This window comes from Cryobacterium adonitolivorans (genome assembly GCF_004402695.1).
Classification (GTDB): Bacteria; Actinomycetota; Actinomycetes; order Actinomycetales; family Microbacteriaceae; genus Cryobacterium; species Cryobacterium adonitolivorans.
Genome location: NZ_SOFL01000008.1, coordinates 1 through 56,603, shown reverse-complemented (window position 1 = coordinate 56,603; position 56,603 = coordinate 1). Strand labels below are relative to the sequence as shown.

General features: G+C 68.4%; 52 protein-coding genes (1 of these 52 running past the window's edge). 26 read left to right on the top strand and 26 right to left on the bottom strand.

Translation table 11 applies throughout. The annotated features are described in order from the left end of the window. Nucleotides 1-302, top strand: the final stretch of a protein-coding gene (locus E3O42_RS02655; protein ID WP_134452386.1) for a hypothetical protein. Its footprint begins 760 nt before the window's first position; the window shows 302 of its 1,062 coding nt (coding positions 761-1,062); the start codon falls outside the window, past its left edge; the stop codon is at nt 300-302. A gap of 224 nt (nt 303-526) precedes the next feature. Here E3O42_RS02655 and E3O42_RS02650 read toward each other — a convergent pair whose 3' ends face one another. Continuing rightward, the gene (locus E3O42_RS02650; protein WP_134452385.1) at nt 527-766 is read right to left on the bottom strand and encodes an acyl-CoA carboxylase epsilon subunit; all 240 of its coding nucleotides are present in this window, start codon (nt 764-766) and stop codon (nt 527-529) included. Between the two features lie 11 nt (nt 767-777). Next, the gene (locus E3O42_RS02645; protein WP_134452568.1) at nt 778-2,313 is read right to left on the bottom strand and encodes an acyl-CoA carboxylase subunit beta; all 1,536 of its coding nucleotides are present in this window, start codon (nt 2,311-2,313) and stop codon (nt 778-780) included. 244 nt (nt 2,314-2,557) lie between these two features. Here E3O42_RS02645 and E3O42_RS02640 point away from each other — a divergent pair, with 244 nt between their 5' ends. Next, nucleotides 2,558-3,391, top strand: a complete 834-nt coding sequence (locus E3O42_RS02640) for a biotin--[acetyl-CoA-carboxylase] ligase (protein WP_134452384.1) — start codon at nt 2,558-2,560, stop codon at nt 3,389-3,391. Nucleotides 3,392-3,412: 21 nt separating this feature from the next. After that, on the top strand, nt 3,413-3,970 hold the full coding sequence (locus E3O42_RS02635) for a PH domain-containing protein (protein ID WP_241984585.1): 558 nt from the start codon (nt 3,413-3,415) through the stop codon (nt 3,968-3,970). Here the strand turns inward: E3O42_RS02635 and E3O42_RS02630 are convergent. Continuing rightward, nucleotides 3,929-4,480, bottom strand: coding sequence for a GtrA family protein (locus E3O42_RS02630; protein ID WP_134452383.1), 552 nt, complete (start codon nt 4,478-4,480; stop codon nt 3,929-3,931). The genes E3O42_RS02635 and E3O42_RS02630 overlap by 42 nt on opposite strands. A gap of 154 nt (nt 4,481-4,634) precedes the next feature. On the opposite strand from E3O42_RS02630, the gene E3O42_RS02625 reads away from it, so the two are divergent. The 3 genes from E3O42_RS02625 to E3O42_RS02615 all read left to right on the top strand — a co-directional run bounded on the left by E3O42_RS02625 (nt 4,635) and on the right by E3O42_RS02615 (nt 7,716). Continuing rightward, nucleotides 4,635-5,801 carry a 5-(carboxyamino)imidazole ribonucleotide synthase gene (locus E3O42_RS02625; RefSeq protein ID WP_255454914.1) on the top strand — a complete coding sequence of 389 codons (1,167 nt, stop codon included), beginning with the start codon at nt 4,635-4,637 and terminating at the stop codon, nt 5,799-5,801. A gap of 86 nt (nt 5,802-5,887) precedes the next feature. Further along, nucleotides 5,888-6,355, top strand: coding sequence for a 5-(carboxyamino)imidazole ribonucleotide mutase (purE, locus tag E3O42_RS02620; protein ID WP_134452566.1), 468 nt, complete (start codon nt 5,888-5,890; stop codon nt 6,353-6,355). Next, a complete protein-coding gene (locus E3O42_RS02615; protein ID WP_241984584.1) occupies nt 6,352-7,716 on the top strand; it encodes an LCP family protein in 1,365 nt (454 codons plus the stop codon). The genes purE and E3O42_RS02615 overlap by 4 nt, the downstream gene beginning before the upstream one ends. Nucleotides 7,717-7,770: 54 nt before the next feature. Here the strand turns inward: E3O42_RS02615 and E3O42_RS02610 are convergent, their stop codons facing one another. The 3 genes from E3O42_RS02610 to rfbB are packed head-to-tail and all read right to left on the bottom strand — an operon-like array spanning nt 7,771 to nt 10,770. After that, nucleotides 7,771-8,916, bottom strand: a complete 1,146-nt coding sequence (locus tag E3O42_RS02610) for a glycosyltransferase family 4 protein (protein WP_134452381.1) — start codon at nt 8,914-8,916, stop codon at nt 7,771-7,773. Beyond that, nucleotides 8,913-9,767: a dTDP-4-dehydrorhamnose reductase gene (rfbD, locus tag E3O42_RS02605; protein ID WP_134452380.1), complete on the bottom strand. Its 855-nt coding sequence runs from the start codon at nt 9,765-9,767 to the stop codon at nt 8,913-8,915. Before rfbD ends, E3O42_RS02610 begins: the two co-directional genes overlap by 4 nt. Before the next feature lie 16 nt (nt 9,768-9,783). Beyond that, nucleotides 9,784-10,770 carry a dTDP-glucose 4,6-dehydratase gene (gene rfbB, locus E3O42_RS02600; RefSeq protein WP_134452379.1) on the bottom strand — a complete coding sequence of 329 codons (987 nt, stop codon included), beginning with the start codon at nt 10,768-10,770 and terminating at the stop codon, nt 9,784-9,786. Nucleotides 10,771-10,844: 74 nt separating this feature from the next. Here rfbB and E3O42_RS02595 point away from each other — a divergent pair, with 74 nt between their 5' ends. Together E3O42_RS02595 and rfbA are read left to right on the top strand one after the other, a co-directional pair. Continuing rightward, nucleotides 10,845-11,453: a dTDP-4-dehydrorhamnose 3,5-epimerase family protein gene (locus tag E3O42_RS02595; protein WP_134452378.1), complete on the top strand. Its 609-nt coding sequence runs from the start codon at nt 10,845-10,847 to the stop codon at nt 11,451-11,453. Between the two features lie 3 nt (nt 11,454-11,456). Then, a complete protein-coding gene (gene rfbA / locus E3O42_RS02590; protein ID WP_134452377.1) occupies nt 11,457-12,323 on the top strand; it encodes a glucose-1-phosphate thymidylyltransferase RfbA in 867 nt (288 codons plus the stop codon). 72 nt (nt 12,324-12,395) lie between these two features. Here rfbA and E3O42_RS02585 read toward each other — a convergent pair whose 3' ends face one another. From E3O42_RS02585 to E3O42_RS02575, 3 genes are read right to left on the bottom strand one after another with little or no spacing between them, the layout of a single operon-like run. Beyond that, nucleotides 12,396-13,364 (bottom strand): NAD-dependent epimerase/dehydratase family protein, encoded by a 969-nt coding sequence (locus E3O42_RS02585; RefSeq protein WP_134452376.1) that lies wholly within the window; start codon nt 13,362-13,364, stop codon nt 12,396-12,398. Continuing rightward, nucleotides 13,361-14,377: a glycosyltransferase gene (locus E3O42_RS02580; RefSeq protein WP_241984583.1), complete on the bottom strand. Its 1,017-nt coding sequence runs from the start codon at nt 14,375-14,377 to the stop codon at nt 13,361-13,363. Before E3O42_RS02580 ends, E3O42_RS02585 begins: the two co-directional genes overlap by 4 nt. 40 nt (nt 14,378-14,417) lie before the next feature. Then, nucleotides 14,418-15,323 carry a glycosyltransferase family 2 protein gene (locus E3O42_RS02575; RefSeq protein ID WP_134452375.1) on the bottom strand — a complete coding sequence of 302 codons (906 nt, stop codon included), beginning with the start codon at nt 15,321-15,323 and terminating at the stop codon, nt 14,418-14,420. A gap of 99 nt (nt 15,324-15,422) precedes the next feature. Here E3O42_RS02575 and E3O42_RS02570 point away from each other — a divergent pair, with 99 nt between their 5' ends. From E3O42_RS02570 to E3O42_RS02555, 4 genes are all read left to right on the top strand, one after another. Beyond that, nucleotides 15,423-17,651 (top strand): hypothetical protein, encoded by a 2,229-nt coding sequence (locus tag E3O42_RS02570; protein WP_174844211.1) that lies wholly within the window; start codon nt 15,423-15,425, stop codon nt 17,649-17,651. Then, nucleotides 17,648-18,604, top strand: coding sequence for a glycosyltransferase (locus tag E3O42_RS02565; RefSeq protein ID WP_134452374.1), 957 nt, complete (start codon nt 17,648-17,650; stop codon nt 18,602-18,604). The genes E3O42_RS02570 and E3O42_RS02565 overlap by 4 nt, the downstream gene beginning before the upstream one ends. 3 nt (nt 18,605-18,607) lie before the next feature. After that, complete coding sequence (locus E3O42_RS02560) at nt 18,608-19,447, top strand: glycosyltransferase (protein ID WP_134452373.1); 840 nt, start codon at nt 18,608-18,610, stop codon at nt 19,445-19,447. A 247-nt stretch (nt 19,448-19,694) separates the two neighbouring features. Beyond that, the gene (locus tag E3O42_RS02555) at nt 19,695-21,959 is read left to right on the top strand and encodes a hypothetical protein (RefSeq protein ID WP_134452372.1); all 2,265 of its coding nucleotides are present in this window, start codon (nt 19,695-19,697) and stop codon (nt 21,957-21,959) included. A gap of 78 nt (nt 21,960-22,037) precedes the next feature. Here E3O42_RS02555 and E3O42_RS02550 read toward each other — a convergent pair whose 3' ends face one another. The 4 genes from E3O42_RS02550 to glf all read right to left on the bottom strand — a co-directional run bounded on the left by E3O42_RS02550 (nt 22,038) and on the right by glf (nt 26,926). Next, nucleotides 22,038-22,796 carry an ABC transporter ATP-binding protein gene (locus tag E3O42_RS02550; RefSeq protein WP_420897848.1) on the bottom strand — a complete coding sequence of 253 codons (759 nt, stop codon included), beginning with the start codon at nt 22,794-22,796 and terminating at the stop codon, nt 22,038-22,040. Next, nucleotides 22,780-23,652, bottom strand: a complete 873-nt coding sequence (locus E3O42_RS02545; RefSeq protein WP_241984582.1) for an ABC transporter permease — start codon at nt 23,650-23,652, stop codon at nt 22,780-22,782. The genes E3O42_RS02550 and E3O42_RS02545 overlap by 17 nt, the downstream gene beginning before the upstream one ends. Before the next feature lie 97 nt (nt 23,653-23,749). Next, a complete protein-coding gene (locus tag E3O42_RS02540; RefSeq protein WP_134452371.1) occupies nt 23,750-25,741 on the bottom strand; it encodes a glycosyltransferase in 1,992 nt (663 codons plus the stop codon). An 18-nt stretch (nt 25,742-25,759) separates the two neighbouring features. Next, a complete protein-coding gene (gene glf / locus E3O42_RS02535) occupies nt 25,760-26,926 on the bottom strand; it encodes a UDP-galactopyranose mutase (RefSeq protein WP_134452370.1) in 1,167 nt (388 codons plus the stop codon). A gap of 217 nt (nt 26,927-27,143) precedes the next feature. Between glf and E3O42_RS02530 the strand changes: the two genes are divergently transcribed. After that, nucleotides 27,144-28,913, top strand: coding sequence for a hypothetical protein (locus tag E3O42_RS02530; RefSeq protein WP_134452369.1), 1,770 nt, complete (start codon nt 27,144-27,146; stop codon nt 28,911-28,913). On the opposite strand, the gene E3O42_RS02525 is transcribed toward E3O42_RS02530, so the two are convergent. From E3O42_RS02525 to E3O42_RS02515, 3 genes are all read right to left on the bottom strand, one after another. Then, the gene (locus E3O42_RS02525) at nt 28,914-30,230 is read right to left on the bottom strand and encodes a lipopolysaccharide biosynthesis protein (protein WP_134452368.1); all 1,317 of its coding nucleotides are present in this window, start codon (nt 30,228-30,230) and stop codon (nt 28,914-28,916) included. Between the two features lie 75 nt (nt 30,231-30,305). Continuing rightward, nucleotides 30,306-31,610, bottom strand: a complete 1,305-nt coding sequence (locus tag E3O42_RS02520; RefSeq protein WP_134452367.1) for an O-antigen ligase family protein — start codon at nt 31,608-31,610, stop codon at nt 30,306-30,308. Continuing rightward, nucleotides 31,607-32,920, bottom strand: coding sequence for an O-antigen ligase family protein (locus E3O42_RS02515; RefSeq protein WP_134452366.1), 1,314 nt, complete (start codon nt 32,918-32,920; stop codon nt 31,607-31,609). The genes E3O42_RS02520 and E3O42_RS02515 overlap by 4 nt, the downstream gene beginning before the upstream one ends. Before the next feature lie 96 nt (nt 32,921-33,016). Here E3O42_RS02515 and E3O42_RS02510 point away from each other — a divergent pair, with 96 nt between their 5' ends. Beyond that, entirely contained in the window at nt 33,017-33,325 is a 309-nt protein-coding gene (locus E3O42_RS02510; RefSeq protein ID WP_134452365.1) for a rhodanese-like domain-containing protein, read from the top strand. Beyond that, entirely contained in the window at nt 33,325-33,594 is a 270-nt protein-coding gene (locus E3O42_RS02505; protein ID WP_134452364.1) for a metal-sensitive transcriptional regulator, read from the top strand. Before E3O42_RS02510 ends, E3O42_RS02505 begins: the two co-directional genes overlap by 1 nt. Nucleotides 33,595-33,656: 62 nt before the next feature. On the opposite strand, the gene E3O42_RS02500 is transcribed toward E3O42_RS02505, so the two are convergent. Genes E3O42_RS02500 through E3O42_RS02485 form a run of 4 tightly spaced genes read right to left on the bottom strand, consistent with a single transcriptional unit; the run spans nt 33,657 to nt 37,616 of the window. Next, nucleotides 33,657-34,079 (bottom strand): SRPBCC family protein, encoded by a 423-nt coding sequence (locus E3O42_RS02500; protein ID WP_241984581.1) that lies wholly within the window; start codon nt 34,077-34,079, stop codon nt 33,657-33,659. A gap of 29 nt (nt 34,080-34,108) precedes the next feature. Further along, the gene (locus tag E3O42_RS02495) at nt 34,109-35,590 is read right to left on the bottom strand and encodes a phytoene desaturase family protein (RefSeq protein ID WP_134452362.1); all 1,482 of its coding nucleotides are present in this window, start codon (nt 35,588-35,590) and stop codon (nt 34,109-34,111) included. Next, on the bottom strand, nt 35,591-36,379 hold the full coding sequence (locus E3O42_RS02490) for a polyprenol monophosphomannose synthase (protein WP_134452361.1): 789 nt from the start codon (nt 36,377-36,379) through the stop codon (nt 35,591-35,593). A gap of 58 nt (nt 36,380-36,437) precedes the next feature. Next, the gene (locus tag E3O42_RS02485) at nt 36,438-37,616 is read right to left on the bottom strand and encodes an acyl-CoA dehydrogenase family protein (protein WP_134452360.1); all 1,179 of its coding nucleotides are present in this window, start codon (nt 37,614-37,616) and stop codon (nt 36,438-36,440) included. A gap of 129 nt (nt 37,617-37,745) precedes the next feature. Here E3O42_RS02485 and manA point away from each other — a divergent pair, with 129 nt between their 5' ends. Then, nucleotides 37,746-39,029: a mannose-6-phosphate isomerase, class I gene (manA, locus tag E3O42_RS02480; RefSeq protein WP_134452359.1), complete on the top strand. Its 1,284-nt coding sequence runs from the start codon at nt 37,746-37,748 to the stop codon at nt 39,027-39,029. Here the strand turns inward: manA and E3O42_RS02475 are convergent. Beyond that, on the bottom strand, nt 38,957-40,015 hold the full coding sequence (locus E3O42_RS02475) for a GlxA family transcriptional regulator (protein ID WP_134452358.1): 1,059 nt from the start codon (nt 40,013-40,015) through the stop codon (nt 38,957-38,959). The two genes, manA and E3O42_RS02475, sit on opposite strands and share 73 nt — an antisense overlap. Before the next feature lie 89 nt (nt 40,016-40,104). Between E3O42_RS02475 and E3O42_RS17885 the strand changes: the two genes are divergently transcribed. The 6 genes from E3O42_RS17885 (at nt 40,105) to E3O42_RS02450 (ending at nt 47,514) form a co-directional block, all read left to right on the top strand. Continuing rightward, on the top strand, nt 40,105-40,248 hold the full coding sequence (locus tag E3O42_RS17885; RefSeq protein WP_166787873.1) for a hypothetical protein: 144 nt from the start codon (nt 40,105-40,107) through the stop codon (nt 40,246-40,248). Between the two features lie 51 nt (nt 40,249-40,299). Next, complete coding sequence (gene galE, locus E3O42_RS02470; protein ID WP_134452357.1) at nt 40,300-41,265, top strand: UDP-glucose 4-epimerase GalE; 966 nt, start codon at nt 40,300-40,302, stop codon at nt 41,263-41,265. Nucleotides 41,266-41,412: 147 nt separating this feature from the next. Beyond that, on the top strand, nt 41,413-41,748 hold the full coding sequence (locus tag E3O42_RS02465; protein ID WP_134452561.1) for a WhiB family transcriptional regulator: 336 nt from the start codon (nt 41,413-41,415) through the stop codon (nt 41,746-41,748). 96 nt (nt 41,749-41,844) lie between these two features. Then, nucleotides 41,845-44,946 (top strand): glycosyltransferase, encoded by a 3,102-nt coding sequence (locus E3O42_RS02460; RefSeq protein WP_134452356.1) that lies wholly within the window; start codon nt 41,845-41,847, stop codon nt 44,944-44,946. Next, nucleotides 44,936-46,390: a DUF5719 family protein gene (locus tag E3O42_RS02455; protein WP_134452355.1), complete on the top strand. Its 1,455-nt coding sequence runs from the start codon at nt 44,936-44,938 to the stop codon at nt 46,388-46,390. Before E3O42_RS02460 ends, E3O42_RS02455 begins: the two co-directional genes overlap by 11 nt. Nucleotides 46,391-46,413: 23 nt before the next feature. Continuing rightward, nucleotides 46,414-47,514 carry an NAD-dependent epimerase/dehydratase family protein gene (locus E3O42_RS02450; protein WP_134452354.1) on the top strand — a complete coding sequence of 367 codons (1,101 nt, stop codon included), beginning with the start codon at nt 46,414-46,416 and terminating at the stop codon, nt 47,512-47,514. A gap of 27 nt (nt 47,515-47,541) precedes the next feature. On the opposite strand, the gene E3O42_RS02445 is transcribed toward E3O42_RS02450, so the two are convergent. Next, nucleotides 47,542-48,693: a sensor histidine kinase gene (locus E3O42_RS02445; protein WP_134452353.1), complete on the bottom strand. Its 1,152-nt coding sequence runs from the start codon at nt 48,691-48,693 to the stop codon at nt 47,542-47,544. After that, nucleotides 48,690-49,451, bottom strand: a complete 762-nt coding sequence (locus E3O42_RS02440; protein ID WP_198414041.1) for a response regulator transcription factor — start codon at nt 49,449-49,451, stop codon at nt 48,690-48,692. The genes E3O42_RS02445 and E3O42_RS02440 overlap by 4 nt, the downstream gene beginning before the upstream one ends. Before the next feature lie 108 nt (nt 49,452-49,559). Here E3O42_RS02440 and E3O42_RS02435 point away from each other — a divergent pair, with 108 nt between their 5' ends. From E3O42_RS02435 to E3O42_RS02425, 3 genes are read left to right on the top strand one after another with little or no spacing between them, the layout of a single operon-like run. Continuing rightward, nucleotides 49,560-50,228, top strand: a complete 669-nt coding sequence (locus tag E3O42_RS02435) for a glycosyltransferase family 2 protein (RefSeq protein ID WP_198414040.1) — start codon at nt 49,560-49,562, stop codon at nt 50,226-50,228. After that, nucleotides 50,225-50,866 carry a TIGR04282 family arsenosugar biosynthesis glycosyltransferase gene (locus E3O42_RS02430; protein ID WP_134452351.1) on the top strand — a complete coding sequence of 214 codons (642 nt, stop codon included), beginning with the start codon at nt 50,225-50,227 and terminating at the stop codon, nt 50,864-50,866. Before E3O42_RS02435 ends, E3O42_RS02430 begins: the two co-directional genes overlap by 4 nt. Continuing rightward, the gene (locus tag E3O42_RS02425; protein WP_134452350.1) at nt 50,863-51,555 is read left to right on the top strand and encodes a class I SAM-dependent methyltransferase; all 693 of its coding nucleotides are present in this window, start codon (nt 50,863-50,865) and stop codon (nt 51,553-51,555) included. The genes E3O42_RS02430 and E3O42_RS02425 overlap by 4 nt, the downstream gene beginning before the upstream one ends. Here E3O42_RS02425 and E3O42_RS02420 read toward each other — a convergent pair. Further along, nucleotides 51,504-51,989: a hypothetical protein gene (locus E3O42_RS02420; RefSeq protein ID WP_134452349.1), complete on the bottom strand. Its 486-nt coding sequence runs from the start codon at nt 51,987-51,989 to the stop codon at nt 51,504-51,506. The genes E3O42_RS02425 and E3O42_RS02420 overlap by 52 nt on opposite strands. Before the next feature lie 2 nt (nt 51,990-51,991). Next, a complete protein-coding gene (locus tag E3O42_RS02415) occupies nt 51,992-53,317 on the bottom strand; it encodes a molybdopterin-dependent oxidoreductase (protein ID WP_241984580.1) in 1,326 nt (441 codons plus the stop codon). 66 nt (nt 53,318-53,383) lie between these two features. On the opposite strand from E3O42_RS02415, the gene E3O42_RS02410 reads away from it, so the two are divergent. Then, nucleotides 53,384-54,787, top strand: coding sequence for a glycosyltransferase family 87 protein (locus E3O42_RS02410; protein ID WP_134452348.1), 1,404 nt, complete (start codon nt 53,384-53,386; stop codon nt 54,785-54,787). Here E3O42_RS02410 and E3O42_RS02405 read toward each other — a convergent pair. After that, nucleotides 54,775-56,364 (bottom strand): glycosyltransferase family 39 protein, encoded by a 1,590-nt coding sequence (locus tag E3O42_RS02405; RefSeq protein WP_166787872.1) that lies wholly within the window; start codon nt 56,362-56,364, stop codon nt 54,775-54,777. The two genes, E3O42_RS02410 and E3O42_RS02405, sit on opposite strands and share 13 nt — an antisense overlap. Nucleotides 56,365-56,603: the final 239 nt, after the last annotated feature.

Genomic DNA, 56,603 nt, shown 5'->3' with positions numbered 1-56,603 from the left:
GTGCCACCGTCACTCTGCTCGACGAAGGAGGGATCGACGACCTGGTCGGCACCGATCTGGAGGTCGTGCTGAACACCCTGGCCGATGCCATGGCTGCCACGACGGCGGCCACGATCATCGCCAGGACCGCGGCGGACGGCTCGGGCACGGCGGTCACCGTCGTGGGCATCAACAGCCCAGACCCGCGGCTTAGCGCACTCGGCCAGGATTCGCCCGACGAAGAAGTGGACCTGTGGTTGGAGATCCCGCGGGCCGAACACGCGCAGGGCGCCTCGGCCGGCCAGGCGACCCGCCGGCACTGAACTTAACATGCGGAAGGGGACCCACCCGGGGGTGGATCCCCTTCCGACATTTCCGTGTCAGGGCGACAACCCGAATGTCGCCTAGACGCGCCCCCAACACATTCGCCTGCTTACCCTAGTCGGCGAATGATTGGTCGTGTTACTCGAGAGCAACACCCAGCGATACCAATAGTGCCGCCCCGGAGCGTCCCTGAAAAGTCGTCATTTAGGGGGACAGCGCTGGGCTAGGCCGTGAAGCTGCACCAGCGCTCGTCGCCACGCGGCAGCGGCGCCCTGATGGCCCGCTGGCTGTCCTGCCAGGGGCTCGCCGGGCCGTTCGGCGTGGCCCGCACGTTGTCAGACTCCGCGCGCAGCACGGCCCGCAGGACGGCCGTCACCGCGGCAGCCTCCGGCTCCGTGACGCCCGTTGTGACAAAGGTGAGTTCGGCCGGGTCGAAACCGGGGGTGTTCTCTGAGTGGGTCATGACAGCGCCGCCTACAGCGGGATGTTCCCGTGCTTTTTGGCAGGAAGGCTGGCCCGCTTGGTGCGCAGGGCCCGCAACGCCTTCACGACGGAGACCCGGGTCGCGGCCGGTTCGATGATTCCGTCGAGCTCACCGCGCTCGGCGGCGAGGAACGGGCTGGCCACGTTGTAGGTGTACTCGTTGGCCAAGCGGGTGCGCACGGCGGCGACATCCTCGTTAGCCGCTTCGGCCTTCTTGATCTCGGCGCGGTAGAGGATGTTCACGGCGCCCTGGCCGCCCATCACTGCGATCTCCGCGGTGGGCCAGGCCAGGTTGATGTCGGCCCCGAGCTGCTTGGAACCCATCACGATGTACGCGCCGCCGTAGGCCTTGCGCAGGATGACGGTGATCAGCGGCACGGTGGCCTCGGCGTAGGCGTAGAGGAGCTTGGCGCCGCGGCGGATGATTCCGGTCCACTCCTGGTCGGTGCCGGGCAGGAAGCCGGGCACGTCGACGAGGGTGAGGATCGGGATCGAGAACGCGTCGCAGAACCTCACGAACCGCGCTGCCTTCTCACCGGCAGGGATGTTCAAGGTGCCGGCCATCGCGTTGGGCTGATTGGCGACGATACCGACGCTGCGGCCCTCGATGCGGGCGAAGCCCACCACGATGTTCGGTGCGAACAACGGCTGGGTCTCGAGGAAGTCGCCGTGGTCGACGATGTGCTCGATGACCGTCTTGACGTCGTACGGCTGGTTGGGCGAATCCGGGATCAGCGTGTTGAGCTTGAGGTCGGCATCCGTGGTCTCGAGTTCGACCTCGCTGTCGAAGACGGGCAGCTCGGCGAGGTTGTTGTCCGGCAGGAAGCCGAGCAGGGTGCGCGCATAGTCCAGGGCGTCGGACTCGTCGCTGGCGAGGTAGTGCGCCACGCCGGAGATGGTGTTGTGGGTCAGTGCGCCGCCGAGCTCCTCCATGCCCACATCTTCGCCTGTGACGGTCTTGATCACATCGGGGCCGGTGACGAACATCTGGCTGGTCTTGTCGACCATGATCACGAAGTCGGTCAGGGCGGGGGAGTACACCGCGCCGCCGGCTGCGGGGCCGCAGATGATCGAGATCTGCGGGATCACGCCGGATGCGGCGGTGTTGCGGCGGAAGATCTCGCCGTACTTGCCCAGGGCCACGACGCCCTCCTGGATGCGCGCTCCGCCGGAGTCGAGGATGCCGATGATGGGCACCCCGGTCTTGAGGGCCAGGTCCATAACCTTGATGATCTTCTCGCCGGCGACCTCGCCGAGCGAACCGCCGAAGATCGTGAAGTCCTGCGAGTACACGGCCACCTGACGGCCATGGATGGTGCCGGTGCCGGTGACGACGGAGTCGCCGTACGGGCGCTTCTTCTCCATGCCGAACGCGACGGTGCGGTGCCGCACGAATTCGTCGAGCTCGACGAACGAGCCCGGGTCCAGCAGCTCCGCCACCCGTTCGCGGGCGGTCATCTTGCCCTTGGCATGCTGTTTTTCGATGGCGGCCTCGCCGCTCGCGGTCACGGCCTCGTGATAGCGCATCTTGAGGTCGGCGAGCTTGCCAGCCGTCGTGTACAGGTCGGGTCCGGTCGGGTTCTCAGTCACGCCGTTCACTCTACCGGCCTCACCCCGCACCACCCCCAGAGCGTGCCGCCGGCGCCGGCCCCGCCGGGTGCGCAACTCCTGCAATTCGGGCCCGCCCGGGGCGAATTCCCCGGTGTCAGCTCAAAGCTGGGCAGAATTGCAGGAGTTATGATCCCCACGGGGTGGGAGAAGAGGCGTCAGCATGGAATTTCCGATCAGCCGTGGCATCGGGGCACGGTTCGAGTACCTCGACGAGGCCGGCTCCACCAACGACGTGCTGGTGACGCGGGCAACGGGCCCGGATGCGCCGGCCTGGCCTGACCTGTCGGTCATCGTCACCGACAACCAGACCAGCGGCCGCGGACGGCTCGGCCGCACCTGGCTGGCCCCCAGCGGCAAATCGCTGGCCGTTTCGGTGCTGCTGCGGCCGCGCCTGGAATCCGGCCTCCTGCCCGCGAACCGGTACGGCTGGTTTCCCCTGCTCGCCGGCGCGGCCATGACCCTGGCCGTGCGTTCGGTCGTGCACGCCGCGGTGCGGCCGCCCGGCGACGAGGACGCGCCCCGGCACGAGGTGGCGTTGAAGTGGCCCAACGACGTACTTATCGACGGTTACAAGGTCTCCGGCATCCTGTCGGAGCTGCTGCCGGACGCTAGCGGCCTGTGTATCGGCGCCGGGCTGAACCTGAGCCTGGACGAGCACGACCTGCCCACCCTCACGTCCACGTCGCTGATGCTGGTGACCGGCAGCATCCCGGACCCTGACACGGTCCTCGCCGCCTACCTGAGCGCGCTGCGGAACCTCACCGCGAACTTCCTCGCCGCCGGAGCCGACCCCGTGGCCAGCGGCCTGCACGCTGAGGTCTCCGCGCTGTGCGGCACCCTGGGCACCGCGGTGCGCGTCGAATTGCCCGGCGGCCACGACCTCGTGGGCACGGCGGTCGGGCTGGACCCTGACGGCCGGCTGATCGTGGAGGACCAGGCGAACGGTGAACTGCAGGCCGTCGCCGCGGGGGACGTGACCCATCTGCGGTGGTGAATCTGAGGTATTAATGGGTATATGACCAACCCAGCCAGTTCGATGCCCGGCGTGCCGACGACGGCGCCCGAGGTGGTCATCGCCCGGCTGCGCTCCCATGCCCGGGCGCTGTTCTGGCCCACCCTTTTCCTGATCGGCGCGTGCGGGGTCACCGGTTACTACTCCGGAAGCCTGGCCGAGCCGTGGCAGAACGTGCTGCTCCTGGTCGGCGCCGGTCTCGTCGTCGTGCTGCTCTGGCTGCTGCCGCTGGTGTCCTGGCTCACCCGGCGGTACACCGTGACCAGCCGCCGGATCATCTTCGTGCACGGCATCTTCGTGCATGAGCGGCAGGAGCTGCTGCACAGCAGGGGTTACGACGTCACCGTGCGCAAGAACTGGCTGCAGTCCCTGTTCCGGTCGGGGACGGTGCGCATCAATTCCGGTCTCGAGCATCCGCTGTCGTTGCGGGACGTGCCCGACGCCGACCTCGTGCAGCAGGTGCTGCAGGACCTGATGGAGCAGTCGCAGACCGTGATGGCCGCGCGCCGGCAGGAGCAGTCAGCGCTCGGTGACGAATTCGGACTCCGCGCGGGCCTGTAGCCGCAACGCCCCTGTGTTGGTGGGCACCGTGCTAGTGGGCACCGTGCGGGTGGGCGCCGTGCGAGTGGCCCCCGTGCCGGCGGCCACCGGAGTCTCGCCCCGGCGTGAGGGCGAGAACACCCAGTACCGGTACAGGGTGAAACGGAAGACGGCGCCGAGCAGCAGGCCGATCACGTTCGACGAGATGTTGTCCGCGATGACGCTGGTGTAGCCGAGCACGTAGTGGCTCACCGCCAGGCAGGCCAACCCGATTCCCATACCGACGAGGCTGACGGCGAAGAATTCCAGACCCTCACGCAGGGTCTGGGACCGGCGGTCCTTCGAGAAGGTCCAGTACCGGTTGCCGACCCAGTTGGCCAGGATGGCGAGGATCGTCGAGACGACTTTCGCCCAGATCGGGCCGGAGGTCAGGGCCTCGGGGGAGAAGACCGTCGCCCGCAGCAGGTTGAAGACCGTGATGTCTACCGCGAAGCCGACGAGTCCGACCATGCCGAACTTCGCGAGCTGCATCGCGAAAGCGAAAACCCGATATCTGCTGAAGGTTGTTCTCGACATGCATCCGTCCGGCCGATAGGTGAAAATGGAACGTGTAGCGAGAAAACGCGCTTCTCTCGCAGTCTACGTCCCGTCATAATCCCCATCCTGAGAGTTCCCGGTCCCTCGGATGAACGGTCGCACAGAAATTGGTGAACAGATGAGCACGATCGTTGGTGTGATCGGCGGAGGCCAATTGGCCCGCATGATGATCCCCGCCGCGGTGAACCTCGGCCTCGACCTCCGGGTCCTGGCCGAGGCCGACGGCATGTCCGCGAACCTCGCCGCGGTATCGGTGGGGGACTACCGCGATCTGGCCACGGTCCTCTCCTTCGCCGAGGCCGTCGACGTGGTGACATTCGACCACGAACACGTTCCGCAGGTGATCCTCCGCGAACTGGTGAACCGGGGCATCAGCGTCCACCCCGGGCCGGACGCGCTCCTCTACGCCCAGGACAAGCTGCTCATGCGGGAGCGCCTGACCGAGCTGGGCCTGCCCGTCCCCGACTGGGCGCGGGTGGCCGATGCGGACGCTCTGGCGCGGTTCCTGACCGATCACGGCGGCCGGGCCGTCGTGAAGACCGCCAGGGGCGGCTATGACGGCAAGGGCGTGCGTGTGATTTCCCACGCCCACGAGGCCGACGACTGGTTTTTCGCGCTCGCTGAGGACGCCAACGGGGGTGACCTGCTGGTCGAGGAGCTCGTCGACTTCCGCCGCGAACTCGCGCAGGTCGTGGCTCGGCGCCCATCGGGAGAGATCGCGATCTGGCCTGTCGTCGAGACCGTGCAGCAGGGCGGCGTCTGCGCCGAGGTCATCGCCCCCGCCCCGAAGTCGGCCGGCCGGCTCAGCGCGCTCGCCGCCGACATCGCCGAGCGGGTCGCGGAGGGCATCGGCGTCACCGGGGTGCTTGCCGTGGAACTTTTCGAAACCACCGACGGCCGGTTGCTGGTCAACGAACTCGCGATGCGGCCGCACAACAGCGGCCACTGGTCGATCGACGGGTCCACCACGAGCCAGTTCGAGCAGCACCTGCGCGCCGTGCTCGACCTTCCGCTGGGCGGCACGGCCCTCCGCGAACCCTGGTCGGTGATGGTCAACATCCTCGGCGGCCCCGCCGAGGGGAGCATGGCGGCCCGGTACCCCGCCGCATTCGCCGGACAGCCCACGGTCAAAGTGCACAACTACGGCAAGGATCCCCGTCCGGGACGCAAGATCGGCCACGTCACGGCATCCGGGCCCGATCTGGACTCGGTCAGCTACCAGGCGCGTGCCACTGCGGCATATTTTCAGGACTAAAGCCTAAGATCGTCACCGTGCCAAAGAACCTCGCGACTCCCGCCCACGAGTCCGCCCCTTCCTCAGCCGTGCTCGTCGGTGTTGTGATGGGGTCGGACTCCGACTGGAACGTCATGAGCGACGCCGCGGCCATGCTGGCCGAATTCGGCGTCGCCCACGAGGTGCAAGTGGTGTCAGCACACCGCACGCCGGAGAAGATGATGCGATACGGCTCCGAGGCCTGGGGCCGCGGCCTCAAGGTGATCATCGCCGGCGCCGGCGGTGCCGCGCACCTGCCGGGCATGCTCGCCGCAGTCACCACGCTACCCGTTGTGGGTGTTCCGGTTCCGCTCGGTCGCCTGGACGGCCTGGACTCGCTGCTCTCGATCGTGCAGATGCCGGCCGGCGTTCCCGTCGCGACGGTCTCGATCGGCGGCGCGCGCAACGCTGCCCTGATCGCCATCAAAATCCTGGCGACGGCGGATGACGCGCTGCGCCTGAAGCTGGAGGCCTACGCCGACCAGCTGGCCGAGCAGGTGGAGCAGAAGAACACGGCCCTCCAAGCGAAGCTATGAGTAGCGCCAGCAGTCCGATCCGGCACCCGAACTCCGGCTCCAAGCAGGTCATGACCCGCCGGGCCTGGTGGCTCGTGGTTCTCAACATTCTTCTGCCCGGCTCCGCCCAGGTGCTCGCGGGAAGCCGCGGCCTCGGCCGGTTCGGTCTGCGCGCCAGCCTGAGCTTCCTCGCCGTGGTCGTGGTCGCCGGCATCGTCTACGCGCTGAACCCGGAGATCCTGCTCACCGTGGCCACCAACTCGATCGGGCTGTGGGTCCTCGCCGCCGCGATGGTGTTCTACGCCGTGGTCTGGGTCGTCCTGACCTTCGACACCATCCGGCTGACCCGCCTCGTGAAGGCCAGGCCCAAGGCCCGGCCGTTCATCGCCGGATTGGCGACGGTGGTGATGGTCGCTGCGGCCGGAACCGCCGGCTACGGCGCCTACGTGGCCACCACGGCCAGTGGGGTCCTCTCGTCGGTGTTCGCGGCCGGCCCGTCAGAGCCGCCGGTCGACGGTCGGTACAACATCATGCTGCTCGGCGGCGACGCCGGGGCCGACAGGCTGGGCATGCGGCCGGACAGCACGTCGGTGGTCAGCATCGACGCCGAGACCGGTAAGGCCGACATCATCGGCATCCCCCGCGACCTCGAGTACGTGCCGTTCCCGCAGGATTCTCCCCTGCACGCCTCGTACCCGGACGGCTACGGCTACGACGGCGTCTGCGACGTGGACGTCTGCCAGCTCAACTCGATCTACACCGAGGTGGAGCTCAAGAGCCCGGAGATGTACCCCAACGCCGTAGCCGAGGGCAGCGAGCCCGGCATCGAAGCCATGCGCGACGCCGCCAGTGGCGTCACCGGGCTCACCATCCAGTACTACGTGCTCATCGACATGCAGGGCTTCTCCCAGCTCATCGACGCCCTCGGCGGCGTGGACATCACCGTGGCGGAGCGGCTGCCCATCGGTGGCCAGGAAGACGACCTGAGCGACGTCGAAGGTTGGGTGGAGGCCGGGCCGCAGCACATGGACGGTTTCACCGCCCTGTGGTATGGCCGGGCCAGGCACGGGACCAGCGACTACGACCGGATGTCCCGCCAGCGGGTCCTGCAGGAGGCGATCCTGCAGCAGTTCAACCCGGCGAACGTGCTCACCAAGTTCCAGGGTGTGGCCCTGGCCGGCCAGGAGGTCGTCAAAACCGATGTGCCCCAGGGCATGCTCGGCTACTTCGCCACCCTCGCGGCCAAGACTAAGAAGCTCCCGGTCGGGGCCGTCGAACTGGTTCCAGACAACGGCGTCGACCCGACAGACCCGGACTACGACCAGATCGCCGGCCTGATCGACGCCGCGCTGAACCCGGTCACGGAGACCCCCGCGCCCTGAGCGGTGGCTCAGGGGGCGACAAGCTCAGGGTCCACAGGCTCAGGGTCGATAGGCTCAGAGGTCGGCGTGCAACTGCCAGACGCGTTCCGCGGTGTCACGCCAGCTGAAGGCCCTGGCCCTGTCGCCACCGAAGATGCGCAGCCTGTCGGCGAGCGCGGTGTCGCCGAGCACCCGGTCCAGGGCTGCGGCGAGGCGTTCGGGGTAGCCGGCCGGGTCGTCACGCTCCACCAGGAAGCCCGCATCGCCGCCGGCTTCGACCAGGGCCGGCGCATCCGAGTGGATGACCGGGGTGCCGAAGTGGAAGGCCTGGATGATCGGCAGACCGAACCCCTCCTCGAGGCTGGGGTACACGAAGACCGACGCCCGCGACATCACCAGCGCGAGCTGCTGGTCGGTCAGGCCGTCCAGTGCGCGCACCCGGTCGGGGGCGAGGCCGGCCTCGTCGGCCACCGAAGCGAGGGTGAGCTCACCCCAGGAATCCGGTCCGAGAACGAGCAGCGGCAGGTCCGCGGCGCCCGGGCGGCCGAGGGCCGTGATGAGGGCGGTGACGGCGCGGCGCGGTTCGAGGGTGCCGGCGGTGAGGATGTACTCGTCGGGGAGTTCCAGGGCCACCGCCATGGCTTCGGCGGCGGCGGAATTCGTCGGCAGCACCAGGCCGCTGCTGACGGCCCCGCCGATCACGCGCACCCTGTCGCCGAAGTCCATGATCTCGCCGAGCTGGTCGGCGAGGGCGTGGCTGGGCACCACGACGGCGTCCGCGTGCTTGCGGGCCCGTTTGAGCATCAGCTTGGTCCGCGAGACCGTTGTCGGGGTCAACGATTCCGGATGCGTCCAGGCGAGCACGTCGTGCACCGTCACGGCGACCTGGGTTTCGTCCCTGGCCCTGTCGTGGCGGTGCAGCGGGGCGAACAGGCCGGGGGCGTGCACGAGGCCGTGTCCGGCGGACGTGGCAACGCCCAGCTGCCAGGCCGCCGAGAGTTCGCGTCGCGCCAGCGCCATCTTGTGCAGGCCGGCCAGGCCGGGCAGGGCCGTGGTGATCTGCTCGTAGTGCTCCGCCGAGCTGGCCGAGACGATGCCTTCGACCACACAGTCGGTCGGCGCCGTGGCGATCAGCGACCGGGTGAGCTCCTCGGTGTACCGGCCGAGTCCGCCCGGAACGGGCGAGACCAGCTGGTCCACGATGACCCGGAGGGTGATCATGACGGGGCGAACGCGCCGTGGCTCGCGGCGTCCATGAGGGCCTCGGTCCATGACCGCATCGGGGCCAGGCCGGCCGTGGCCCAGGCGTCGTGCCCGAGCACCGAGTAGGCCGGCCGGGGGGCCGGCCGGACGAACTTGCTGCCGTCCGTGGGCAGCACCCGGTCGGGGTCCAGGCCCGCGCTGGCGAACACGGCCTGGGCGAACCCGAACCAGTTCGTCTGCCCGGCGTTGGTGCCGTGGTAGATCCCGGCGGGCGCGTCGGCGTCGAGCATCGCCACGATCTGGCGGGCCAGGTCGACGGTCCAGGTGGGCTGGCCGAACTGGTCGGCGACGACGGAGACGGTGTCCCTGTCTGCGGCAAGGGTGAGCATGGTGCGGCCGAAGTTGGGCCCGTGCGCGCCGTAGAGCCACGCCGTGCGCACGATGTAGCTGTTTGTGGGGTTCTCGGTGAGCACGAACTGTTCACCGGCGGCCTTGGTGCGGCCGTATGCGTTGAGCGGGTCGATCGCGGTGTCTTCGGGGTACGGCGTGTTGCCGGCGCCGTCGAAGACGTAGTCGGTGGAGATCTGCACGAGCTTCGCACCCACGGCCGCTGCCCCGATCGCGAGGTTGCGTGGGCCGATGGCGTTCACCGCGTAGGCGGCGGCCTCGTTCTCCTCCGCCGCGTCCACGGCGGTGTACGCTGCGGCGTTGATGATCACGTCGTGGCCGGTGACGGCCTTCCGAACGGCGGCGAGGTCGGTGATGTCCAGCTCGCTGCGGTCCACGGAAGTGACCTCACGGCCAATCAGGGCCTCCTGCAGGTCGCGGCCGAGCATCCCGGCCGCGCCGGCGATCAGATAACGGGTCATGTCAGGTGGGCGCCGCTCAGCTCAACGCCGCGCGGGCCTTGAGGGGTTCCCACCAGGAGCGGTTGTCGCGGTACCACTGCACCACGTCGGCCAGGCCCGTCTCGAAGGGCACCTCGGGGGAGTAGCCGAGCTCGGCCTGGATCTTGGAGATGTCCACGGAGTAGCGCAGGTCGTGGCCGAGACGGTCGGCGACCCGGTCCACATAGGACCAGTCCTTGCCGGTGGCGTCCAGCAGCAGCTGGGTGAGCTCGACGTTGGTCAGCTCGGTGCCGCCGCCGATGTTGTAGATCTCGCCGGCGCGGCCGGAAACCAGCACCATCGCAATGGCGCGGGTGTGGTCGTCCACGTGCAGCCAGTCGCGGATGTTGTTGCCCTCGCCGTAGAGCGGAACGTGCAGGTCGTCGATGAGGTTGGTCACGAACAGCGGGATGACCTTCTCGGGGAAGTGGTATGGGCCGTAGTTGTTCGAGCAGCGGGTGATCGACACGTTCAGGCCGTGGGTGCGGTGGTAGCTGCGGGCGAGCAGGTCGCTGCCGGCCTTCGACGCCGAGTACGGCGAGTTGGGCTCGAGGGCGCGTTCTTCGTTCCAGGAGCCCTCGGCGATGGAGCCGTAGACCTCGTCGGTGGACACGTGCACGAACCGGGGCAGGTTGTTGCGCAGCGCTGCGTCGAGCAGCTGCTGGGTGCCGAGCACGTTCGTCTCGACGAAGATCGAAGCGTCCCGCACCGACCGGTCCACGTGGGACTCCGCGGCGAAGTGCACCACGGCGTCCAGGCCCGGGAACAGGGTGTCCAGCAGGGCGCCGTCGCGGATGTCGCCCTCGACGAAGGTGTAACGGGGAGAATCGGCCACGGGGGTCAGGTTCTCCAGATTGCCGGAGTAGGTGAGGGCGTCCAGAACGACCACCTCAGCGCCTTCCAGGCCGGGGTAGGCGTCCTGCAGGGTGCGCCGCACAAAGTTTGAGCCGATAAAACCGGCGCCGCCGGTGACGAGGATCTTCATATATTGGTAACCATTCCGTTTGCGTAAAGGTGCCTACGCGATTGTACTGGACGCGCATTGCTAGGCTGGCAAGCGTGCAGATTCGTGAACTCTCCATCCCCGATTCCTACGAGGTGACCCCCAAGCAGTTCGGGGACGACCGGGGAGTCTTCCTCGAGTGGTACCGCTTCGACAAGCTGTCCGAGGCGGTTGGGCACCCGCTGGACCTGCGTCAGGCCAACACCTCCGTGTCCAGCCGCGGCGTCGTGCGCGGCATCCACTTCGCCGACATCCCGCCGGGCCAGGCCAAATATGTCACTGCCACGCACGGTGCGATCATCGACTTCATCGTTGACATCCGGGTCGGTTCGCCGACCTTCGGCAAGTGGGATTCGGTGCTGCTGGACGACGTGGATCGCAAGGCCGTGTACATCGCCGAAGGACTCGGCCACGCTTTCGTCGCCCTGACCGACAAGGCCACGGTGAGCTACCTGGTCTCCTCCACCTACACCGCCGGCGCCGAGCACGGGATCAACCCGCTCGATGACGAGGTTGGCCTGGTGTTCCCGTCCGGGGCCGGGGAACTGCTGCTCTCTCCGAAGGACACCGACGCGCCGAGCCTCACCGAGGCCGCCGCGAGCGGACTGCTGCCCACCTGGGACGCCGCCCGCGCCTACTACCAGACGCTCAACGAACGGAACTAGATCATGCGCGGAATCATTCTCGCCGGAGGCTCAGGAACCCGCCTGTGGCCGATCACCAAGGGCATCTCCAAGCAGCTGATGCCGATCTACGACAAGCCGATGATCTACTACCCCCTCTCGACGCTGATGATGGCCGGCATCCGCGAGGTGCTCATCATCACCACCCCCGAGTACAACGATCAGTTCAAGGCCCTCCTCGGCGACGGCAGCGAGCTCGGCATCAGTCTGGAGTACGCCGTGCAGCCCTCCCCGGACGGCCTTGCGCAGGCGTTCACCATCGGTGAGGAGTTCATCGGCGACGACAGCGTCGCGCTGGTGCTCGGTGACAACATCTTCCACGGCGCCGGGCTCGGTTCGGCCCTGCGCAACAACGCCGACATCGACGGCGCACTGATCTTCGCGTACCACGTGTCCAACCCCACCTCGTATGGGGTCGTGGAGTTCGACGACGACTTCACCGCCGTGTCGATCGAAGAGAAGCCTGAGAAGCCCAAGAGCAACTACGCCGTGCCCGGGCTGTACTTCTACGACAACTCCGTCGTCGAGATCGCCAAGTCCATCGAACCGTCCGCCCGCGGCGAGCTGGAGATCTCAACCGTCAACGAGCGCTACCTCAACCAGGGCAACCTGCACGTGCAGGTCCTGGACCGCGGCACCGCCTGGCTGGACACCGGCACCTTCGAATCGATGATGCAGGCCTCAGAGTACGTGCGCGTGATCGAGGACCGTCAGGGTCACAAGATCGGCTGCATCGAAGAGATCGCCTGGCGCGCCGGCTGGATCGACGACGCCCAGCTGAGCCGCCTCGCCGCCCCGCTCGCCAAGAGCGGCTACGGCGTCTACCTGTCGGGTCTCCTCAAGACCGACTAACAGGTACGCGAATCGACGCGAATGGCCCCGTGGATGCGTTCCACGGGGCATTTTTGCGGCATTCGACGGGTGTCAGCCGCCGGACTGGATGTGGGCGAGGACGTCGTCCATGGTGGCCTTGATCCCCGCCGGCAGGCTGGTCAGCTGCCGCCGGTCCAGGTCGGGCCACACCGTCGAGGTGATGCGCAGGTCAAGTCCCTGCATCGAGGCCTCGGCCGAGTAGCCCAACATCACGTTCGGCTGGCCCTTGGCGAGGCTGCGAATCTGGCCGAGCAGGTTGCTGATCGTCACGGCCTGACCTGAGGCGAGGTTCTTGACCACCTCGGTGCGTCCGGCGTCCGCCGTGACCGAGAGCAACCTGGCGACGCAGTCCACGACGAGTTCGGCGCAGTCGCGTACAAAGATGTAGTCCCGCATGGTCTCCAGCGGCACGAAGATCGACGCCGGCTTGGGCGAGAACTGGGCCTTGGCCAGGTGGGAGATCAGGCCCTGCATCTTGCCCAGCTTCTGGCCGGGCCCGTACAGGTTCGCGATCCGGCCGGCGAGCACCGAGACCCCGGTGGCGCGCGAGAAGGCGAACAAGCTCGCCTCGGCGTCGAGCTTGAACCGTCCGTAGCCCGAGATGGGCACCGGTGCGCTCTGCTCGTCGAACGGCGGATGCGCCGAACCGCCGTATACGCCGCCGGCCGAGGACGCGTAGAAAACGGCGCCGGCGCCGGCGGCGCCCTGGTAGGCGGCCGCGGTGCCGACGGCGTCGAGCACCAGTCTGAGCTGGTGGAGTTCCCGGCCGATCGCCTCCGGCGGCGTCGAGGTGACGGCGTTGCCGGCCAGCCAGAGCACCGCCCAGTTCGCGCGCTCGGTCACGGCAGTGTCAAGCAGCCGCGTCGCGATCGCCGAGGCCGCCGTCGTCAGGGCGTCGTCATCGGCCCATGGCAGCGGTTGGGTGGGCAGCAGCTCCCAGCCGGCCCGGCGGGTGATTGCCGCGGCCGTGGCGCTGCCCAGCAGGCCGCGAGCCCCGATCACCCAGACGTAGGTGGTCACTTGGCGACTTTGCGCGTCCGCCCGAGAGGCCCATCCGCCGGGTCGGTCGTGATCAGGTACGGCGGCTTGCCCATGGCCATGTTCACGTTGATGCCGATGTACTCCGCGATGATGCCCAGGGAGAACAGGATGAACCCTGCGCTCAGCAGCACCAGGACGCTGAGCGACGCCCAGCCCTGGATCGCGATGTCGCCGGCGAGCCGCTGGATGAAGATGACGACAGCGAAGACCACGCCGATCACCGCGAAGATCACGCCGAGGCCGCTGACGATCCGCAGCCCCCTCGTGCCGGTGGTCAGGATCATGCGCCAGAAGTGCGAGAACAACCGGCGGGCCGAATAGCCGGAGTTGCGTTCTCCTTCTTCGCGCAATTCGACCGGGGAGGTCGTGACGCGGGAGGCGACCCAGCCGATGGCGACGTCGAGGTACACACCGGAGCCGGCATAGGCGGCAACGCTGCGGCCGATGTTGCCGAGCATCAGCCGGTAGCTCTGGTAGTCGGCGGCAGCGCCGGTACCGGACAGCTTGGTGAGCAGGTATTTGGCGGTCTTCGAGGCGACGTTGCGAACGGGCCCGTGCGGGGCCGGGTTGGTCGGCTTGGCGTACACGACGCTGGCCTGCTCGCGCATGGCGGTGTCGAGCATCCCGCCGATGGCACTGGGGTCGTGCTGGCCGTCCTCGTCGAGGGTGACGATCCAGTCCCCGCCGGAAGACGCCATGCCGGCGAGGGTGGCCGCGTGCTGGCCGAAGTTCTTGCTCAGCCAGATGCCGCGAGCGAACGGGAACCGGTCGGTGATGCTGCGGATGATCGACGCCGAATCGTCCGGACCGTGGTCGAAGACCAGCAGGACCTCTTCAACCTGGAAGCTGTAGCCGTCGGGGGTGATACTCAGGCGGGTCAGCGGTTCGATCTCCTCGAGCACACCGGTGAGGGTGCGTTCTCCCTGGTATACGGGGACAACGATCGAGATGCTGTGGTCGGCGACGTCGGGTTCTGCTGAGGGGAGTGTCACGGGTTCAGAACCTATCACACGGGCCGTTTCGTCGGTCGGGTCAGTCGCGTGCGGCATCCGCCGTCACCGCCTTGGACATGCGCCGGCCGAGCCAGATGTAGGCGAGCCGGCGAACCTGGGCCATCACCCTGGCGCGCGTGTTGCCGATCATCCGGTCGGTGCCGGAGACGACGTCGGGGCGGGTCTTCGCCACCCAGTTGTGGAAGCCGATCGCCTGCTCGGCCTGCTCGGCGACGAGGCGCACGCTCCACTGGCTGTCGGAGATGCGGAAACCGGCCAGGCTGCCGGGAACGCCGACGAACTTGCCCTCGAGCAGAACGAGCGAATAGGAGGTCTCGTCGATGAGGTACGGCCAGCGCGAATCCCACCAGCCCACCTTCTCCAGGACGCTGCGGCGCATGAGCACACAGCCGGGTTCACCGAAGATGTTGGTGCCCTGGGTGACGGTCTTGCGCACGGCGACGGCGCCGTCGTGCACGCCGACCAGGCCGGCCAGGCCACGGTTCTTCAGCACCGGGGCGCCGTTGGCGTCGACGATGTCACGCGGGGAGGCGGCCAGAACGGCGCCGGGCTCGTTGATGAGCGCGGCAACCTGCTGGGCGACGATGGTGGGATAGAGCAGGTCGTCGCCGCAGACGAGTTTGATCAGCTCGCCGGTGGCAGCCTGGCTCACCCGGTTCCAGTTGCGGAGGGCCCCGCCGCCGCCCTCGGTGTGCAAGAGGGTGACCCGGGGGTCCGAGCTGTAGCGTTCCATGACGGCCCAGGTGTCGTCGGTGGAGGCGTGGTCGGAGACGATCACCTCGAGGTTGGTGTAGGTCTGGCCCAGCACGCTCTTCATCGTCTCGTCGAGGTAGTCCGCATTGTTATAGGCGGGGATGACGATCGAGACGAGAGGTTCGTCCGGGTTCGAGGGGGTGTGGCCTGATTGCTGCGAGTTGTTACTCATATGTAGGTGGTTGCTCGTTCCGTTGGGGAAACTACCCCACCACGATACCGGCTGGGCCTCCAGTGCGGTTGTGAAGGCACCGTGAGGGATAATCTTCTGGTGCAGTCCAAAATTGTGTGGCCCATGCTTGTCGTCGTGGCGGTCCTTGCGGGAGCGTCCATCCCGCTGTTCTTCGACCCTGGTTTTTACTACGTGGATGACAGCCAGGCCGGCGCGTTCGGGCAGTGGTACGAGATCGGCCGACGGGTCATCGACCTGGACTGGTCGCTGGTGAACCCGCGGGTCTGGCAGTCGGGCAACTACCTGGCGGAGGGTGCCTGGGGCATCCTGAGTCCGGTGCTCTGGGTTGTCGGCATCGGCGCCCATCTGACCGGCAGCGCGCTGGTCTTCAGCACCGTGGTCAAGATCCTCTGCCTGATCCTCGGTGCCGTTGGCGTGTACGCGCTCGCCCGCAACTTCGGGGCGCTGCGTCCCTGGTCCGCGCTGGTCGCCGTCGCCGCGCCGTTGGCCGGCTTCACCCTCTACATGGATGCGGCGTCCTGGGCCAACGGGCTGATGGCGTGGAGTTTTCTGCCGCTGAGCTGGGTCCTCGCCAGGCGGGCCGTGCTGCAGGCGAAGTCGCCGGTGCTGCCCATCCTGTCTTCGATCGCCCTGGTCGGGATCGGTTACGCGCACGCCACGATCTTCCTCGCGATCACTCTGGCGGGCCTCATCGTGGAGGCGTTCCTGTCCCGGCACAAGCCGGCCATCGTTCGGTCCTTCGTGCTCGCCACCGCCGCCGGCAGTTTCGCGGTCATCGTGCACCTGCCCGGCTTGCTCACGGCGCCCGTGACGGGCCGAACCAGCGGTGTGGGCAACACCGACCTGCTCACGGTCAACCTCAGCGGTCTGTTCGCCTCGGGAATCCCGGTCGGCACGCCGGGGATCATGTTCTTCAACGCGCAGTTCCCCTACGCGCCGTTGCTGTATATCGCGTGGTTCCTGCCGCTGCTCGCGTTCGTGGACTTCGCACGTCTGCGCGACCTGCTCCGGCGCCGGCTGAGCATCGTGATCGTGCTGGTCGCCGCCCTGGCAGGGGTGCTGCTGCCCAGCGATTTCGGTCCGTTGCGCTTCCCCGTGCGGATGATGCCGTACCTGACCTTGGCCGTGCTGATCCTTGTGGCCGTGGCGTTGTCCCACGCCAGGCCAGCCGCGCTCAGCCGCGGCCGGTTCCTGCTGGCCGGCGGGCTGGTGCTCCTGGGAGCAGGACTGACCTTCAGCGCCGGGCCCCAGTACGTCAAGGTCCTGGCCGCTGTCACCGTCGTGATCCTGTTCGCGGTCTGGGTGTCCTACCGGATCCTCGGCGACCGGCCCCTGCCGATGCTCGGCCGGGAGTCCGGCGGCGCCCTGGCCGGACGCGGTGTCGCGACCGTCGCCGGCGCCGCGATCGCGCTCACGGTGCTGTTGCTCGTTCCCCAGCACCTCTCGTCGCCGGCATCGCCACTGCCCGACTACAGTGTGCCGAACGACGTCAGCGACTACCAGCAGCAGCTTGAAAACGCCGAGGGCGACGTGATCATCGCCGGCGGCGTCGCCGACACCGGCTCCTCGGGCGCCTGGGATGAAACCCTGGTGGGAAACCTCTGGTACGTCACAGAGGAAGACGTGCAGAACGCGTACTCGGCTGTGTATTACACCCCGTACAACTCGCTGACCTGCATGCAGTACAACGGTTCCACCTGCGGTGCCCTCTTCTCACGCCTGTTCACCACCATGCCTGAGACCGGCAAGACCGTGGCCGACCTGATGGGGGTCAGCTCGGTGCAGGCCGTGAAGGCCGTCGTGCCGAAGAAGGCCTGGTCTGTGGTGCCGGAGGGTTGGCACGTCGCGGAGGACACCGAGAAGACCCGCCTGATCGTGCGCGACGAGCCCGTCCCTGGGGCCGGTTCCGTCGTCTGGTCCTCGGCCGGCACCGAGGTGACCGTGCTGCACGAAGACGAGATGGGTGTGAGCTTCCGGGTCGACGCGATCGGCGTCGACGGCGGCCAGGTGGCGTTGAGCCGCATTCCGTGGCCGGGCTACCAGGTCGACGGCGGAACGGTGTCGGTCGAGCCAGTGGACACCTTCCTTCTCGGCGTCGACATCGACGCCTCCCAGCTCGGTAGAACCGTGACGGTCTCGTTCTACGCTCCGGGTTACCCCGCGCAGCTGGCTGCTGCCGTGCTGCTGCTCTTTATACTGCTCGGCTGGCCGGCGCTTCGGCTGCTTGGCCGGCGACGCACCGGCGAAGGCCGGCTGCTGCGCCTGGCCCGCGCCAGCCGGGTGCCGGCGCCCGAGGTGTCGGTATGACCGCACCGACCGCCACGCGTACGGTGGCCGTCGTCGTGGCCTACAACCGCCGTGACCTGCTGATCGAGGTCCTCGATGCCCTGGCCGCGCAGACGGCCTCGGTCGCGGCCATCGTCGTCGTCGACAACGCCTCGACCGACGACACCGCGGCGCTCGTCAGGGACCGGTTTCCTCAGGCCGACCTGGTCTCGGTGGACCGCAACACCGGCGGCGCCGGCGGCTTTGCCATCGGAGCGGCCAGGGCCGTCGTGCGCCAGAAGGCCGACCTCGTCTGGCTGATGGACGATGACACTGTGCCGACGGACACCGCCCTCGCCGCGCTGTTGGCCAGCGTCGGTGACGACCACCGGGTCACGGTCGCCGGCTCCAGGGTCGTCTGGACAGATGGCCAGGAACACCCGATGAACACCCCCAGGGTCAAGCCGTTCGTCGGTGGCCGGGAACGGGCGGCTGCGCACGCCAGGGCCGCACTTCCTGTGCGCAGCTCGTCCTTCGTCTCGATGCTGGTGCGGGCCGATGCTCTTCTCGAGAACGGGCTGCCGATCGCCGACTACTTCATCTGGAACGACGACTTCGAGTTCTCCACACGCATCCTGCGCCGAAGCCGGGGTCTGTTCGTGCCCGGCAGCGTCGTCGTGCACAAGACCGTGAAACTCGGCGCCACCGATGTGGACCCCGGCGAACGGTTCTATTACGAAGTGCGAAACAAGATCTGGCTCCTCGGACTGTCCCGCGGGCTCAATCCGGCCGAGAAGCTGCTCTACTCGGGATCGACCGTGCTGCGGTGGGCGCGCACCTTCCGCGGTTCGGCCAACCGCCCGGTCCTCTGGGCCGGACTTCGGCGGGGCCTGCGTGACGGCCTGCGCACCCGCCCCCGCCCCAATCGGGTTGCTCTGGCCGGACTCGGCGAGGCCTCCGATGACGTCGCCGCCTGTGAAGCCGGGGTGGCCTGAGTCGTGGTTGCCACCGAATTCTCCCTGCTCCTGCCGGTGTACGCCGGCGACAAGGCCGCGTACTTCACCAAGGCCTTCGCCAGCACGGTCGTCGACCAGAGCCGACGGCCCAGCGACGTGGTCATCGTGCAGGACGGCCCGATCGGCACCGCGCTGGCGGCGGCGGTCGCCGCCGCGGCCGCAAGCTCGCCGGTACCGGTCAACCACGTGCGCCTGCCGGCGAACGTCGGCCTTGCCCGCGCACTGGAGACGGGCTTGGGGCACTGCGCCCACGATGTCGTCGCGCGGATGGACGCCGACGACATCTCATTGCCGACCCGTTTCGAACTCCAGCTGTCGATGATCGAGACCGGCTACGACCTCGTCGGCACGGGCATGCTCGAGTTCGACGAGGCGGGCCGGGTGCTCGGCAAGCGGATTCCCCCGACCGATCCCGACGACATCGTGACGACCGCTCGGTTCCACGATCCGTTCAACCACCCGACTGTCGTCTACCGCAGGTCGGTGGTGGCCAAGGCCGGCGGCTACCGAGAACTGCCCCTGATGGAGGACTACTGGCTCTTCGCCCGGATGATCCAGGCCGGCGCGCTGGTGGCCAACCTGCCGGATCCCCTGGTGATGTACAGGGTGGATGCCGGCGCCTACGGCCGGCGCGGTGGCCTCACCCTGTTCCGCAGTGAGATCGCCCTGCAGCGCAGCCTGCTCAAGGACCGCTTCGTAACTCGGCGCCAGTTCGCCCGCAACGTGCTCGTTCGCGGGGGATACCGTTTCATCCCGGTGGCCCTCCGACGAGTGGCGTATCGCCGGTTCATTGTGCGTGATTACTCAAATGACGGTGACTGACCGGCGCGTCATGTTTCGGCGAAGCCAGGTCGCAACCGCCTGGCGATAAGGTTATCGAACGTGTGCAGACGCGTGAGTGGTGCAGTGGGGGGCAAATCAATCTGGCGTTCTCCGGGCCTTTCTCGAAGTTTGCTTCCGATTAGCACCGACAGATAGCCGAGGCCACGACGTGTTCAGACCCGATTCAGAGCTGCACGCACCGCACGTCCGATGGCCGGGTGGCCGACAGCTCCTCGCCACACTTGGGGTGTTCGCCCTCGTTCTCGGCTTCCTCACGGTCGGAGCCACCACCACCCAGGATTCGGCCGAGGCCGCCAATGGGAGCGACTTCAACGCCGGAAACATCATCAGCGACGCCGAGTTCTACAACTCCGGCGCCATGTCTGCCAATGAGATCCAGGCGTTCCTGAACGCCAAGGTGCCCAATTGCCGGTCCGGGTACGTCTGTCTCAAGGACTACTCACAGGCGACAGCCTCCCAGGGGGCCAAGAGCGAGGGGTGCGCCGCCTATCAGGGCTCCGCCAGCGAGTCCGCCGCCACCATTGTCTACAAGGTCGGGATCGCCTGCGGCATCAACCCGCAGGCCCTCCTGGTGCTCCTCGAAAAGGAGCAGGCGCTGATCAGGGATGCCTGGCCGACCGCCAGGCAGTACCGCTCCGCCACGGGCTATGGTTGCCCCGATACCGCGGACTGCGACGCGAATTTCTACGGCTTCTTCAACCAGGTCTACAACGCCGCGTATCAGTTCAAGAAGTACCAGGCCAACCCGGGCTCGCGCGGGTATGTCGCCGGCCGTTGGAACACCATCCAGTGGAATCCGAACGCCGGATGCGGATCGTCGAACGTGTACATCGAAAACCAGGCCACGGCGGGGCTCTACGTCTACACGCCCTACCGCCCGAACGATGCCGCACTGAACAACATGTATGGCACCGGCGATGGCTGCTCCTCGTACGGCAACCGCAACTTCTGGGCGATCTTCACCGACTGGTTCGGCGATACCCACGGTGGCAGCTCCATCGTTCGCGACACCAGCAGCGGCGGCCTGTTCCTGATCGCGGGCACAGTCAAGTACCCGATCCCCACCATGGACGTCTACAACGCGCTGGCCAACCTCGGCAGTTACCGCGATGTGCCCGCGTCCTACCTGACCGGCTATTCGACGGGACAGGTGGCCAGTGAGCTGGTTCGCAACCCCCTGACCGGTGAGATCGCGCTGGTCCAGGGCAACTCGCGGCATCGCTTCAGCACCTGCAACCAGGTGGGCGACTGGGGCTTCGACTGCTCCAAGGCCATCGACCTGATGCCGGGGCAGTGGGGCAAGCTGCCCGGTGGCGGAGACGTTTCGGCGTTCGTCGTCCAGCCCGGTACCTCCACCGTCTACTACCTGAACGCTGCGACCAGGTTCCCCGTGGATGAGTGGGCGGGTGTGCTCCGCCTGAACGGCGGCGCCAGCCCGTGGGTGGGAACCATCCGCAACAGCGCGGCCGAGCGTTTCCCCGTCGGCCGGGTGCTGGCCACTCCCGCCACCGCGATCAAGTCGGGGTCGTCCAGCGACGTCTTCTACGTCGACGGCTGGGGCTCCCGCATCCGCATCCCGTCGATGGCGGTCCTGGCCGAGTTCGGTCTGAACAGCATCCGCACCGTGAGCGACAACGTCGTCAACGGGTACCCCAGAGCCGGCGCTGACCTTACCGTCGTGGTGAACTGCAACGGCACCGAGGGCCTGGTGAACGGCGGGGTCTTCTCGCCGCTGAGTAGCAACGGAACCGGGATCCCGGTCACTCCGCTGACCGGTCCGACGTGTGCGGCCCTGGGCGGCGGAGCGACCATCGCCTCCGCGGCGTTCGTGATCACCCCGGGCTCGCCCGAGGTCTTCCTCCTCACCGGCGGCGCCGCCCGACCGGTGTGGGGCTGGAGTGACGTGCTCCGTCTCAACAACGGTTCCGCGCCGGTGATTTCATCGCTCACGGCTGACACCGTGCGTGGACTGCCCCAGCCCGGTGGCGTCGTGGCTCCGTACTCCCTGGTGAAGTCGAACCAGGATGCCACGGTGTGGGTCACCGACGGACTGGACCGCAAGCTGCGGCTCGATTCGTTCGGCACGAGCGATGCCCTGGGCCTCGCTTCGTGGCGGGTCGTTTCCGATCGGCTGATCAACGCGTACGCCACGACGGGAGCGACTCTGAGCCGGGTCGTGTCCTGCGCGGGAACCACGTATATCGGACTTGGCGGAACGCTGTACTCGGTATCGGGCAGCAACCCACACGGCCTTCCAGTAGCGGCCCTGGGTGATGGGTGCGGGGTGCTCAACCGTTCCGGCGCCGCGCCGCTCGAGCGGGTTTTCCTGAAGTCCTCCGACTCGGCCGTGGTGTACTACCTCGTCAACGGTCAGCGACGCACGGTTCGCACCTGGGCTGACCTGGTCGCGGCAAACGGAGGCTCTGGGCCGCAGGTCTTCACCGTGAACGGCTCGGAGATCTCGACCCTCCCCGACGGCGGCGCCCTCTAGGGCCGCACGCCAGGCGCCGGGCACACGAAAGCGCGCCCAGACCTCGGTCTGGGCGCGCTGTGCGTTTAACGCCCCGTTTTACTGAGCGCGCATCCGCCTGACGGCTTCGTGGGATTCGCCGTCGAAGACGACCTTGCCCTTGTCGATCAGGATGCCGCGGTCGCAGAGGTCGGCGACCATCCCCAGGTCGTGGCTGACGACGACCAGGGTGCGCCCCTCGGCGTGCAGTTGGCGGATCTTAGCCAGGCACTTGCGCTGGAAGGGTTCGTCGCCCACAGATAGGATCTCGTCGACCAGGAGGATGTCCACCTCGGTGTGGATCGCGACGGAGAACGCCAGCCGCAGGAACATGCCGGAGGAGTAGTGCTTGACCTCGGTGTCGATGAACTTGGCGATTTCGCTGAACTCGACGATGTCGTCGAAGCGAGCGTCGATCTCCTTCTGCGACATGCCGAGGATGGCCGCGTTGAGGTAGATGTTCTCCCTGCCGGACAGGTCGGGATGGAAGCCCGCACCGACCTCGATGAGCCCGGCGACGCGGCCGCGGGTCAACACCTCGCCCCTGTCGGGGCGGAGAACCCCGGAGATCAGCTTGAGCAGGGTGGACTTCCCCGACCCGTTGAATCCGAGCAGGGCGACGGACTCGCCGGTGTTGATCTGGAAGCTCACGTCCTCGAGGGCGTTGAAGCTGGACGAAATCGGCTTGCGGCGGACTGCCGCGATGACGGATTCTTTGAGAGAGTGCGTGTGCCGCAGCAGAAACGTCTTGCTGAGCTTGGTGGCGATGATGGCCAGACGCGGAGGCGTCGAGGCCTGACCGCTAAAGGTCTTGGGCAAAACGGCGCTCCAATCGGCGAAACACAAGCTGGCCGATGACCAGAAGGATGCTCGAGGTCACCAGGGCGCACAGGCCGAAGAACCACAGGTCCGGTGGCATCGGGGCCTGCCCGTCTGTCGTCGGATACCAGAAACCGGCGTGCAGCAGTTCAACCGCCGCGGTCACCGGATTGAGCCGATAGATGACCATCAGCCAGTCCGGCAGGACCTTCGCGACGGTTGTCCACTGGTAGAGCACGGGGGAGGCCCAGGTCGCCACGAGCAGGATCAGCTCGACGAAGTTCTGCGCGTCCCTGAACGACACATTGATTGACCCGAAGAACAGGCTCAGTCCCATGGCCAGGAGCACGATGATCAGCACCCCGAGCGCTATCCCGAGCAGCTGGAGACCGTTCGGTTGCCACCCGGTGAGGAAGCAGACCACCGCAAGCACGAGCGCCTGAGGGAGGAAGTTGATGAACGCCACCAGGGTCGATGACACCGGGAAAAGCTCCCGGGGCAGGTAGATTTTCTTGATCAGAGGAGCATTGTCGACGAGCGATTTGGTGCCGTTGCTGAAGGACTCGCTGAAGAGATTGATGACCACGAGACCGGAGAACAGGTACACCGGGTAGTTCGGTATGGTGCCGTTCAACTGCAGGAAGACGCCGAGGGCGACGAAGAAGACCAGGAATTGGGTGATCGGTTTGACGTACGACCACATCCAGCCGAGCACGGAACCTCGGTACCGGACCTGGACCTCCTTGCGCACCAGGAGTGAGAGCAGGTACCGGCGTCGGAAGACGTCGATCAGTCCGGCCCCTTGACCAGGCCGGACGAACCCGTCGAGGTCGGGTACTGGGGCGATTTGCGTCACGCGGGTCCTATCATCACGTCGCCTGCCGGGGTTTCGCCGGGAGGGGGCAACTGGCCCACCCGCGATTCTATCTGTCAGCACTTGCGCTGACCCGTCACTATTCGCGGTTACGTGCCGCGATGCCGGCCGCGTCCCTGGCGTCCAGGCCGAGGGTGTCCGTCCAGGACTCCATCGAGGTGAGGTCGTGCTTGCGCGAGCGGTACGTTTCACTCAGGCTGCTCCAGCGGCGGCGGAAGCGGAGGTTCTGGGTCAGGCTGGACCAGAGTAGCGACCGGAACATGCCGCGGTCCCGGATGTGCCAGGTCACTCCGGACCCTTCGGCATTGGTGATGACCACGCTGTCCAGGCTCGGCACGGTCCACCACGGTGCCGTGCGAGGCAGGTGGGTATCGGGGCGCACTCCGGCGTTCGCATGCGGCTTCCTGATGCCGTGGCGAACGAAGTTCCTGATCAGGAAGGAGTACAGCTTGCGCCCACTGGGACGCGGCTCGTCGCTGCCGACGAGGTTGGTCATCGGGAACCGTCCGAACCGGCTGAGGTCCTTGATGAGTCCGGACTCCGGGTAGTCCGCGGCGATCGCCCGAATGGCGGGAAGCCGGGTGGTCAGTTCGCCGTGCAGGGCATCCGGCCCGGCCATGACGCTCTCGTAGGCCAGCTGGCGCAACTTGACTGTGTAATAGTCCATGGTCAGCAGGTGCCGGACGTCCGAGGCCAGGTTGCTGATGGTCAGGCGACCGCCCTTGGCGTGCGGGGAGTGCAGCAGGGCGGCGACCAGACGGTTGCGCGCGTGATAGAACGCCTGCCAGTCCCGCGAGTCGTCCTTGTCGACCCACGACACGTGCCAGACCGCGGCGCCGGGCAGGCTGACGGTCGAATAGCCGTGTTCGGAGGCCCGCAGCGAGAATTCTGCGTCGTCCCACTTGATGAAAACCGGCAGTGACAGGCCGATTTCACGGATAATCTCGACGGGGATGAGGCTCATCCACCAGCCGTTGTATGCCACGTCGTTGCGCTTGTGCAGCCAGGTGGTCTGCCGCAGGTTCATCGCGGTGAAGTCGTGGCGGGACGGGGTGATCGGGCCCCACATGAAGTTCCAGCTGTCGATCGACTCGGCAAAGGCGTGCAGCTTGGTCTTGTCGAACATGTCGAACATGTGGCCGCCGACGATGGTCGGGTCTGTGCACTGCCTGGCGAAGGCGAGGGCACGGCGGATGCTCTCCGGCTCGACGACGACGTCGTCGTCCAGCAGCATCACGTAGTCGCTGTCGCCGGCGGCGACGGTCTCCAGCATGCCGCGGGAGAACCCGCCGGAACCACCGGCGTTGACCTGGTCGATGACGCGCAGGCGGCCGCCGAGTGCGGCGTCCACCTCGGCGTACCGGCTGTGGTCGCGGATCTTGTCCGTGCCCTGGTCGACGACGATGATCTGGTCGAGTCCGGCGAGGACGTCGGCGTCGGTCGCGACGGTGGCCAGCAGCTCGAGGCAGTAGGCCGTGCGGTTCAGGGTGGTGATCGCGATGGTGAGAGTACGCTCGGGCCCGGCCGGCTCGGTGGTGGGGGGAGCCTGCCATTCCGCGCTGGTGAGGGCGAAGTCCTCACCGCGGGAGACCAGGTCGAACCAGTACCAGCCGCCGTCGATGAAGTAGTCGAAACCGAGGTCGAACTCAACGGTGCCGGCCACTTCGACATGGGCGGAGTCGACGACCTGGATCACGCCGCGCGCATTGGACCGGTAGACGATGACGTCGCCGGGTCCGGTGGTGGAGATGCTCAGGCGCACCCCGGCCAATCGGGTCCAGCGGCGCCAGTAGCTGGCGGGGAAGGCGTTGAAGTAGGTGCCCAGGGAGATCCGCTTGTCCAGGCCCGGCTTGAGGCCGCGCCGGCCGGCGAGCATCGGGGTGACGTTGTGGTGGGTGAGACGCAACGGCTGCAGCGTCGAGTCGGAAGCCGCGGCGCGGCGCTTCCGGCCGGTCGGCTGGCCGGGGGTGACGATCTGGGTCCACTCGTCGGGGTCGACGTAGAGCGGGGCGACATCCGGCTCGGATGACGAGGGGAAGACTACTTTTTGCAGAACAATGGGGGAGGACATGTTGATAACTCCGAGTCGCTATTCGGTACGGCCGCTGAGAAGCGGCTTGAGCTTGTTCTCGAACATGGAGAGCGCAGAACCGATGGCCATGTGCATGTCGAGGTATTGGTAGGTACCCAGGCGTCCGCCGAAGAAGACATCAGGTTCGCCCGCCTGCAGGGCGCGGTATGACTGCAGGCTCTGGCGGTCTTCCGGGGTGTTGATCGGGTAGTAGGGCTCGTCGGCCCGGGTGGCTGCACGGGAGAACTCGCGCATGATCACGGTCTTGTCCTTCGGGTACTCCGCACGCTCGGGGTGGAAGTGGCGGAATTCGTGGATCCGGGTGTACGGCACCGCCGAATCGGCATAGTTCATCACGGGGGTGCCCTGGTAGTCGCCGACGTTGAGGACCTCCTGTTCGAAGTCCAGTGTGCGCCAGGTGAGTTCGCCGCCCTGGTAGTCGAAGTAGCGGTCGACGGGTCCCGTGTAAACGACGGGGACGTTTCCGACGACCGCCTTCTTGTTGAACTCCTGGGTCTCGTCGAAGAAATCGGTGTCGAGGCGAACGTCGATGTTCGGGTGGTCCGCCATGCGCTCGATCCAGGCGGTGTACCCGTCGACGGGGAGGCCCTCGTGGGTGTCGTTGAAGTAACGATTGTCGTAGTTGTAGCGCACGGGGAGGCGACTGATGACCTCGGCTGGCAGGGCCGTGGGGGACGTCTGCCACTGCTTGGCGGTGTAGTCCCTGATGAAGGCCTCGTAGAGCGGCCGGCCGATCAGGGAGATCCCCTTTTCCTCGAGGTTGCGGGACTCGCCGGTGGCGAACTCGCTGGCCTGGCCCCTGATCAATGCTCGGGCCTCGTCAGGCGAGTATGCGGCGCGGAAGAACTGGTTGATCGTGCCCAGGTTGATCGGCAGGGGGAACACCTCGCCGCCGAAGTTGGTGAAGACGCGGTGCTCGTAGTTCGTGAACTTCGTGAAGCGGTTCACGTACTCCCATACCGGCTCGTTCGAGGTGTGGAAGAGGTGCGCGCCGTACTGGTGCACCTCGATTCCGGTCTCGGGCTCAGGAGCGCTGTATGCGTTGCCGCCGACGTGGTTTCTGCGGTCGATGACCACGACTTTCAGGCCGAGATCTCTGGCGGCTCGTTCCGCTACGGTCAGGCCGAAAAAGCCTGATCCAACGACCACAAGGTCAACCGTCATATCAAATAGTCCTTTGTCTTGGGTGGTGCAGCCACGCTCCGGCAACGATCCACGATAGCCGATGCTGGCTGGGAGGCTCCCTATTCGTCAGTTCCCGGCGCGGCAGGCACCGGGGCCGGCAGCAGGTCCGCTCAGCGCCCCGTTGTATGGTGAACCAGTGACAGACGGACGAGTGGCTACAACATCCGGCCGAGGCCGATTCCGAACCGTAGCGGTGGTGGCTGGTGCTCTGGTGCTGCACCTGATCACCCAATCCGGCATGTACCTCGCCACCCCCGGCTTCTCGCTCGGCCGCTTCCGCGACTATTTCGTGCACGACCAGCTCGGCTATCTCGCGATCGTGAAGAACTTCTCAGAGGGCCAGTTCGCCGCAGTCGAACCCGACACGGAGACCGGCGCGAACACCTACCCGCGGATGTACTACGAGGCCATCGGCCTTGTGGCCCGGGTGACCGGCTGGGATCCCATCGTCGCGTGGAACGTGTGCGGCATGGCCGTGCAACTCGTGCTCGTCGGCCTGCTTGCGGCTATCCTCATCGGGCTGAGCCGAAGATGGTGGGTCGGGCTGCTCGCGCCGGTGCCGTTCATGCTCGGCACCTTCTCCAGGCTCACCGTGACCGGCTGGTACACGCCGCTCGAATCCCACGCCGTGATCTGGGGGCCGTTCGGCGTCCTGCATACCCTCAACGGTGAATCCGTGTCATTGTCCATCGCGGCGATCTGTGTCCTGAGCCTGGCCCTTCTCTGGCTCCGACCGGCCCGTCCGGGAACGCGGGTGCTGCTCACCACCTTGATCAGCCTCGTCCTCGGCGGTCTCGCCAATGTGCAGACCTATTCATTCATCGCCGCGATCTATCTGCTGGCCTTCGGCCTGGCGGCCTGGGTCATCCTCCGCGGCCGCCACGTCGTGCTCGCCGGGCTGTCGGTGGTGCTCATTCCCGTGGTTTTCCTGGCCGGTCCCACCGTTGCAGAGGCCGGGGGTCAGCTGCCGGCGCTGGTGTTCGGGTTGCTGCCCGCGGTGCCGGGCATGATCGCCCTGATCGTGCGCAGCCGGGGCGTGGTGCTTCTCTATTGTTTCGCCGTCGTTCTCGGCGCCTCCCCCCAGGTCGTCGGAACCATCATGAGCCTTGTCAATGGCGACCCGTTCCTGGCCTACCGCGTCGCCTCGAACAGCAAACTGGGCGTGCCGTTTGAGATCGGGATCATCTCGGGGCTAGCGCTGATCGTGCCCCTGGCCGTCATCCTGGCCGCAGCCATCTGGCGGAGACGCCCGCTCTGGGGCGCCTACGCGCTCGGCGCCGCGCTTGCCTGGATCCTGCTCGGCACCAACGACATCTGGGGAGCCAACGCCGAGCCGTACCGGCTCTACATGGACATCTTCTTCCTCGTGGCCGCCACCATCCTCCCCGTCGGGGTGATGGTGCTGACCGACCTCTGGAACTCCGGGGCGCACAGCGTTTCTCCGGCGCCGGAGAGGGCACGTCGGCCGGTGCCACGATGGACCGTGATCGTCGCCGCCACGGTCTGTATCGGCATCGCCACGGTGTCGCTCACCGACTGGTGGGTGTTCTACCGCAGCGGTATCGCCCGCGGACTCCTGGTGACGGATTCGCCCCGGGCGTCGGTGCTCACCGATCTGGCCCAACAGTCGGCCAAGGCCCACCCCGGCACCTTGATCATGGTCGATTCCTGCATCGACCCGCGCGTGCTCAAGGTCACCTCTGGCGTGCCGATCGCCTACTACCACCTGGGAATGGCCTGGCCCACCGACTATGACGCGATCGCCACCATAGTGTCGAGCCGGCTCAGCGGAGCCATCGACCGGGACGCGGCGATCGCCGGCAACGCCACCCAGGTGCTCTCCGACAGCGCCTGCGGCGACGACTGGGGCAACCGCTACGCGGCCGACCTGGTCGAGCAGTCGAGCCTGCCGTACACCAACGACGATGGATCGACCGGCACCATCACCCTGTGGGGCCTGGAATAACTAGGCCCGGACGGGTTCGGCGTTGCGCACGAATGCCAGGTAGGTCGCGTGGACCAGGACCCCGGCCGCCGGGCCGATGAGTAGGGCCAGCACGGTCTTCTCGACGAACTCGAGCGGGAGCAGCAGGCAGACGACCGTGGTGACCGCGGCGACGATCCACCCGGCGCTGAACGCCGCGTGTGCGTTGCGGGAGAGCACGGCGGGGGCGCTCACACACAGTGCGCCGACCAGCGCGCTGGACAGCACGAACGTGGCGATGAGCCAGTTGCCCGGAACGTCCTCACTGGGGAACACGAACGCGAAGACAGCAGGGCCGAGCAGATAGCCCACGACAGCCAGCACGAGGCCGATGGCGAGCACCGCAGCCTCGAGCATCAGCAGGGTGCGCCAGAAGTGCGCCGCCCTGGCACGGAAGAACACGATCAAGAAACTTTGCAGTGCCATTCCGACGACGATCAGCGGGGCACGAGTCAGGGTGGCGGTGGCGATGACGAGGCCCATCAGCCCCTCTGGCTCCCCGGGGGACGTGAGCTGGAGGATGAGCGGGAATCCACTGATCATCAATCCCATCGCGGACGCGGCGACGATGGTGCGGGAGACGTTCCAGGTGAGCTGGGGAAGGGTGACGTCGAGTCTGGTCTTGCCGACGATGCGCGCACGGGCGGCAGGCCAGACAGCGAGCACTGCGACCGGGAACGGTATCGCGATCGCCCACGCGAACGTCGCGGCATCCGGCCGCAGGTAGGCGGCCAGGATCACCAGGACCAGGCGGAGCAGGCCCTCGATGGAGATGAGCGCGAACAGGGCTTTCCAGTGACCGACCCCGTAAAGCGACCCGGCCAGGACGGCCAAAGGCACATACGACGCGGCGCCGATGGCGAGCGGCACAACGAGATCCCAGCCGTGTTCGGGGAACACCGCAGCCTGCCAGAGCGGCGCGGTGCCGAGGATGGCGACGAGAACGACCAGGGACGCAAGCGCGGCGAACTTTCCGGCCTGGCCGGAGCGGGTGCTGTCGCCGGGTTCTCTCGCCTGCGTTCCGCGGGTGATCTCCTGCTGGATGCCGGTGAGGGCCGCCGCGACCAGGAAGATGAAGGCCCAGAACACCGCGAAGGTCGCGTACGGTCCGAATCCGATCAGCTTGGGAACCCACACCGTGATCAGGTAGCCGGCGATCCCGACGAGTCCGGTCGCGGCGACGATCAGAATGAAGCCGTTCCCGGTCGATGCGGTCGATGCGGTCGACGATGTCGTCGCTGTCGCAATCGGCGCGCCGACGGGAGGCTGGTCCTGGCTTGGTTCTTCGGTATGGCTCACGTGTACGGGTCCCGGTTTCGTCGGCAAGTTCGTTCCATCTCGTTCATGTCATTCTGTCTGATCAATCTGGGGACTCTATTGGTCCGGGCTGTTGCGCGGGCTAGGCGACAGCAGGCGGCGCCAGCTCTGGCCCTGGGCGGCCTTGACCGAGCAGATCAACAGCAGGAGCCAGCCGAACTCGACCAGCACGGTGCTCTCGGCCGCAGAGGTGACCAGGAGCACTACGAGCACCAGAGGCGACCACACGTACACCACGGGCTTCTTGTTCGAGGCGAGCAGCCATGACCTGATGAAGGCCAGGGCCACCAACACCACGAAAGACAAGAACCCGACAAGGCCGACCTGGAAGTACACGTCGAGAAATGCGTTGAGGGCGGAGGAGTGCGGGCTGCCGGTGACGAACTCGAGCCAGCCGTACGGGCTGACGTTCTGGGGCCAGATCCCGGCCCAGCCCCAGCCCTCGAGCGGATGGAGCTCCACCAGCCGCCACATCTCCCGCCACAGCGACGAACGGGTCTCGAACTCGCTGCCGGCGTTGAGCAGGTTGATGATGCCGGTGCGGCCGACGAATGCGAACAGCGCGGCGAGCACTGTGGTGCCCAGCAGGCTCAGCTGCAGCAGCCAGCGGTTCTCGGCGGGGGTGCGGCGCAGCCAGTACAGGGCCAGCGCGGCGATGCCGACGGCGCTCGCCACGACGACGAACACCGGGGAATGGGTGAGCAGCAGGCCGAAGAGCGCCAGCGCGATCGACGCCGCGGCGCGGCCCGGTCGCACGGAGCGGGACCGCAACTCGATGATGAAGCTGATCGCAGCGATCAGGGACACCAGGCCGAGGACGTTGCGCGACCCGAAAATGCCCTGGATGGGTCCGAGCATGGTGATGTTGCCCTGCACGCCGAGGAACACGATCGGCAGGTCCAGGAGCAGACCGGACAGGACCTCGAGGGCGAGGGACAGCCCGAGAAGAAGTCTGAGCACATCGCCCGTCGCCCGGACGATCTGAATGGTGTCGCGCACGAGGGCGACGTAGATCGCCAGGAACGCAAAGGCCAGCTGGAAGGCGACGCCGCTGACGGTGTGCAGCGCGTACCCGCTCCACAGGACCGACAGCGCGCACCACACCAGGAAGACCAGGATCGACACGGGCAACAGGCCGTGCCATTCGATGCTCTCCCGCCGGGCGATCATGGATCCTGTCGCGAGCACGACCAGGCAAACCAGTGCTCCCAGCAGCCCCGGCCAGCCCATCAGGCTGCGCAGCAGGTGTGTTGCAAAGGCGAACCCGATGATCAGGTGGGTGAGGGTGGCGCTGAATCGCGGCGATGCGAGCACCGCGGTGATGGCGTCGGGAATGTGGGGGGGCCGTGCCGGGCCGGTCATCGCCGGCCCAGGCGGAGCAACTCCGCGTCTGCGCCGGCGCGCTTGGACCGCACGGCCAGGATCACGAGAAGCACCCAGCCGGATTCGACCAGGATCCGGCTCTCGGCCAGGCTCTGCGCGAGCAGCGCCACCGTGAGCAGGAGCGGCAGGATCGAGGTGACGGCGTACGTCTCCGTGTCGGCGATGCCCAGCCTGGGCCTGTCGACGGCCAGGAACCAGGACCGCCACAGGGTCGAGAGGGTGAGCGCGGCGAAGATGATCAGGCCGAGGATCCCCAGTTGCAGCCAGACATCCAGCCAGGCGTTGTGGGCCTGCAGGTATTGCACGCCCTTGCGCACCGCGAGGCCGTCGAAGGGTTCGACCCACGGCACCCAGTAGCTCACCCAACCCCAGCCCACGAGGGGGCGTTCGCCGGCGAGGTCGATGACCCGGCCCCAGATGTCGAAGCGTCCGGTCAGGTCTTCGCTCTTGCCGAGCATCGTCAGGAGCGCGGGTGAGAACGCGACGAGCCCGACCGCCACGGCGGCCAGCACTGCGGCGGCGGATAGGTAGAGCGGTCGCCGGCCCAACGGCGGCAGCCGGCGTGCCCACAGTGTGAAGAGCAGGGCGATGGCGACGGCGAGGAGGGCAAACGACACAGTGGTCGAGCGGGTCAGCCATAGCATGACCAGGGCCACGGTCACCCAGGCGATGCCGCGGCCGCGGGCCACGGTGCCGGCGACGAGCTGCACAGCGAAAACGATCAGCGCCAGCAGGGCGATGAATCCGAGCAGGTTGCGGCTGGCCACGATGCCCTCGATCGGGCCGCCCTCCAGCAGCAGTCCACGCGACCAGTAGAAGGCGGCCGGGATCTTGCCGCTGTATTCCACCCAGAATGGGAGCACCGCGTGGCCGATGAACACGGCGACGACGACCTCGAAGAGTATCGACAGGCCGAGGATCCACCGAAGGGCAACCGCAAGCGTGCGCAGGAGCTCGGCCCAGGTGAGGCACAGCGCCAGGAACAGGGCGGTGATCGTCGTGATCCACTGCAGGGTGATGCCGATCGCGCTCGCTCCAGGGTACGCCGACCAGGCCAAGGACGCCGTGGCGACAAGCATGAACGCCGCCAGGGACTTCGGGAACCCGCGCCAGGTCCACTCGGGCTTCAGGGAAACGAGGAGGCCGATGCTGCCGACCAGAATGAACACGGAGATGGCGCCGAAGCCCCACCAGCCGAGCAGGTTTCGCCAGAACTGGCCGGCCAGCACGCTGAAGAACACCAGGGTCGCGAACAGGCGAACAGTGAGGCGGCTCTGAACGGCGGGCATGTGTCTAGGGTACTGGGGCGACCTCCCCTCAACCTGCCCCGAACTTCTGATACCGTCGGGGGTATACAGCCTGCCCGCCTCCGAAGGGACCCCCACATGACCGACATCTCGGTGACCGAACTCGCCGCCCTTGCCGACCCCGTTGTGGTCGATGTGCGCGAACCGTACGAATTCGAGGCCGGGCACGCGGCCGGTGCCATCCTCATTCCCCTCGGCGAACTGAACGGACGGCTGGGCGAGGTGCCGCGTGAGACCCCCGTCTACGTCATCTGCGCCGCCGGCGGCCGCAGCCAGCAGGGCGCGGCATTCCTTGAACGCAACGGCGTCGAGGCCGTCAACGTGACCGGTGGCATGAACGCCTGGCAGCAGGCCGGCCTGCCCACTTCTCTGGACGGCATCCGGTGATGACCGACGACCAGCGTGCGGTGAACCAGAAGAAAGTGCTCAACCGCCTGCGTCGCGCGCAGGGGCAGCTGAGCGCGGTCATCACCGCCGTTGAGGCCGGCGACAGCTGCAAGGATGTCGTCACCCAGCTGGCCGCGGTGTCGAGTGCCCTGGACCGGGCGGGCTTCACCATTGTCTCGTCGGCGATGCGTGATTGCATCGCAGACCCCGACAACGCCGAATCCCTCACCGTCGACGAGCTGGAGAAACTCTTCCTGGCTCTGGCCTGATCCGAGCCGGCGCCCGCGACAAGCTACGGGCGTTTGTCAGGACAACGGTCGGCCGACGCGGGCTAGCTGAACCCGGCGCCGCCCTCTGCGAGGAACGCGAGGCGGCGCAACGTCTCCTCGTTTCGGATCCTGATGGCCGGTTCGCGCAGGAATGAGGGCACGAACCGGCCGGGGCCGGCGATGGCGTCCTCGGTGATGCGTACGATGCAGCCGTCGCCGTGAGCCTTCACATCCAGGGCCACGTGGGCCTCGCCGATCGGCCAGCCACGGGCCTTGAACAGCGCGTGCCGGGGCGGATCCCACTCCAGAACAGACGTGGTGTCGTCGATCAAGGCCGGCCAGACACCCACCGAGTGACAGATGACGCTTCCGGCGGTCGGCCACGCCGGGTCGACATCCCGTATGCGGGAGGCTCCGACGACCCAGCTCGGGTACAGCCAGCCGTCCGCCAGAACGGCGAAGACGCTTTCGGGCGGGCAGCTCATGGTGCGATGGTTAACGGCCACAGTGTCACCTATTCCTGGTTGGTCGGGGAGAGATCAGGAGCCGAGCGCACCCCGAGGTCGTGACGAAGAGCGCTCAGGGCGGCGTGCCAGCCGGCGAGGCCATGCACGCCGGGGCCCGGCGGCGTGGACGACGAGCACAGGTACACGCCGTCCAGGGGAGTGCGCCAGGGGTCCGGGGAGAGAACCGGCCGGCGCAGCAGTTGGGTCAGGCTCACTTCGCCGGCGGAGATGTCGCCGCCGACATAGTTGGGATTGTGCTGTTCGACGCTCGTCGCGGTACGACCCGCGCTGGCCAGTATGGTGTCGCGGAAACCCGGGGCGTATCGCTCGATCTGGCGCACGATCGCTTCGGTCTGGTCGATGGTGGAGCCGCGCGGAACATGGGTGTACGCCCAGAGGGTGTGCTGGCCGGCCGGGGCGCGACTGGGGTCGATGCCGCTGGGCTGGGACACGAGGACGTAAGGGTCCTCGGCGTGCCTGCCGCGCGCGACCGTGTTCTCGGCTCGCCGGATCTGCGCCCGGGTGCCGCCCACGTGCACGGTGCCCGCCGCTCGCAGGCCCGCCGCCCGCCAGGGCACCGGGTCGGACAGCGCGAAGTCGACCTTGGCAACGCCGTTGCCGTATCTGAAGGCGCGCAGCCGTCGCGCGTAGGCGGCGGGCAGATCGCCCTGGGCGAGCCGCAGCAGCGCCCTGGGCGTCAGGTCGAGCATCACCACGCGGGCCGGCGGCAGGTCGCTCAGGCGCCGCACCTCGCTCGACGTGACGATCTCGCCGCCGTGGGCGAGCAGGTCCTCGACCATCGCGGTCACGATCGCGCCGCTGCCGCCGACCGGAATCGGCCAGCCGCCCGCGTGGGCATAGGTGGCGAGGGTGAGGCCCGCACCGGAGGTGGCGATGCTCGGCAGTGTCCTCATCGTGTGTGCGCTGACGCCGGTGAGCAGGGCGGGAGCGGTCTCGCCCGAGAAACGCAGGTTCCAGAACGGGCTGCCCTGCTCGAGGGACCGCAGGCCGAAGCGCACCGCGGTGGCCGGATGCCTCGGCAGCCGCAGGAGCTGGGCGCCGGTGAACTCCGCCACCTGCTCGGAATGTGCCACCAGGGGAGCGAACAACCGGTTCCACGCCGCGCCGTCCCGGCCCAGCTCGGCGACGGTGCGTGTCAGGCTGCGGTAGGCCAGCCCAGCGGTGCCGCCGGGCAGCGGATGCCCGTAGGAGACCTCCGGAACGACCAGCTCGATCCGGTCCGCGAGTTGGAACCGCTGGAAGAACTCGGAGGCCAGCGCGAGCGGGTGCACGGCGGAGCAGACGTCGTGGTGGAAACCCGGCAGGGTCAATTCCGCGGTGGCGGCGCCGCCTCCAACGACGGCGGACTTCTCGTAGACGCGCACCGAGAGGCCGGCCCTGGCCAGCGTCACGGCGGCAGCAAGCCCGTTGGGGCCGGAGCCGACCACGATCGCGTCGACCTCAGGCGCTCCCCGCCGCACCGTCACCATCTAACGCACCGTGGCCCGCGAGCGACCGGCACGGACCCTCGCGAAGCGACGCCGGAACCCCCACTGGGTGACCCGCAGCATCGCTTCGACGACGATGGCCTGGCTCATCTTCGACTCACCGGCCTCCCGCTCGCGGAATTCGATCGGGAGTTCCACGACCGAGCGGCCCTGATCGAGTACGCGAAGGGTCATGTCGACCTGGAAGCAGTAGCCCTTCGACGACACGTCCCCGAGGTCCATCGCCGCGATCGACGCCGACGAATAGACCCTGAAACCCGCGGTGATGTCTTTGAGCGAAAGACCCAGCACCAGGCGGGCATAGGTGTTCCCGCCTCGGCTGAGGAGCTGCCGGTGCAGGGGCCAGTTGACCACGCTGCCGCCGGGTACCCACCGGGAACCGACGGCGAGGTCGGGGGCTCCGGGCGCGTCCGAGGCGACCCGGCCGATCATGTCGGGCAGGCTCTCCGGCGGATGCGACCCATCGGCGTCCATTTCGATCAGGAACTCATAACCCCGCGCCAGTCCCCACGCGAACCCCAGCACGTAGGCGGAGCCCAGACCGAGCTTGCCGGTGCGGTGTTCGACCTTGATGCGGTCATCGGCCTGGGCCATCCGGTCCGCCAGGGTGCCGGTGCCGTCCGGGCTGCCGTCATCGACGATCAGCACGTGGGCGCCTGGCGTGGCCGCCAGTAGGCGCGACACGATCTTTCCCAGGTTCTCGACCTCGTTGTAGGTCGGGATGATCACCAGACTTCCGGAGCCGCTGCGGGCCGCTTCTGAGGTTCGCATGCGGGAGATCTTAGTTCGCCCGCCTGTCTATCTCGTCTGAGCGCTCGCTCCGGCCCGGTCAGACGAACGCGGCCAGGCCGGTGATGCTGCGACCCACGATGAGGGTGTTCATCTCCTGGGTGCCCTCGTACGAATAGATCGCCTCGGCGTCGGCGAAGAACCTGGCGATGTCGTAGTCCAGCACGATGCCGTTGCCGCCGAACAGTTCACGGCACCACGACACGGTCTCCCGCATCCGGCACGTCGTGTACGACTTCGTCAGGGCCGAGTGCTCGTCGCGCTGGGTGCCGTCGTCGAGCATCTGGGAGACCCGCACCACCATGCCCAGGCTGGCCGTGATGTTGCCCAGGCTCTTCACGAGCAGGTTCTGCACCAGCTGGTGACCGCCGATCGGCTTGCCGAACTGCACCCGTTCCACGGCGTACGCCGCCGCGGCCTCGTAGGCGCCCATCGCCAGGCCCACGGCCGCCCAGGACACCTCGGCGCGGGTGAAGCGCAACACCCGGGCGGTGTCGCGGAACGAGTTCGCATTCTGCAGCCGGTTGTGCTCGGGCACCAGAACGTTCTCCAGCGTGATGTCGGCGTTCTGCACCGAGCGCAGGCTGACCTTGCCCTCGATCTTGGTGGCCGTGTAGCCGGCGGTGTCGGTCGGCACGATGAACCCCTTGACGGCGCCGTCCGCGGTGTCCTTGGCCCACACGATGGTGATGTCGGAGAAGGTGGCATTGCCGATCCAGCGCTTCTGCCCGTTGAGCACCCAGGTGTCACCGTCCAGGGTTGCGGTCGTCCGCAGCCCCTGCGCGGAGTCGGAGCCGCTCAGCGGTTCGGTGAGGGCGAAGGCTCCGACGATGTCGCCGCTGGCCAGGCGCGGCAGCCACAGGGCCCGCTGCGCCGCCGACCCGCAGGCGGCGATCGACCCGGCGACGAGGCCGTTCTGCACGCCGACGAAGGTGGCGACGGATGCGTCCACCCTGGCCAGCTCGAGCGCCACGAAGCCGCGGAACACCGCCGAGTTCGGGAACGGCCGGGTTTCCTCCCAGCCGAACGAGTACGCGCCGAGGGCGCCGAGCGGCTTGATGATCTCGGACGGGAATTCGGCCCGCTCCCAGCATCCGTTCACAACGGGCCGCACATCCGACTCGAGATAGGAGCGGAGGCGCGCGAGCGCGGCCCGTTCGTTCTCCTCGAGGAGGTTCTCGTACCCGAAGAAATCACTGCTGAGCGGTTCGAAGGTCATCTGGCTCCCTTGCACGATGATGTCCGGCCGCACGTGCGCGCTGACCGGGACGTTCAGCCTAGAACTCTGTGCCGGGCGAAGGAAAGCGGTTGGTAGTTTGGTCTAAACCTCGAGGTTCAGGAGCCAAGCATGTTTGTGGGCATCAGCAACACACCGCGCGATTACGCCTGGGGTTCGCCGACCGCGATCGCCGACCTGCTGGGCCGGCCGGCATCCGGCGGCCCCGAAGCCGAGCTCTGGCTCGGCGCCCACCCCGGCTGCCCGTCGGTGATCGCCGACCCCACCCTCACCGGGGGAGCGGCCAATCTCGCCGAGTGGATCGACCGGGACCCGGCGGCCGCGCTCGGCGCCGTACACGCCGGCCAGGCGCGCCTGCCGTTCCTCATGAAGATCCTCGCCGCCCACGGCCCGCTCTCGCTCCAGGCGCACCCGTCGCCGGCTCGCGCCGCGGCCGGCTTCGCGCTCGAGAACGCCGCCGGCATCCCCGTCGACGCGGCCGACCGCAACTACCGCGACCCCTTCCACAAGCCGGAGATCATCTTCGCCCTCAGCGATACCTTCCAGGCCCTGTGCGGATTCCGCGACCCGCGGCAGATCCGCTCCATCCTCGCCGAGTTGCGTGCGTTGGACGCCACCATGGACGACCCGCAGCCCGCGGCCCTGCTCGGCCTGGAGAGCCGCCTGATCGGTGACGACGCGATCCACGACGTTGTCGACTGGCTGCTGCGCGATGGTCGCGGCGGCGACACCGGCGAGGTGTCCTGGCTGGTCGAACGGGTCGTGGCGCTCGCCAAGCAGGCCGCGTTCCTGATCGACGGCGGCGCGAGGGTGAGCTTCGCCGCCGAATTCGACACTGTTCTCTCGCTCTCGGCCGCGTACCCGGGCGACCCGGGCATCGTCATCTCCCTGCTGACCAACCTGGTGTCGCTGAAGCGCGGCGAGGTGCTCTTCCTGCCGGCCGGGAACATCCACGCCTACCTGTCCGGCCTGGGTGTCGAGGTGATGGCCGCGTCCGACAACGTCCTGCGCGGCGGCCTCAGCCCCAAGCACATCGACGTCGACGAACTCCTCGACGTGCTCGACTTCGCACCCCTGCCGGTGCCATACCTGGCGCCGGAGCTGCAGGCCGGCGGCGTCGCCGTGTATACGCCCGACGTGCCCGACTTCGAGCTGGCTCACATCGAGGTGCCGGCGGATGCGGCCGCCACCGAAGCCGGCCAGGCCGGCGTTCCGATGCGGCAGCTGACGCTCACCGGACCCGGCATCGCCATCTGCACGGCCGGCCGCTTCCTGGTCGCCGGAGCGGGCTCGTCGATCTCGCTGGCCAGGGGAGAGTCGGTTTACATCACGCCGGACGAGGGAACGCTCACGTTCGCGGGCTCCGGCGAGGTCTTCCTGGCCACCACGCCGTAATCCGCGACTGCAACAGGGGCCCCGCGGTCCGGCACGGACCGGCGCCGGCCGAAGGTGCGGCGGTACGCCGTCGGTGTGGTCTGCAGGCTGCGCACGAAGTGGTGCCGCATCACACTCGCGGCCCCGAACCCGGTCTGCACGGCGATGAGGTCGAGGGTTTCGTCGGTCTCCTCGAGTAGCTGCTGGGCCATGATCAGGCGCTGCCGGTTCAGCCAGGCCGTCGGCGTGGTGCCGAGCTCGGCCCGAAACCGGCGCGCGAAGGTGCGCGGAGACATCAGCGCGCGCCTGGCGAGCTGGTCGACGGTGAGATCCTGGTCGAGGCTGCGCAACATCCAGTCGGTGATCGTGGCGAAGGAGTCGCTGCGCTGTTCGGGAATCGGCGCCTGGATGAACTGGGACTGGCCGCCGTCGCGCTGCGGCGGTACCACCATGCGCCGGGCGATCACGTTCGCGGCCGCGGCGCCCAGTTCCCGGCGCACCACGTGCAGGGCGGCATCGATGCCGGCGGCGGTCCCGGCGCCGGTGACCACGTGGTCGTCGTCCACGAAGAGCACATCGGGGTCGACGGTCGTGTTCGGGTAGGCCTCGGCGAGGGCGTCCGCGTACATCCAATGGGTGGTGCTGCGCCGTCCGTCCAGGATGCCGGCGGCGCCGAGGATGAAAGCGCCGCTGCACACGCTGAGCACCCAGGCGCCCCGCGCCTCGGCCTCCCGCACCACGCGCAGCACGTCGGGGTGGATCTCAGTGCCGGCCTCGTAGGCGGGGATCGCGATGAGGTCGGCGTCCGCCGCGGCACTGAGGTCGTCACGCACCACGATGTCGAAGCCGATCTTGGTTCGCAGGGCGCCGGGCACCGCCGTGACCACGTGGAAATCGAAGACCGGACCGCCGTGTGCCGACCTGTCGATACCGAACACCTCGCAGATCACCCCGAACTCGAAGGGGGCCATTCCGGGGATGGCGACGCAGACGATCTTCTTCAGCATGGGGTCCTCAGAGACGATGGCAGGAATGTGCGGGTAAACGGCAACTCTGCCACTCGTGGCAGAAAGTCGCAAGACCTACCGTTAGTGCCATGGTCCTGTTTCTGAGTGTACTGCTGGCCCTGTCCATCTGGGCCGTGGCGGCGAGCATCGCCGCGATGCGCTCCGACGGCTTCGGCGACGCCGAACTGGCCCGGCGCAACCGGCATCCCGAACCATTCCCGCGTGGACGATAGTGTGGTGTGAAACGGCAACACACGGTTGCCTCGAGAGCGCAGGGGCACCACATGGCTTGGCTTGTTACCGGAGGAGCCGGCTATATCGGCTCCCACGTCGTCCGTGCGTTCCTCGCCGAAGGAATTGATGTCGTCGTCCTCGACGACCTGTCCAGCGGCCACGCTGACTTCGTGCCGGCCGGGGTCCCCTTCGTCAAGGGCACCCTGCTGGACACCGCGCTGCTTGCGAAGACCTTTGCCGAGCACTCGATCAGCGGTGTCGTGCACGTCGCCGGATTCAAGTACGCCGGTGTCTCGGTGTCCCGCCCGCTGCACACCTACGAGCAGAACGTGACGGCGACCGCCCTGCTGCTCGCGGCCATGCAGGACGCCGGCGTTCGCCGCATCGTCTTCTCCTCGAGCGCCGCCGTCTACGGCACCCCGTTCACCGACCTCGTCACCGAAGAGACCGCGAAGAGCCCCGAATCGCCCTACGGCGAGTCGAAGCTGATCGGCGAATGGCTGCTGCGCGACCAGGCCGTCGCCGCGGGGCTTGCGCACACCTCGCTGCGGTACTTCAACGTGGTCGGCTCAGGCAGTGAGGAGCTCCGCGACACGAGCCCACACAACCTCTTCCCGATGGTCTTCGAGGCCCTGATCGACGGCCGTACACCGCGTATCAACGGCAACGACTACAAGACCGCCGACGGCACCTGCGTACGTGACTACATCCACGTCGCCGACCTCGCGGTCTCGCACGTCGCCGCCGCCCGGCGGCTGGACGCGGGCCTGGCGATCGCCCCCGTCTACAACCTCGGCAGCGGGAATGGCGTGTCGGTCGGCGAGATCATGAGCACCGCCGCCGCCGTGACCGGCATCGCGTTCGAACCGGAGATCGGCCCGCGTCGTTCCGGAGACCCCGACCGCATCGTCGCGTCGGGCGAGATGGCCGCGCGCGACCTGGACTGGGAGATGCGACACACCCTCGAAGACATGGTGCGCAGCGCCTGGGAATCCCGGCAGGCATCCGCCGTCTGACCAACGACACAATTCGGGCATAGTGGGCGAGTCTGAACCCTCTAGCCCGTATTGAGGGTTTACGATCCGCGACTTGACGGGAGTGAACTACACCGGTGTAATTAGTTCTAGCGCGAAACCGTGCTTGAGCTGATGGGTGGAGGCGATATGACGTTGTCTGAATATCGTTCTGGGGTACCTGAAGACTGGTTCGTCGATCCCGTGCGCCTCGGCGTGCCCGGCGTACGCAAGGATCCGTCGATTGCAGAGGGAGCGGACGATAACCCGCTCGCCTGGCAGTCGGATTCCCTGTGCGCCCAAACCGACCCGGAGGCCTTCTTCCCGGAAAAAGGCGGCTCTACCAGGGACGCCAAGAAGATTTGTGCGTCCTGCGAGGTGCGCCCCCAGTGCCTGCAGTACGCCCTCGCCAACGACGAACGATTCGGAATCTGGGGCGGATTGTCCGAACGCGAGCGACGCAAACTCCGTAAGCGGGCGGGCTGAGCCCGGTCCCCGACAGCGAGGCCGGTCGGCCGGATTCAGGGCGCGCCTGACCGGTTGAGCGATCTTCACCGATAACCGACCTAGGCTGTTCTCGATATGCAAGCCAGAGTCACTGCCATCATCGTCGCCCGTAACGGCGCCTCGCACCTCGAGCGAACTCTCGAGTCCCTCCGTCGGCAGACCCGGCAGCCAGACACGGTCATCGCCGTCGACTGTGGTTCCAGCGATACCACCTCGGAGCTGCTGGCCGCGTTCGGCCCCACCCACCTCATCTCGGCAGATTCCGCCCTGTCGTTCGGTGCCGCCATCAACGCCGCCACCAGGGTGATGAGCCCGCCGGACGGCGACCACGAACTGCTCTGGCTCCTGGCGCAGGACAGCGCCCCGGCGCCCGGCGCCCTCGAGAGCCTCGTCGGCGCACTGGAGGTCGCCCCATCCGTGGCGGTGGCCGGCCCCAAGGTCATGGAGTGGGTCGCCGACGACTACATCCACGACTTCGGCGAGTCGATGACCCCGTACGGCGCCACCGTGACCCTGGTCGAAAGCGAACTCGACCAGGAACAGCACGACGGCATGAGCGATGTGATGGCCGTCAGTGCTGGCGGCATGCTCGTGCGCCAGACCGTCTGGGACGAGCTCGGTGGTTTCGACCCCGCGCTGCCCATCGTCGACGACTCCTTGGACTTCTGCGTGCGCGTGCGCCTGGCGGGCCACCGCGTCTCCGTGGTCGCTGGCGCGAGGGTCAGCTCGGCCGGGGACGGCGTGGCCGGCCCGGACGGCTCCTCTCGAGGACGGGCCAGCCGGCGACGGGCGCGGGCCGAACGGTCGGCCCAGCTGCACCGGCGGCTGGTCTACGCCCCGGCCTGGGCACTGCCGGTGCACTGGATCTCCCTGATCCCGCTCGCCTTCATCCGCGCCATCGGCAACCTGCTGCGTAAGGAGCCGGGGTCGATCCTCGGCGAATTCTCGGCCGCGTTCGCCGCAGCCTTCCAGGGCGGCAGGGTGCTCACTGCTCGGCGGCGGCTCGCCGCCACCCGCACCCTCGCCTGGTCGTCGATATCCTCCCTGCGCGTGTCGGCCGCCGAAGTGCGCCGTCGCCACGCCCTCACCAGGGAAGCCGCCCTCACCGGGCTCCGCGGCGACCGGCCGGAAATCCGGTTCTTCGCCGGCGGCGGTGCCTGGACACTGCTCGCCGCCGCGATGGTCGGCGTCGCCATCCTGGCACCGCTGATCGGGGCCCAGTCGCTCACCGGCGGTGGCCTGCTCCCGCTGTCGTCGACGGTCGGGGACCTCTGGGCCAATGTCGGCTACGGCTGGCGGGACATCGGCCTGGGCTTCGTCGGTGCGGCAGACCCCTTTGCGGTCGTGCTCGCGATACTCGGCACCCTCACCTTCTGGTCGCCGTCGTTCGCCATCGTCCTGGTGTACCTGCTGGCGCTCCCACTGGCCGCGATCGGCGCGTGGATGGCCGCCACCCGGCTGACCCACCGCGGCTCGATCCGCGCCGTGGCCGCCGTGCTCTGGGCGCTCTCGCCCACCTTCCTCACCGCTCTCGCGGCCGGGCGGCCCGCCGCCATCATCGTGCACCTGTTGTTGCCATGGTTGTTCTTTGCCGGCTTCGCCGCCGCGCGGTCCTGGTCGGCATCCGGATCTGCCGCCCTGCTGTTCGCCGCGATCGTCGCCTGCGCGCCGTCCCTCGCTCCGGCGCTGCTGGTGGGCTGGCTGCTCTGCGTGCTCGTCAGCGGCCGCAGCGTGATGCGATTCGTCGGGATCCCGCTGCCGGCGCTCGCGCTGGCGATCCCTCTGCTCTGGAACCAGGCCCTGCGCGGCAACTGGTTGGCGTTGCTGGCCGATCCCGGCGTTCCGGTGCCGACGGCAACCGTGCCGACCTGGCAATTCATCCTCGGCTTCCCGGCCGGCGATTTCGGTGGCTGGACCCAGCTTCTGCCGCTCTGGGGCGGCGACGCCGCGGCGGCCGACTACCTGGTTCCCCTGCTGCTGATCCCGATGGCGGTACTGGCCCTGACGGCGTTGCTTCTTCCCGGCGCCCGCGGCGCGGCGCTCGCGCTGGTTGCGGCTCTGCTCGGGCTGGGAACGGCCATCCTCGCCGGGTCGCTGTCGGTGGCGGCCCTCGGCTCCCAGGCCGTGGGCATCTGGCCCGGCGCCGGGCTCAGCCTGTACTGGCTCGGCCTCGTCGGGGCGGTGGTCTTCGCCGCCCGCGGCCTGCACCGCATGGCCATCCCGCCGCTCGTGGCCAGTGCCGTGGCCCTGGCCGTGGTGTCCCTGCCGCTGGCCGGTGCGCTTCCGCTCGGCACCTCGGCCGTCGAGGAGGGTATCGGGCGCACGCAGCCGGCCTTCGTCACCGCTGAGGCCGCCGTCGAGGCCAGGGTCGGCACCCTGCAGATCGTGCCGCAGCCAGACGGCGGCGTCCTGGCCACCATCGTCCGCGGCGCCGGCGTGCGCCTGGACGCCCAGTCCACCCTGAACAGCACGGCCGGCACTGTCACCACGGAGCAGGCCGAGCTGGCCACCCTGGCGGGCAACCTCGCCTCGCAGAGCGGGCTGGATGCCTCCGCCGACCTGGCGAAGTTCGGCATCCGTTTCGTGCTGCTGCTGCCGCCCGCCGCGGAGCCAGCCGAGTGGGGTGACGGCGCCGACATCACGCAGGCGGCCAGCGACGCGACGACCCGCACCACGACGTCACTCGACGGCAACGCCGCCCTGGCTCCCGTAGGTGACACCGCGTTCGGTCGGCTGTGGCGCTCTGACGTGCCCACCGACGCCGCCGTCAACGGGCAGGTCCCCGCTGATGCCGGCGGCGTGTTCGGCCTGGTGACCGGGCTCATCGCCCTGTTCGTGATCGGCGCGACCGTGCTCCTGTCGGTGCCGACCGGTGCCGGCCGGGAGGCCGTGCGGCAGGCGCACCGGGAAGCGATCCGACGCGCATCCCGGCTGAGCAAACCGGCCAAGCCCACCCGGGTGGCGCGTCCATCGCGGCCCGCGCGGCCCAAGCGCCTGAAACGTCCCGCGGGCAGGCGTGCCAAGGGCGTTCTCCCCAGCATCGAGGATTCAGCGCCGCCGACAGTGTCGCCCCTGGCCGAACCAGGCTCGTCGGTTGAGCCGGCCGAGGCGGCCGCGGCGCCGGACCGACCTTCGGTGGACACCACAAGCCCGAAGGACTCAGACCATGGCAACTAAGCGCAGAGTCGCCGTCCTCGGCGCCAGGTACGCCGCGGGCCTGATCGGCATCGCCGTCGTTGTCGTCGCTGTCGGCGGGGCCGCTATCGTGCCGTGGCCCACCGTCGTGAGCGACCCTCCGTCGACCCTGGTGACCCCGGTCGCGAGCGACCAGCTGCGAGTCTGCCCAGGCCCCCTCCTCACCCTCGCCGAAGACTCAACCCAGGCGGATGCCGCGACCTCCATCGGCTCCTCCACGGCCGTATACGCGGCGCGCGGCACGGGCCCCGGCGCCGAGGAGGTACCGGTCGAACGCACCGACCTCACTGCGACGGACAATTCGCAGGCCCAGCGCGACGGTGCTCCGAGTGTGCTGAGCGTGCCGGTGGAAGACGGTGCCACCGAAGCCCCGCTGGTTGCCGGGTCCCAGTCGCAAACCGCGTCGAGCGAGACCATCGGCGGACTGGCCGCGGCCGCCTGCACCGAAGCGTCCAGCGACTCGTGGCTGGTGAGCGGATCGACCGACGTGGGCCGCACCAGCCTGGTGCTGCTGAGCAATCCCACCACCGTCGTGGCATCCGTCGACCTCGCCGTGTACGGCGAAGCCGGCCTGGTGGATGCCCCCGGCTCCACCGGCATCCTCGTCCAGCCCGGTAGCCAGCGGATCGTGTCCCTCGCGGGGCTCGCGCCCAACTTGCGGTCTCCGGCCGTGCACGTCACCGCCACCGGCGGTCAGGTCGCCGCGACCCTGCAGCAGAGCCTGGTCAGGGGTATCCAGCCCGGCGGGGTCGAGCTCAGCGGCCCGACGACCACACCGGCGACGACCCAGACCATCCCCGGCGTCGTGGTCAGCGACCTGGACGCCGAGGCCTCGGCCGATGTCGGCGCCGTGGCAGAGGACACCCCGTCGGTGCGCGTCCTGGTCCCCGGCGAAACCGACGCCACCGTCAGCGTCGGCGTGCAGAGCGAAGACGGCGCATCGACTGGAACCTCCCTCGAGGTCGAGATCCAGGCCGGCATCGCCACCGAGATCCCGTTGAGCGGGGTCGTCGCCGGAAACTACACCGTCAAGCTGAACGCCGATCAGCCGCTCGTCGCCGCGGCCGTCACCACGACCGCCGGAGGCTCTGCCGCCGACTTCGCGTGGTCCTCCGCGGCCGCGCCCCAGGACGGCGACTTCCTGGTCAGTGTCGCCGCCGGCCCGTCGCCGGCCCTGCACCTGGCGAACACCTCCGATTCGGACGCCGAGCTGACCATCACCCCCGAGGCGCGGCCGGGCATCGAGTTGAGCGTGGCCGCCGGCCAGACCGTAGTGGTGGGGCTGGCCGGCTCCGAGAGCTACCTGGTCACTGGCGGATCGGGCATCGCGGCGTCGGTCGGTTACACCGGCGACGGCCAGTCCGCGTCATTCACCCTCAGCCCGATCGGGCCGCTGGCCGCGGCGATCCCGGTCTACTCGCACTGATTTTGTCCCTGAAGGAGCCCGCCGTGACCCAGACCACCAGCACACCGGGCGGCGGGCCCTCCGACGGCCGCCACCTCCTCGTCACCGGCGGCGCCGGCTTCATCGGCGGTGCCGTGGTCGAAGCCGCCCTCGCGCGCGGCTGGCGGGTGAGGGTGCTCGATTCCCTCCGCCGCGATGTGCACGGCGGACTGCCCGCCGTCGATCCCCGCGTCGAGTTCGTGGTCGGCGACGTCACGGATCCCGCTTCGGTCGCGCATTCGCTGCGCGGTATCGACGTGGTCTGCCATCAGGCCGCCAAGGTGGGCCTCGGCGTCGACTTCTCCGACGCACCCGACTACGTGCACAGCAACGAGCTCGGCACGGCGGTGCTGCTGGCGGGCATGGCCGCAGCAGGGATCAACCGGCTGGTCCTGGCCTCCTCCATGGTCGTCTACGGCGAGGGTAGCTACCGCAGTGCCAGCGGCTTCGCCCGGCCGGGCCCGCGCCGCGTCGCGGACCTCGACGCCGGCACCTTCGATCCGACCGACGCCGCCACCGGCGAGCCTTTGGAACCCGCGCTGGTGGGCGAAGACGACCCCCTGGACCCCCGCAACGTTTACGCGAGCAGCAAGCTCGGCCAGGAATACCTCGCCACGGCCTGGAGCCGCAGCACCAACGGACGGGTGGCTGCCCTGCGCTACCACAACGTATACGGCCCGGGGATGCCTCAGAACACGCCGTACGCCGGCGTCGCGTCCCTGTTCAGGTCCGCCCTGCAACGCGGCGAGGCTCCCACGGTCTTCGAGGACGGCCGCCAACGCCGCGACTTCGTGCACGTGCGGGACATTGCTTCGGCCAACCTCGCCGCGATCGACTGGACCGGCACCGCAGCCGAGGGCACCTCCCGCCCATTCAACGTCGGCAGCGGAACCGTGCACACCATCGGTGACATGGCCGAGGCCCTGAGTGCGGCCGCTGGCGGGCCGGCCCCCGTCGTCACCGGCGAATACCGTCTCGGTGACGTGCGGCACATCACGGCGTCCTCAGAGCGGTTGCGCACCGAGCTCGGTTGGACGCCGTCGGTCGGGTTCGACGAGGGGATGCGCGAATTTGCCACGGCCCCGCTGCGGGCGGCCGTGGTCTGAGCCCGGCCCGGGCTTGGCTGCCTGGGATCACACCCCCGTGGGCTCGGGGTGCGCGGGCAGCAGCACGTCGAACCGGCAGCCGCCGGGGGTGTTCCGCACGGTGACCTCGCCGTGGTGCGCCGCCACGATGCCGTCGACGATGGCCAGGCCGAGACCCGCCCGGCCCTGGCTCGCGGACTCGGTCTCCGGTGTGCGCGGCTCGGTGCCCCGCCAACCGGGCTCGAACACCCGCCCGAGGTCTTCAGGGTCGATGCCGCCGGCCGAATCCTGCACCGAGATGACAGCGCGCCCGTCGGCGTGTTCGGTTACCGAGACCACGATAGTGCCACCGGGAGCCGATTGCTGCACGGCGTTCATCACTAGGTTGCCGACGGCCCTGGCCAACTCGCGCGGGTCGGCCAAAATCGTCAGGCCCATGGCTCCTTCGAAGCGCAGGTCGAGTGACTTCGCCCTCGCGACGGGTCCGAGGTCCGCCACGGTGTCGCTGATCAGGTCGTAGAGGGCAACCCGCGCCAGGTTCAGCCGGAGAGTACCCGATGTGATCCTGGATAGTTCGAAGAGGTCGTCGACCATGCCGTTCAGCCGGTCCACCTGGCCGCGGATCTGCCCGTAGTACCGGATGGGATCCTCAACCATGTCGTCCTCCAGGGCCTCGGCCATGGCACGGATGCCGGCCAGTGGCGTGCGCAGGTCGTGGGAGATCCACGCGACCAGCTCCCGACGTGCCGACTCGATCTTGTCCTCACGGTCCCTGGACTCCCGATACCGTTCCCCGGTCGCGGCCAACTGATCGGCCAGGGCCGCGAATTCGGTGTTACTGTGCCGCTCCGCGGACGCGACGGGCTCGCCCCGGCCGAGGCTCGCCGCTGCGAGCGTAAGGTGCCGGCTGTCGCGCGCGATCCACCGCCCTAGCAATCCCGCCATCAGCAACGAGACGCTCCCCGTCACCCCGGCGACGAAGTAGAACACCGTGAGGTCGTGATCCGACACGTACATCAACGACGCGGCCGCGGCCATCCCGCTGACCACCGACACGATCGTGGCGAGGGCCACGACGACGAGTTGCAGCACGAGCGAGTACCTGGCGAGCAGGCGCAGGCTGATCAGGCCGAGGGTGCCGACGATGAGGGCGCAGGCCAGCGCGATGACGAGCACGCTGACCAGCCCGGTGACGGTCATCGGAGGGCTCCGTTGTCCAGGTCGCCGGCCCGCCCGGTGGCCAGGGGCTCAGGGTCGAATCTGTAGCCGACCCCCCAGACGGTTTTCAGCAGCCGGGGACGAGTCGGGTCGGCCTCGATCTTTTCCCGCAACCGTCGTACGTGCACCGTCACGGTAGACAGGTCGCCGAAGTCCCACCCCCAAACCGACTTGAGCAGCTCCTCCCGGCTCAGCGCCCGGTGCGGACGGCCGATCAGATGCGCGAGCAGATCGAATTCCCTGGCCGTAAGCACCAGAGGGGCGCCATTCATCCGCACCTCGTGCGCCGCCAGGTCCAACGCGAACGGGCCCGCCTCGACTGACCCGTCGTGGGCCGGTTCGGGCACCGAGCGGCGCAGCACCGACTGAACGCGCAGCACCAGTTCGCGGGGCGAGAATGGCTTGGCGAGGTAGTCGTCGGCGCCGGCCTCCAGCCCGTCGATCCGGTCCTCCTCCTGGTTGAGCGCGGTCAGCATGATCACGGGGATCGCCCAGGCGGCCTTGATCCGGCGGCAGACCTCGATGCCGTCCAACACGGGCAGCATCCGGTCGAGCACGACCAGGTCGGGGCGTTGCGCCTCGGCCTGGCGGAGGCCGCTGTGGCCGTCCTCTGCCCGATCCGCGACGAAACCGGCCGCCACCAGGTAACGGCAAACGATCTCGGAGACCGTCGGGTCGTCATCGATGACCAGGATACGGCGTTGAGTGTCGGGGGGCCCGGTCGACGGCGAGGGGTTCACCCTTGAAGGATAGGCGCTCCGGCTCCCCGGCGTCTCTCCCACAGAGATTTCCCCAGTCCGTAACGTTTGGTGCGGAGTGTCGGCGGGTTGCCCACCTAGTGTCGAGGGGTGAGCGAAAACCTGGTCGATGTCGTGATGCCGTGCCTGAACGAAGCCGGGGCGCTGCCTTGGCTACTGGCCCGGCTGCCGGAGGGCTACCGGGCGATCGTGGTCGACAACGGCTCGACGGATGATTCGGCGCGCATCGCCGAGGCGGCCGGGGCCACTGTCGTGACCGAGGCCCGCCGGGGGTTCGGTGCGGCCGCGCACGCCGGGCTGTTGCGGGCGACCGCTCCCATCGTGGCGTTTTGCGATGCCGACGCGTCGATGGATCCGCAGGACCTGCCTCTCGTGGTCGACCCGGTCCTGGCCGGCGTGGCCGACCTGGTGCTCGGACGGCGCCGTCCGACGACCGCCGGATCGTGGCCGGTGCATGCCCGGATAGCCAATTCCACTCTTTCTTGGCGACTGCGCCGAATAACAGGTGTGAACATTTACGACTTGGGCCCTATGCGGGCCGCCAGGCGAGACGACCTGCTGTCCCTCGACCTCCAGGACCGGCGCAGCGGCTACCCGCTCGAGGTCTTCCTCAAGGCCGCGGAGCGCGGCTGGCGTATCCGCGAAGTCGACACCCCGTACGCCCCACGGGTCGGCCGTAGCAAGGTGACCGGCACCGTGCGCGGCACCCTCACGGCGATCACCGACATGTCCCGGCTCCTGAAGGAGGCCAGACGATGACCACCCTGATCGTCATTGCCAAGGAATGCCTGCCCGGCAAGGTAAAGACCCGGCTGCACCCGCCACTCAGCCTCGAGCAGGCCGCGGAGCTGGCCGCGGCCAGCCTCGACGACACCCTTGACGCCGTCGCCGCGCTGCCCGCCACGCGGCGGGTGCTCGCGTTCGACGGTGCCACAGCTCCCGACGCCGCCGCCAGCTACGAAATCGTCCCCCAGGTGGCCGGTGGTCTCGACGAACGCCTCGGCGCGATCTTCGACGGCTGCAACGAACCCGCCGTGCTGATCGGGATGGACACCCCCCAGGTGTCCGCCGCCGTGCTCGCTCCGCTGTTCGCGGCCTGGCCCGACGACGTCGACGCCTGGTTCGGTCCCGCCGCCGACGGCGGGTTCTGGGCGCTGGGCCTGCGTCACCCCGACGGCGACCTGATCCGCGGCGTGCCCATGTCCCGAAGCGACACCGGCATGCACCAGCTTGCCCGGCTCCGAGCCGCGGGGCTTCGGGTGTGCCTGCTGCCGACCCTCACCGACGTGGATCACATCGAGGACGCCCACCAGGTGGCCGCCCTCGCCCCGCACGGCCGGTTCGCGGCGACGCTGGCCGGCTTCGGAGCACTCCAGCTGAGCGAGGCGCTCCGATGACGCTGCTCGCCGGTCGCGCCGACCTCGACCAGAGTCCCACCTTCGGCTCCGGCGGCACCGAACCGTACGCGGCCGCACTGCGGGATGAGTCAGCGGTGCTGTACCTGCGCAACACAACGGCGCAGGTCGCGGCGGCGGCTCCGATGGATGCCGGCCGCTGGAGCGCGGGCGCCGACGCCACCGACCTCGACGTGCTGACCGGCGCCGCCGGGCCGGTGCTAGACATCGGCTGCGGCCCGGGCCGGATGGTTCGGGCAGCCATGGACCTGGGCCTGTCGGCCATCGGGGTGGACGTGTCCCCGACCGCGGTGCGCATTGCCACGGCGGCGGGCCTCACGGTGCTCAACCGGTCGGTCTTCTCCCCGATGCCGCTCGAGGGTGGCTGGGGAACGGCGCTGCTCCTGGACGGGAACATCGGCATCGGCGGCGACGCCGGTGCGCTGCTGGTCCGATGCGCCGAGCTGCTCGCCGAGGACGGCGCGCTCGTGGTCGAGGTCAGCCAGGATCCCGATCGCGACCACGCCTTCCAGGGCACCCTCGAAGACGCCCAGGGCCGGAGCAGCGGCGTGTTCCCGTGGGCTGAGATCGGAATCGTGCCTCTCAGGTCGCGCGCCGGAGAGGCCGGGTTACGGGTGGATCAGGACTGGATTCGTGACGGCCGTTGGTTCGCCCGCTTGGTGCGCAGGTAGAGCCAGACCGAGATCAGGCCGCTGGCCACCGCGAGCGCGAGCCAGAACAGGCCCAGGTTCCGCGCGTAGTCCAACGGGAGGACGGTGGGATTGTTGGACCCGAGGGTCTGCGCCGCGATGGCCGGCAGCACGAGAAGGGTCATCAGGGACCCGAGCACGATGGCGGCCTGCACGGTGACGATGATGCCGCCGGCCAGCCGGTGCCCAGCGCGGCGGGTGAGCACTCCGAGCCCGAACACCATCGGAGAGATCACGGCGTCGTGCAGCACGATGGCCCCGCCGATCCAGAGAGCGACTCCCGGCAGCCGCCGCAGAGCGACCGTGTCGACCAGCACGTACACCCCGAGTGCAAGTCCGAGCGCGCCGCCGACGACGAGCACCACTCGCGCCGCCCGCATCCGCCGCGAGGGGCGGGCCGGGGATGTTGTTGCCATCATCATGCGTCGATCGCCTCGATTCGGCTGAGCCACTTGGTCTGCAGAACGCCGGGCCGGCCGGGCGCGATCATGCGCGCCGGGAAGCCGTGCTCGAGGTCGAGGGTCTCTCCGTTCAGCTCGAGGGCCACGAGGGTGAGCGGGTCCCGCACATACTCGCTGCCCATTTCGGTCTGCTTGAAGCCGCCGCGCTGCTCCAGGCTGATCAGCCTGAGGTCGGAATCGGGGGAGCCGCCGGCAGCGTCGACGAGGTCACGCAGCCGCACACCCCGCCAGGCGGCCATCTGGCTCCACCCTTCAACGCAGGCGATGGGCAGGTCGACATCGGTCTGCGGGAGTGCGGCCAATTCCGCGCGACTGAACACACGTTCCGTGCCGCCGACCGCCAGAGTGAGCACCCAGTCGGCCGACAGGGCAGCCGTGGCCACCTTGGCCTGCGCCGAGGTGCGGTTGACGGGCACGCCCTGCGGGCCGACGCCCTTCTTGCGCGGTCCGAAGACGTTGGCGGCGTCCAGCGGCGCCAAGGTCTGGCCGGCCGTGAGCCCGACGACGGCCGTGACGGCCAATGCCACGGTGGTCAGGAACCCGCGGCGGCTGGTGCGGGCCGGGAGGTCAGGGGCCCCGTCGATGTAGGAGAGCACCCGTCCGGTGATGCCGCCGGTTCGGGACAGCCCCTCGTCGGTGGACACCTTGGTCACCGCGAGTGCTACGGCAGCGGTGTCCTCGGCGTTGGTGTCCACGGGGTGTCGTTCCTCCGGCCCGTCGGCGGGTGCGGCCCGCCAGTGGGCGGCGATGAGCGGCAGCTTCACGCCGATGTGCACCAGCAGCGAGCCGATGATCACGAAGGCGAGCGCGAAGTGCACCTGCCTGAACGGAAACGGGAACGGATACCACTGGTAGGTGTTGAGCAGGCCGATCGTGATTTCCACCAGCGAGGCGCCCACGAAGAGCGCGATCGACGCCCGCTCGAGAAAGTCGGCGAACGACGTGACCGGCGGGTACCGGAAGAGTTGTGGGAAGACCACGTAGAGCTTGGCCAGCAGTAGCGGGAAGCAGGCGATCCCGGCGACGATATGGGTGCCCTGGGTGACCTGATAGAGGCCGGCGGGCCGGGTAGGGAACGTCATCCACGGCAGAGGCTGCTGCAGGAAGTGACTGTACAGGCCGGTACCGAAGCAGAGCAGGAAGGCCAGGCCGAGCAGGCGGCCGATCACGGTGGCCGTCCGCGGATTCCGCACCGGAGAGGCGAGCTGGGCCCTGGCCTCGTACATCAATCGGCGCATAGTCCATTCCACCACCTGATCGTCGCCGGAAGTCTCTGTAATCATTACAGTTCGATGACGCGGGCGCCGGCAGGTCGGGGCGCCCGTCGTCGCTTGCGGGAGGATGGCAGGGTGCGTATTGCTATCGTCTCGATCCTCCTGGCCGCCAGTACCGCCCTCACCGCGGGTGTCGTGCTGGCCTTCGACCTGTTCAGGCCGCACCGTGACACCGTGCCGCTGGTGCTGGGAACCGCCCTGCTCTGGCTGCTCTTCGCTGCCTCCCTGATCGCCCTGCGCCGGGTGCGGGGCCGGGCCGTCGTGGTGCTCGTGCTCGCCGGATCTGCGCTCATCGGCGGGGCCGCGATGGCCGGCCCGCCGAACACGAGCACCGACTCCGCCCGCTACGCGTGGGACGGCATCGTGCAGAACGCCGGCATCTCGCCGTACGCCTACGTGCCCGCCGACGACCGGCTGGACGGGCTGCGGCCGGACTGGCTGTTCCCGGCCCCCGCGGCCGGCGATGACGGGGCGGACTGCGTGGGCGAACGCATCGAGACCGTGGACCGGGGCGCCGGCCTGCCGCTCTGCTCGGCGCTGAACCGCACCACGGTGCCCACCATTTATCCGCCGGCCGCCGAAATCTATTTCGTCGCCGTCCGGGCAATCGTCGGCGCGGACGCGGGATACTGGCCGCTGCAGCTGACCGGTCTGCTACTCAGCGTCGGTGTCACCGGAATGCTGCTGGTCGGCATGCGCCGCCGAGGCATCGACCAGCGCTACGCAGCGATGTGGGCCTGGTGCCCTCTGGTTGCGACCGAGGGCATCACCAATTCGCACGTGGACCTGCTGGGGGTGGCCTTCGTCGTGGCCGCCGCTTTCTGGGTCAGTAGCGCGAAGTACGTCCGAGGCGGCATCCTGCTTGGTATGGCAATCGGGGTCAAGTTGATCCCGGCCATCGCCGCCCCCGCCATGCTCAGGAGGCAGGGCTGGAAGGTCGCCGTCGCGGCGGTGGTGACCTTCGCGCTGCTCTACCTGCCGTATGTGCTGGCCACCGGCCTCGGCGTGCTCGGATATCTGCCCGGTTACCTCACCGAGGAGGGCTACGAGGACGGGTCCAGGTTCGCTCTGGTCTCCCTGATCGCGCCGGGCGGTTCGGCCATCGTCGTAGTGGCGATCCTGCTGGCCGCTCTGGCCGCGGTCACCATCTGGAAGACCGACCCCGAGCGGCCCTGGCTCGGCCAGCTCGTGATGATCGGCGGCACCCTGCTGGTGCTCAGCCCGCGGTACCCGTGGTACGCGCTGCTCTTGCTGCCGTTCATCGCGCTCAGCGGCCGGTGGGAATGGTTGGCCATTCCTCTCGCCCTGACCGTGCGCCTGCTGGTGCCTTCGCTCACGGTCAGCAGGGTCTCGCTGGGCATCGCGCTGGTGCTGATCGTGGTCGTGTCGGTGCGTCGCGCCGGACCTAGCGCGCTGGGCCGCTGGCGGAGTGCGCTCGCCCGGATCGGAACCACGCGCACCAACGGTCAGCGCACGTAGCGCAGAACGTTGACGCCGGTCAGGCTCCATTCCTCGTCGAGGGTGTAGCCGAGGGCGCTGAGCTTGCCGGTGACGCCCGGGCGCCAATCCTGTTTGTCGCTTGTCACCAGCCAGACCGCGTCGACGCCGCCGAACCGGTCGGTCACGTCATCCAGCGGGTACCGGGTCTCCCACAACCCGCCGGTCTGGGCGGCGGGGGTCTTCAGCTTCACGTCGATCAGCCCCTCGAACGCGTGTGGATACGAATACGCGATCACCCGGGTGGTCGCCGCCGGATGCTGGCGCACCGGCCCGTAGATGATGGCGGCGGTGTCGTCGGGGCGCGCGGTCCGCTCTCTGCTGATGAGATCGGCGACCTCGCTCCAGGACGAATTCTGCTTGGCCTCCGGCTGTCGTTGCGCGACGAACTGCGGAGCGGCCAGGCCGGCCAGCGCGACGAGCGCGGAGACGATCAACCAGCGGCGCCGCAGCGCGTCGAGCGCCACCCCGATCAGGATGGCCACGGCCGGCGCGCTGAAGGTGAGATAGCGGGGGGAGTACAGCGGCGTCGCAATCGCGGATGCCACGATGACCCCGAGGGTGGGCGCTGCCAGCCACGGCACCGCAATGGCGAGCAGCGACGGGTTCCGCGCCTGCGCCCGTGAGGTCTCGGAGCCGGCTGCCCTGCTCCGGCGGGCCGCGACGACCAGGGCGGCGACGCCGACAATCACCAGGGCCCATCCCACCAGCGCGAACGGCCGGTTCAGGTAGAACCACTGCGTGACGAAGACGCCGTTCCAGCTGCCCCAGCTGATCGGGGCGATCCAGCTCACCTGGCCCGACTGCCCCACCACGCCGAGGGCGAAGGGCACCAGCAGTACCGCGGCGGCGAGGGACGCCAAGCCCCAGCCGAACAGCGACGCGCGAGCGGCGCGGTCACGCCGCCGGCCCGCCCACACCGTCCACAACGCGGTGAGACCGTGGGCGCCGACCAGGAAGGCGAGGTAGATGAAGGTTACGGTGGCGACAACGGCGATCACGCCATACAGCGTCCACCAGAGCACGCGGATGCGCCGCGGCGCCGGCCCACGGCGCCAGGCCGCGAGGAAGATCAGGGTCAGCGCCACGGCGAGGGCAGCGGTCAGCGCGTATGACCGGCCCTCGGCGCCCATCCAGGTCACCCTGGGTAGCAGGCACAAGGCGACGCCGGCGAGTACGGCGGTGCGGCGGCCGGCCCGCGAGCGAACCAGGATAACCGTCAGCGCGGCGGCGACCCCGACGAAGACGGCGCTGGGCAGCCGCAGCGCGAACGGCGAGTAGCCCACGAGATCGAGCCAGAGGTGCATTCCGGCGTAGTACAGGCCGTGCACGGCATCAATGCTCAGCAGCATCCGGCCAAGCTCCGGCCAGCTGCGCATGGTGGCGGAAACCGTCGCCGCCTCGTCGAACCAGATGGACGGTTGCCACGACCAGGCGAGTGCCAGCAGGGTGCCGAACAGCCCGACGAGCAGCGCGTCGCGGACCGACGCGCGCACCGGGATGCGGGCGGTCTGATCAGGTGCGCGTCGCAGTGTTGTGGTGGGGGTGGTCATGGTCACGCGTTCTCCCATTCGTACCCAGTCATGTCGGTCGGTGGCGGCTGCGACCCACTGTCGAGGGTAGGGGACCTTTCCCGGGAATCTACCCGGAGAGGTCCCCTTCCACTAACCGTGGTGCCGCGCGGTCACGAAAAACGGCCGAGCGGGGCTCGGCCGTTTTTGGTGTGTTGTGGGTGTTACTTGGTGTTGACGGTGATGGTTGCGATGCCTACGAGGAGCTGGTCGGCGACGGCGTCGGT

Excerpts from the sequence above, each read along its gene's own strand:
- E3O42_RS02650 (WP_134452385.1), bottom strand. The coding sequence starts at position 766 with ATGACCCACTCAGAGAACACCCCCGGTTTCGACCCGGCCGAACTCACC.
- E3O42_RS02645 (WP_134452568.1), bottom strand. The coding sequence starts at position 2,313 with ATGCGCTATCACGAGGCCGTGACCGCGAGCGGCGAGGCCGCCATCGAA.
- E3O42_RS02640 (WP_134452384.1), top strand. The coding sequence starts at position 2,558 with ATGGAATTTCCGATCAGCCGTGGCATCGGGGCACGGTTCGAGTACCTC.
- E3O42_RS02635 (WP_241984585.1), top strand. The coding sequence starts at position 3,413 with ATGACCAACCCAGCCAGTTCGATGCCCGGCGTGCCGACGACGGCGCCC.
- E3O42_RS02630 (WP_134452383.1), bottom strand. The coding sequence starts at position 4,480 with ATGCAGCTCGCGAAGTTCGGCATGGTCGGACTCGTCGGCTTCGCGGTA.
- E3O42_RS02625 (WP_255454914.1), top strand. The coding sequence starts at position 4,635 with ATGAACGGTCGCACAGAAATTGGTGAACAGATGAGCACGATCGTTGGT.
- purE (WP_134452566.1), top strand. The coding sequence starts at position 5,888 with ATGGGGTCGGACTCCGACTGGAACGTCATGAGCGACGCCGCGGCCATG.
- E3O42_RS02615 (WP_241984584.1), top strand. The coding sequence starts at position 6,352 with ATGAGTAGCGCCAGCAGTCCGATCCGGCACCCGAACTCCGGCTCCAAG.
- E3O42_RS02610 (WP_134452381.1), bottom strand. The coding sequence starts at position 8,916 with ATGATCACCCTCCGGGTCATCGTGGACCAGCTGGTCTCGCCCGTTCCG.
- rfbD (WP_134452380.1), bottom strand. The coding sequence starts at position 9,767 with ATGACCCGTTATCTGATCGCCGGCGCGGCCGGGATGCTCGGCCGCGAC.
- rfbB (WP_134452379.1), bottom strand. The coding sequence starts at position 10,770 with ATGAAGATCCTCGTCACCGGCGGCGCCGGTTTTATCGGCTCAAACTTT.
- rfbA (WP_134452377.1), top strand. The coding sequence starts at position 11,457 with ATGCGCGGAATCATTCTCGCCGGAGGCTCAGGAACCCGCCTGTGGCCG.
- E3O42_RS02575 (WP_134452375.1), bottom strand. The coding sequence starts at position 15,323 with ATGAGTAACAACTCGCAGCAATCAGGCCACACCCCCTCGAACCCGGAC.
- E3O42_RS02565 (WP_134452374.1), top strand. The coding sequence starts at position 17,648 with ATGACCGCACCGACCGCCACGCGTACGGTGGCCGTCGTCGTGGCCTAC.
- E3O42_RS02540 (WP_134452371.1), bottom strand. The coding sequence starts at position 25,741 with ATGTCCTCCCCCATTGTTCTGCAAAAAGTAGTCTTCCCCTCGTCATCC.
- glf (WP_134452370.1), bottom strand. The coding sequence starts at position 26,926 with ATGACGGTTGACCTTGTGGTCGTTGGATCAGGCTTTTTCGGCCTGACC.
- E3O42_RS02520 (WP_134452367.1), bottom strand. The coding sequence starts at position 31,610 with ATGACCGGCCCGGCACGGCCCCCCCACATTCCCGACGCCATCACCGCG.
- E3O42_RS02515 (WP_134452366.1), bottom strand. The coding sequence starts at position 32,920 with ATGCCCGCCGTTCAGAGCCGCCTCACTGTTCGCCTGTTCGCGACCCTG.
- E3O42_RS02510 (WP_134452365.1), top strand. The coding sequence starts at position 33,017 with ATGACCGACATCTCGGTGACCGAACTCGCCGCCCTTGCCGACCCCGTT.
- E3O42_RS02505 (WP_134452364.1), top strand. The coding sequence starts at position 33,325 with ATGACCGACGACCAGCGTGCGGTGAACCAGAAGAAAGTGCTCAACCGC.
- E3O42_RS02500 (WP_241984581.1), bottom strand. The coding sequence starts at position 34,079 with ATGAGCTGCCCGCCCGAAAGCGTCTTCGCCGTTCTGGCGGACGGCTGG.
- E3O42_RS02495 (WP_134452362.1), bottom strand. The coding sequence starts at position 35,590 with ATGGTGACGGTGCGGCGGGGAGCGCCTGAGGTCGACGCGATCGTGGTC.
- E3O42_RS02490 (WP_134452361.1), bottom strand. The coding sequence starts at position 36,379 with ATGCGAACCTCAGAAGCGGCCCGCAGCGGCTCCGGAAGTCTGGTGATC.
- E3O42_RS02485 (WP_134452360.1), bottom strand. The coding sequence starts at position 37,616 with ATGACCTTCGAACCGCTCAGCAGTGATTTCTTCGGGTACGAGAACCTC.
- manA (WP_134452359.1), top strand. The coding sequence starts at position 37,746 with ATGTTTGTGGGCATCAGCAACACACCGCGCGATTACGCCTGGGGTTCG.
- E3O42_RS02475 (WP_134452358.1), bottom strand. The coding sequence starts at position 40,015 with ATGCTGAAGAAGATCGTCTGCGTCGCCATCCCCGGAATGGCCCCCTTC.
- E3O42_RS17885 (WP_166787873.1), top strand. The coding sequence starts at position 40,105 with ATGGTCCTGTTTCTGAGTGTACTGCTGGCCCTGTCCATCTGGGCCGTG.
- galE (WP_134452357.1), top strand. The coding sequence starts at position 40,300 with ATGGCTTGGCTTGTTACCGGAGGAGCCGGCTATATCGGCTCCCACGTC.
- E3O42_RS02465 (WP_134452561.1), top strand. The coding sequence starts at position 41,413 with ATGACGTTGTCTGAATATCGTTCTGGGGTACCTGAAGACTGGTTCGTC.
- E3O42_RS02460 (WP_134452356.1), top strand. The coding sequence starts at position 41,845 with ATGCAAGCCAGAGTCACTGCCATCATCGTCGCCCGTAACGGCGCCTCG.
- E3O42_RS02455 (WP_134452355.1), top strand. The coding sequence starts at position 44,936 with ATGGCAACTAAGCGCAGAGTCGCCGTCCTCGGCGCCAGGTACGCCGCG.
- E3O42_RS02445 (WP_134452353.1), bottom strand. The coding sequence starts at position 48,693 with ATGACCGTCACCGGGCTGGTCAGCGTGCTCGTCATCGCGCTGGCCTGC.
- E3O42_RS02430 (WP_134452351.1), top strand. The coding sequence starts at position 50,225 with ATGACCACCCTGATCGTCATTGCCAAGGAATGCCTGCCCGGCAAGGTA.
- E3O42_RS02425 (WP_134452350.1), top strand. The coding sequence starts at position 50,863 with ATGACGCTGCTCGCCGGTCGCGCCGACCTCGACCAGAGTCCCACCTTC.
- E3O42_RS02420 (WP_134452349.1), bottom strand. The coding sequence starts at position 51,989 with ATGGCAACAACATCCCCGGCCCGCCCCTCGCGGCGGATGCGGGCGGCG.
- E3O42_RS02415 (WP_241984580.1), bottom strand. The coding sequence starts at position 53,317 with ATGATTACAGAGACTTCCGGCGACGATCAGGTGGTGGAATGGACTATG.